This window comes from Paraburkholderia panacisoli, assembly GCF_008369935.1.
Classification (GTDB): Bacteria; Pseudomonadota; Gammaproteobacteria; order Burkholderiales; family Burkholderiaceae; genus Paraburkholderia; species Paraburkholderia panacisoli.
The window spans coordinates 1-57,671 of sequence record NZ_VTUZ01000047.1 but is presented as its reverse complement, the minus strand read 5'-3'; the positions used below and the strand labels follow the sequence as shown (position 1 = coordinate 57,671).

Here is a 57,671-nt window from a genome sequence, read left to right as displayed (position 1 = left end):
GACTGCCGTCCGTAGATTGGCGCGAAGCGTACGCCCTGGTCGCGCAACCACAGCATCGTCGCGAGGCTTTGATCAACGAGGTGCTCCAGCACGTCTGCATCCGCGCGATAGCCGCTCATCGCGACCGACTCTTCGAAAAACTGCGTCGCCGGATAGCTGCCGAAGTCGGCACCGTTCAGTTCGTCGTCCTGCAGGTCCGGCATCAGCCTGACGAGATCGTCGACACCGTCGTAAGCGATCCGGAACGCGCCACCCGTGAACGCCGAGTTGCCGCCACGGTGCTCCCGTGGCGCACGCTCCAGCAGCATCACACTCGCCCCCGATTCCCGCGCCGACAACGCCGCGCAAAGTGCAGCATTGCCGCCGCCCGCCACCAACACATCGCATGCATCCATGTCCCCTCTCTATGCAGCCTGCGCCGCGATCCCTGATGTCTGTCCGGACACCATGGTCGCGCAGGACGCCGCTAGAGGTACAGGCAGGGAAATCGAAAGGCTCTTTTGATTTTTTGCACGGCTCGCGACTGTCGGCCGCGCATGGGTATCAATACATACTCGCTAGCGCGGAGCGGAGCGTGCCGTGTCACATCTTTCATTATTTTCAAATAGAGCTTTCGCCTCGCGACGCTCGTTCCGCGCGCGGCTAGCCGATAGAGTAGATCGCTCACGGCGGTAGCCATGCAAACGCAGGCGCGAACGCACAGCCGTAGCGAAGCGATTCACGACACAGACCGGACAGTGGAGGAAACGATGCGAAGGATTTCTACACAAAAGACCGCAAAAAAAGTCGCGTTCGCGACGATGATTGGAACCGCGACGGAGTGGTACGACTACTTCCTGTATGGAACAGCCTCCGCATTGGTCTTCGAGAAGCTGTTTTTCCCGAACTTCTCACAAGTGGCCGGTTCGATGGCGGTATTTGCCGTATTTGGTATCACGTTGGTGGTTCGCCCTGTGGGCGCCGCGGTCTTCGGCCACTTCGGTGACCGGCTCGGCCGCAAGAGCATGCTGGTGGTGTCGATTCTCGTGATGGGCATCGGCACGTTCGTGATCGGTCTACTGCCCACCTATGCGTCGGTCGGCCTATGGGCACCACTCGCGCTCGTGGTCCTGCGCCTGCTTCAAGGTTTCGCGGTGGGCGGCGAGTACGGCGGCGCAACCACGATGGCCATCGAATATGCGCCTCTGAACAAGCGCGGCCTGTATGCGGCGATTCCTCAGGTCGGCAACCCGCTCGGCATGCTGCTCGGCACATCGACGCTTTATCTGTTCGCGCAGTTGCCGGAAGCGCAGTTTCTGGCGTGGGGTTGGCGGGTGCCGTTTCTCCTCAGCGCCGTCATGGTTGCCATCGGACTTTATATCCGGCTCAACATAGCGGAGACTCCCGCATTCGAACGGGCTCGCGCGGGCCGCCGGCAGCGCGCCGCACCGCTTGCGCTGCTATGGCGCCACTATCGCCGTACGCTTGTACTCGTCATTCTCGCGCCCGCCGCGCTGAACGTCGGCTTCTACATCTATTCGACATGGTCGCTTTCATATCTGACGCATCAAGTCGGAGTGCCGATTCACGTGCCGCTCATGGCCGTCATGGCCGCCGCCGCACTTAACGTGTTCGCCCAGCCGCTGTTCGGGATGTTGTCGGACCGCTTCGGCAGACGGCCAGTTTATATCGGAGGCGCGCTGTGGATCGGCGCCGTTGCGTTTCCATTCTTCTGGCTCATTCAGACCGGATCACCGTTGCTGGTGACGCTCGCGATGATTCTCGCAATCACCATCGGACACGGCGCGACCTACAGCGTACAGGCGAGCTTCTTTTCCGAGGCGTTCGACACGGGCGTCCGGTATAGCGGTTTGTCGATCGCCTATCACCTGTCTGCCGCTCTGTTCTCCGGTCCCGCGACTTTCCTGGCCGCAGCACTGGTCGCGTGGACTCATGACACGTGGGCGATTTCCGCTTCGATCGCGATCGCGTCACTGCTGTCCGTTGCCGCTACCTTGGGGCTGAAAGAAACTTCACGCCGGCCAATGACCGACGCCCCCGATATCGCAGGCGTGACGGATAACGAGCGACATTCCGCAGCGCCCCTCGTGCGCTGACGCTTATCTGCCCAGGGTATAGCAACGCGCGGATGCCGACATTGGAGACGGAGGTTGAGCCGCCGAGATTGCCGTTCGCCAATCCGCCGAACGAGCCGCTCGTCGATGTATTGGCAGTCGCAACTGTCCGAACTGGTTCTTCGCATGGTGCATTGTGGCCTAGCGCACTGAGAATGACGATAACCGCGAACACTATCTGTTTGGGCGTTCTCATGATGACCCATGGCGCAAAGCGAAACCTGCATGCCAGGAGTTCTTCGAGGACGTTGGTAAGTGGGACCGCACGGCGTGGAACAGGTGACTTCATGCTCCGTGAGAATGCGCGAAGGTCCGCACGATTGCCGACAGCATGGTGTTCAACGGCTTCGGCCGTCGCAGTTGCGGTACGAGCGTTACTCGAACGCCAACAGATACGCGCCGACTAAACGAACGTTGGTCAGCTATAGGCCATTGTTCGCCCAGCGGCCCAAACGCATTGTCTCCGCGGGGAATATCCATGAAATTTTTCTCAATGCTGTCCGGACGCGAAGCAACGGACCGACACAAACCGGTCTCGCAAGAAAGCGCCGTCCCGAACGCGACCGACAACGCTCGGATCGTGTGGTTCATGGGACCGCGGACGAGCAGCTTGACCGGGGTAGGTCAGCATAGCCTCGCGTTGGCCGGAGCTTTGAGCAAATATACAAACTTCAATGTCGAAACAGTCGACATCGATGCACAACCTCGCTCGTTCAAGCGTTACTGGTATCAATTCGTGATGTATCCGTTGCACGCGATTCGCGTGGCCCGGTCATGCGGCATGATCATCCTTTACCAGGAAGACCTGAGCTACTTGATTCCGATAATCCACCTCGCTGGTGGCCGGGTCTGTCTGATGTTCCATCACGTTCAACGTCCAGGGCACGCTCGCGGCACAGTGGAGAAGCTCAAGGCACTTTATGTCCAGATGTTCCTTCCGCTGGCCCCGAAGGCAGATCTCGTGCTCGTGGAATGCGCCGCGGCAGCCAGGGACCTGCTCGAAGTCTCGCCGGTGAAGCCAGAGCGTGTCCAGATCGTGCCCTGCCCGTTCGAAGACAAATATGCGCCGCTCGATGCGGCGACGCCGCGAGAGACTCGCGCTCAGGCGAGGGCAATCCTGGAGCAGCGCCTTGGCTTGCAGATCGGCGACGCACTGATGTTACTCAATGTCGGCTCCGACGAGACCCGCAAGAACAACCTGACTGTGTTCCGGGCGCTGGCCAAGTTGGCGCGCAAGGATCTGATGATCGTTCGGGTAGGCAAGGCCTTCAACGCCGCGAATCGTATGGAATGCAAGACGCTCGCCAGTACATCCGGAATCCGCTTTCACTTTGCCGACTCCGTAAGCGAGGAAGACCTTGGATACTTCTATCAAGCCGCGGACATCTACGTTTCGGCGACGCTGAATGAAGGCTTCGGCCGCACCGTGATCGAGGCACAGATGGCGGGGACTCCCGTTGTCGCGTCGGACATCCCGGTCTTTCGAGGATCGATGGGTGACTCGTTCCTCGCTGTTGCAGATCCAACGAATCCGGACGAGTGGGCGACGGCAATCAGCAGTCTCGCCGACAACCCTTCATTGATGGACGAATTGAGGGAACGCGGCAAGACCAATGCATTGCAGTATTCGTCGCACGTGGTGTGCGCCGGGTTGCATCGCACTCTGCTTCGGGCTCTCCGGGGCTGAGAAGCCGGACGGCGGCTGCACACCTCGAGATCAAGGCACAGGGAATCCAATGCGAATACTCCAGCCAACGGTCCCGCATCCGCATCCGCAACCCATCTGATTGCGCCGACGTTCGGCGCGGTCGCTTTGCTGCTCAACACCGCGCTGCCCTATCTCGGCTACGGCGAGTCCGGTGCGCGATGAACCTTCTTGCTGATCTGTGTGTTCGTCATGTATCGGGTTGTGACGCGGCCTCTTTTTTCGTTTCGCGGCTTCATCTGATGGTGCTCGCGCTGACGGAATTCGTTGCCGGCGCCCGCATCGACGTTGGGCGACCTGATGATTGAGACGGGTTCAGGGTGAACCAAACGACGCCTTCCGCCGACTGCCCTCACGGTGCTCTAGTGGATCTTTGCCGACTCGCCGGCGACGGCGCAGAAGATGAAGCAAATCACTGCCGGTGAAGGGCCCGGCTGACCTGCCTTAAACCACTCAACCTGGCTTGCGACAACGGCGCCCTCTTGCACAATCGCCGATTGACAACGATGGCAACTCTCAACTTTGCGGAGACACCTCGAGGTTCGGTTGGTCGCATGCCGTTCGCTCTGACGCATCCGGGATGACGCCGCGCTCGTCGTCCAGTGCAATCGCCGGTTCGCGCGCGAACGCCACCGTCGCCAGCGCGTCCAGCACCCCATTCAGCACCCGGCCGCCGAAGTCATGATGAAACGCCCACACGCCATAAATGCGTCCGCGGAACGCCGGCTCAAACCCTGTCTCACGGCGGATCTGTTCGTCGGGGCAAAACCCCGAGCCCAGTCCAAACGAGAACAGCCCCTGCACTAATTCGCCGTCGGCATCGAAGGGGCACCCGAACCTGTCTGATACTAGTCCGCCCTGGCCGAGCTGCAGCGGGATCGGCGTGCCGCAATGATCGACGAGTACCGACATATTGGGCCCATACCCCGCGCCGTGGATGACGGCGACCGACTGGCTCAGGCATTCGCGCGCCCGCGCTCGGGCGGCCTCACTCGAATCGGCCTCAATCAGTTCCACGCGCGGTTTTGCACCGGGCACATGGCCGTTTGCCATGATCGAACGCGCAATGTCAAACGCCCGGTAGCGCAGACCACCTGCGCGGTTGACTCGCTTGGTGACGGGGCAAACGTCGTTCGCTTCGTCGACCTCATAGCCGTTGGCGCGCGCCTCCTCGATCGTTTCGAAAAATAAACGAATCGGCGATCGATGAATCACGGCAATTTCGTCCAGGCCGACGCCGTCCAGTTCCATCGCGAGGCGGTCAACCACAGTGAATGCGCTATGCGAACCACCGACGACCGTAATCCGGTTCGTGCCGCGCGTTCCATTCTTCGAGAAGTCGCGCGCGAACTCATCGACTAGTCGCGGAGTCGTCAGACTGAGCACATCATCAGACACGTAAGTCTTGACACTGGCAGCAGGCGGCGACAGGCGTAGTCCGCGACACAGTTCGTCGATTTCGCCCACGTGTTGCAGGCCGCCAAGATTCATCACAACGGTGTCGCTGGACACCCTGCTGAACGCGGTGGGATCACTCACTTCGTGATAGTCGATCTCGAAACCGCCGCCTTGAAGGCGCCGAATCCTGTCGATCTCGCGGCCGCGCAGCACAGTCACGTCGAAACGTGCAGTCACGTAAGCGAGGAGCTGCTCGGTCGCCAGCGCGAGCAGCGCGCCCGCGTCGGCGAGGCTCGGCGGCCCATCGGCCACCTCGACCATCCGCTTGTGCAGCGGCGAGTATGCTCTCAGCTCGCCGAACACCTCTTCGAAATTCTCGTGTTCGAGGCAAGCGAGAAAGGTATTTCCCACCGTATTGCCGGTGACGTTCGCATACTCGCCTAGCCTGCCCGAGCCGAACTCCGGGCGTTTGTCGATAATCAGAAGACCGTTTCTCGAGATATCAGGCAATTTACCCGTTTTGAAAGCATGAAAGAGAAAGCCCATACCCGACGGGCCAGCACCGCAAATGGCGCAAGAGAATTCGGTCCGTGCGATCCGGAAGACGGATGGCACCTCTGATTTTCGATTCACGTTTTTATTTCCTAAGCGGAAGATGCCGAGACTCCAATGTCATGCATAAAGAGATTTCCGCTCTGTTCGCTGCCGTACCGAACTTCCATGTAAGCATTCCACATTAACCGGTTGGGTAATTTGAGCAGAGCTATGCGGAACTACTCGCTATGCAGGCATGGCCGCCGCCCCAGCATTAAATCTCGTCTTGCGCGCGACTATCGCCCATGCGATCCGTGCCAATTTGTTGGCCAATGCGCTTTCAATAACATTCCAGTGTCGTCGCGCGAGTATTTCTCATGTCCAATTACCCAAAGATTGGGATTTTTTGTCGAATTACTGTATGAATACCCTTGCGCACTGGACTTGCAGCATATGGCGATTCTTCCTTCGCCTTTTGCTGATGCTCAGTAGGTCTGCCCGGTCCCCGTGCTGTATTAACCAATGCGCTGTCCACAGTATTGGAGTGTCGTCGCGCGATTATTTGTCGTGTCCAATTGCCCAAAGGTTGGGATTTTTTGTCGAGTTACTGCATGAATACCCTTGCGCACTGGACTTGCAGCATATGGCAATTCTTCTCTCGCCTTATGCTGATGCTCAGTAGGTGTGCCCGGTCCCCGTGCTGTATGAGTGCGGCACCAGCCCGATCGATTCCGCGAAGTCATGGCTGCGAGCATACTGCTTGCCAACATCTATCGATGCGGTCAGTACATTGGCGTGCAGTCGATCAGCATGGCGTCGAACTTGAGATTCCTGCTGCAGAAGCGGCGCGACAAGGCCGCGGTGAAACGGTTTTTCAAATGTGTATTGGCGGCTTATCCTGAGGTGCCGCGCAAGATCGTCACGGACCAGTTGCGCAACTCCTTACCCATTCCGGCGGCGAAGGCCGAGAACCCTGAGCGGGAAAACGTGAAGCACGCAAGCGTTCTTATCGAATTGCGGACCGATCCGGCAGCACTTCGCTCTGAAGCGACATCAGCTCAAGCACGACGACATGATCGGGGCAACGCGAGCCGAGTAGAATGCCGATTTTCGATAGAGAATCGGGGATCGGGATGACAACGAATAAGAAAGCGCGCGTTGAGGCACTGCGCCAGCGCCTGACGAAAGTGCAGGCAAAGATCGACAAGGAAGAAGCCAAGGAACGAGCGGCTGCCCTAGCAACGATCCATGCCCTCATGGACGAACACTCGCTGACCATCGCAGACGTCCGCCAGCCAGCGCGCAAACGCATTGCGGCCAATCCTAAGGTAGCGGCAAAGCGGAAGGTAGAAGCAAAATATCGTGATCCGGCGACGGGCAAGACCTGGAGCGGCCGCGGTCTTGCACCGCTGTGGATCAGGGATAAGAAGCGCGAGCGCTTTCTCATCGCCGAGTAAGCAGAAAACACATTTTGGCCGGCGGGTTAAGCGGGCGGCAGTATCCGCTCGCCCTGTCGTCAGCGATCAGGGTCGATCCCGCCAGTTTGTAAATCGAAAAAATCGCCCTGTGGAAGCCGTTCGTGATCTCGTGGCGGCTCGCGTCGTCAGGATGAGCGCGAGCGGCGTGCCGCCGGTGCCCTTGACGACTCGCCGGACGCATCCGGGTCGTGTGCGACCGGCGGCTTTTGGCTCAGTTTTCCCCTTGTCGCAACCGCTCCAGCAGAAACGGAATTGATGACGACGCGAGAAAAATCGATCCGGTCGGCTGCACGCAACTTCGCGAGCAGGATCTGGTGGAGCGGGTCCCAAACTCCGGCCCGTTGCCATTCGCGCAAGCGCCGCCAGCAGCTGATACCCGATCCGCAACCCATTTCAGCGGGCAGATCGTTCCAGCGAATGCCGCTCTTGAGCACGAACAGGATCCCGGTCAACGCGGCGCGATCGGCCACCGGTTTGCGCCCCGGGTATCGGAAGCGCCTCGGTTTGGCCCGCGGTAACAGTGGTTCGATCAACGCCCACAATTCGTCATCGATGATTGCCTTGGCCATCTCCTCGGTCCGCCTTCGCAACGGTCGAGGTTCACAGCCTAGCGGTCGAGCCAATAGTCCTCGAAGCTCTTTCTGAAACGTCCTCGAAGCGCGCTTGCCGACTGGCTGCGGACCTCAGTTCAGCTGAACCGATCCGCCTGTGATGCGATTCACTCCAGACGAACGACTCGATACATAAGTGCCCTTGATCAGCACTTTGCCCGCCCTGGTGAGCGTGATAGAAGCGTTACCGCAACGAAGCACCAGTTGTTCGCGCGCGCTCACGATCAATTGCTCGCCGTCTACATCGATTTCAACGTTTCCTGCGTTGCTACTGGACGGCGCGACACGCCCCTCGTGCATCACGCCGATAATCACCGGCCTGCGAGGGTCCGCGTCCTCGAACATCAGCGCCACCCGGCATCCGATATGCGGTTCACGCAGATCGACAAGCGTCTGCGCGGCGATCGCGGCCGGTCCCTCCTGAACGGAATAGCGAACCAGCGGCGTACGCCCCTCTTCGGCGATAGCCAGCAGTTCTCCGATGACCATGCCGGCAAATACGCCAGACGAGCGGGATGTGCGGGATGGCTGTGTCCGTGTGTCGCCCAGCGAGCCCTCGCGAGGCTCCTCTGCTGTCGCGAACTCGTCATATTCCATCCGGTCTCTACCACTCATCGCAAACCTCCATTCGTGTACTTCCCTTCAATTCTGCAAGATCTTCGATCCTTTCATCACGATATCGCTACTCGCATTGACATTGATTTTTCCACTGCCATCAACGGTAATGTCCTTTCCCTTGATCTGGATCGTCCCGTCCTTCTTCATGCTGATGCTGGCGCTGCCGGTGGTAATCGTGATCGATTCGCCCGCCTCAATGACGAGATTCTTCCCGACCGACAGCGCATCATCCTCGCCCACCGAACTGGAGCGCCCCTTGCCGACCGTACTCGCCTGCGCTCCGCTGATGGATTCGCTCGCATCCGCCGCCACGGTCACCGTTTGGCCTCCGCCGACATCGAGCGACTGATCAGACCCAACGCGAGTCGACTGAGTCCCGGCGATCCCCACCGTCTGATTTCCGCTCACATTCACCATCTGATCGGCCCCGACCGTCACGGCCTGATACGCCCCAACGGTCACCGCCTGAAACGCGCCCACCGTCACCGCCTGAAACGCGCCGACTGTCACCTCCTGCGCGCCGCCCACCGTGATCGTCTCGTTGATCCCCACGGTATGCGTCCGCTGCAACGCGACCGTCGCAGTCTCACTCGCGTCGACTGTCTTCGTCCGATTCGCCCCGATCGTGATTTTTTCATTGGCCCCGACCGTTTCGGTGCGGTTGACCCCAATCGAAATCGTTTCGTTGTTCCCCACGGTCTCGGTGCGATCATGCTTCACATGCGTGGCCTCGTCGTTATCCACGTTTTTCTTGCGATCGTGCCCGACCCAATGCGTCTCGTCGTGCTCCACCTCGATATCCTGGTTCTTCTCCGCATGGAGCAGTACCTGCTCTGCGCCCTTCTTGTCCTCGAAACGCAACTCGTTGCAGTTCGCACCGCTGCCGCCCTTGCTCGAGCGGCTCTTGATTCCCGATTGCGTCATATTCGCAGGCAGCTCATAAGGCGGCATCTGCTCGGCGTTATAAACACGCCCGGTGATGATCGGCCGGTCGGGATCGCCCTCCAGAAAATCGACGATCACCTCCTGTCCGATACGTGGAATTGCGACCGCTCCCCAGCCCTTGCCCGCCCAAGGCTGCGACACGCGCATCCAGCACGAACTGTTTTCGTCGCGTTTGCCGACGCGATCCCAGAAGAACTGCACTTTCACGCGCCCATAGCTGTCGGTGTAAATCTCATCGCCGCCAGGTCCGACCACGGCGGCCGTCTGCGGTCCTTGCACAAATGGCTTGCGCGTCGTTCGTGCCGGCGCGAATGGCTGTTTCGCGTCGATCGCCGAGAACCAGCATTCGCATCGGCTTGGCTGGCTGCCTTCGAACGCTTCGTAATCGGCCAGATCGATTTCGTAGCGCGTGCGCGTCACCAGATACTGAGTGTTCTGATCAGTGCGCGGATGGCGCTCCAGCTTCAACAGGCTGCCGATGCGTACGCTCATGCTGTTCGTTCTGGCATCCACCTGGTGCCAGTTGATCGCCGCATCTTCGCCGAGCAATGGCTCGGCCCACAATTCGTCGGCGCGCGCCTTCGCCCTGCTCTCCCCATGGTCGGGATCGACGTAACCCCCGGGATAATCGAAGTGTTCGAGATCCCCAAACGCATCGAAGCCTGGCATGCTCTTTACCGCCTTCTTCTGCAACGGCCGCGAAGGATGCTTGAAGTCGTAGTCGGTCACGAGCCAGTTGTGCGTCTCGATCTCGCGGCGGGCCTGCCACTCGCTCACATATTCGGCGCCTGGCGACCCGCTCAACACCGCACCGTACGGCAGCGATTCGCACCCCGGCACACTCTCGTGTGTCGCGAGCGTGTCGGTCAGTATCAGCGACTCCTTGCCGTCGCGATCCTGATACCAGTAATAGATCCCTTCATCTTCCAGCAGCCGGCTCACGAAATTGAAGTCCGACTCGCGATACTGCACGCAATACTCGCGCGCGGGATGCTTGCGCGTATTCGCCTTCCATTTGATCTCGCCGAATTCCACGCTCTTGTAGACCGGGTCGGCAAAAATGGCCTTGACGATATCCTCCACGCTCTTGTTCTGAAAGATCCGGCAATTGGCGCGCCGCGTGAGTAGCCAGAGCCACGGCCTGACCGCGGCCTCATACACATGCAGCCGGCCGCGCATACCGGTTTGCCTGAATCCGACTACGTAGCCCGAGAAAATCCGCGGCTTGCCCTTCGGCACGTGGAGCGACACTGTCACGCGCTTTCCGAGGATGCGCCGGAAATCGATGTCCGGGCGTTTGGACACCAGCGTCAGGTCGTAGGTGAACATGCGTCCCAGTTCGGCTGCGGCACGCATGCTCAGAAACTGGATGTCGTCGCCGAGCGGTGTATCGATCGTGACGAGCCGCGGCTGGGCCATGAACGGTATCTCCGGCGGCGGACCCGCGCCGCGCTCAGCGGATTTCTGTACTCTTCACGTTCCAGCCGAACTTGCTCGATGCACCCATGGCGCCCGCATCGTCCTGCGGCTTGTGTTCGAATTCGATGTCGTGAAAAGCCAGGGTCACGGTCTCGGACACGCCTCCGCCCGTCACCGCGCTGTGCCTCACGGACGTGACCATCACCCCCTTCAAGGCAATGGTGAGATATTCCTTTTGTCCCTCGCCCGCCTTGAAGACCGTCAGCTTGCCGCTAGCAATGTGTGTGCCCTTCGCGCAGCACATCGCCAGCGCCGTGGACGACGAGTCGTATTCGTGAACGAAGATGAGCTCGTCCGGTGTCGCCTTGCCGACCGCAAGGCCACTTGCCATCGTCGAACTGCTGGCGTTCTGGACGCCCCACTGCCACGACTGCACTTCGATTTGACCTTCTGCGCCCTTGTGTTTCGAATCGCCCTTGACCTTATCTAGTTGTAGATAACAATCGATCGTGCCCATGACTCGCTCCTCGTGATATGTCGATGACCTGGGGTCCCGTGGCGACGCTGCTAGGTAAACGAAACGCCGGGCGCATTTTTGAAAGGGCCGGCTCTTCAAAATCGTGTGCGGCCGACCGTCTTTGCATCGATACCGTTGAAATCGGCGACGCAAGTGATCACCCCCAGGCGAGGAACGTGACGATGCCTAACTCCGATGCTTCGCCGCAGCAAGCCGGGAGCCGTCTGACGCTGGAATATCTGTACCAGCTCGACGCGCTCTCGCTCGTCTCGTCTGACGACATGTTTCTCCACATCATCCCGAAGCGCAGTAACACGCCGCTCAAGGGTGAGGCCCCGGCGCGCGGCGACTGGGAGACGCCGATGCAGATTCACGGCTGGCGCTGGGCCCAGGGCTACGACACGTACCATCCCGGCCAGGCGCTCAATGCGAACGACATGCGCGTGACCGACCTCTCCGTGATCAAGGTGGTCGACGCGACTTCGCCCGCTATCGCAAAGCTGTGCGCGCAGGCCGAACTGCTCGCGCTGGCGCATATCAAGTGCTTCAAGTCCGGCGGACCGGCCAGCGGCGCGCAGATCGAGTTCCTGTCGATGAAGCTTGAGGACGCATATATCCGCAACTACCATATCTACACGAGTGCCCGGCTCATGAGGGCGTGTGAAATCTTCGAGATATCGGCGCGGACGCTGACGATGACCTGCGCGCCGCAAACGATAACCGGCAGCCGCGGCGCGGAAGTGACTTTCGCGCTCGACGTAGCGGCACGGCGGGTGACATGAGCGGGCCCGGCGCAGCGCATTCGAGGAGCGCTCATGGCCGAACCGAAAGCCACTGACCGCCTGCAACCGTCGCTGCTCGACCGGCTGATCGACGACAACCCGCAGAGCCGTGTCGAGGAGGACGATGCGCGCTTCCTGACAAAGCGGACTTTGCGCGCCGCCGTACTGCGGGACCTGTCCTGGCTCTTCAACACGACCAATCTCGCGGACGAGATCTCGATCGACCGCTATCCCGCCGCGTATGCATCCGTGCTGAATTTCGGCTTGCCGAGCCTGTCGGGCGGCTTTGCGTCGACGCTCGATGCTGTCGCGCTCGAACAGGCGATCCGCGAAGCAATCGTGCTTTTCGAGCCGCGCATCGCGCCTGAGTCGATCGAAATCGAGCCCGTGCTGGACCGTCCGGTGCTCGACATGCACAACCAGATTGCACTCGTGATACGGGGACTGTTGTGGGCACAGCCGGCGCCGCTGGAATTCGCGCTGCGAACCCAGATCGACCTCGAGGAAGGCGGCATCACGTTGACCGAACTGCCACGCTGATTTCTCCGAACCCGCGATATGGATCCTCGCCTGCTCAAACACTACAACACCGAACTGGCGCACCTGCGCGAGATGGGCGTGGAATTCGCACAGCAGTTTCCGAAGATTGCGGCGCGCCTGGGCATCAACGACTTCAACGTCGCGGATCCGTATGTCGAGCGGCTGCTCGAAGGAACCGCATTTCTCGCAGCCCGTGTGCAATTGAAGCTCGAAGAAGAATTTCCGCGCTTCACCCAGCATCTGACGCAGGTCGTGTTGCCGCAGTCGGCCTGTCCGACTCCGTCGATGTTGATCGCACGACTCGCTCCCGATCTCGGCAATCCCAATCTCGCCACGGGTTTCACGGTGCCGCGCCACACCGCGCTGATCGCCAGCCAGGCGTCAGGCGATGCGGTCCACTGCCAGTTCAGAACCGGCGCGGACTTGACCCTATGGCCGCTCGAACTGACGGACGCGCGTTATCTGGCGCAGGTCACCGATCTGCCGCTCACGACACTGCCAGGAACGCGCGCGCTCGCAAGACGCGTGAAGGGCGCGTTGCGCCTGCGTCTGTTGGCGGCGGAGGGACTGAGCTTCGACATGCTCAGTCTCGACAGCTTGCGTCTCTACTTCGCCGGCGGCGACGATACCGCCTGGAAACTCTTCGAATTCGTCACCGGTAGCGCACTCGCTGTTGTGATCTCGACACCGCAGCGGCCCGTATCGCGCGTCGACACGCTAGCCGGTGACGTTGTCTCAAGCACTGGCTTCGACGACGACGAAGCCCTGTTGCCCGTCACGCCGAACGCGTTTCAGGGCTACCGGCTGCTGCATGAATATTTCGCTTTTGCCGAGCGCTTTCGCTTCGCCAGAATCGATGGCCTGTCAGCCGTGCTACCCGCGTTTGCGTCGCGTGAAATCGAACTGACAATCCTGCTCGCGAATGGCGACGCGGCGCTCGAACGCGTGATCTCGCGCGAGCACCTGTTGCTCGACTGCGTGCCCGCGATCAACCTGTTTTCAAAACATGCGGACCGCGCGTTCGTGTCGGATAACGTCGCAGAGTTTCATGTGGTGCCGGACCGCACCCGCCCGCTCGACTTCGAGGTGCATACGGTCACGGCCGTGTCAGGCTATGGCGCAGGTGACGACAGCGAGCAGGTGTTTCATCCGTTCTACGGAGACTTTCTCGCTGACCGTCCCGAGGACGCGGCCTATTTCACGGTGCGCCGCGAGCCGCGCGTCGTGCCCGCCGAGCGCAAGCGAAGCGGCTATCGCACTGAATACGTGGGGAGCGAAGTATTCGTGTCGATCGTCGATCCGCGGGAGGCACCCTACAGCGGCGACCTGCGGCAACTGTCCTTCGAAACGCTTTGCACCAATCGGGACTTGCCGCTCCTCATGCCGCACGGCGGCACGCAAAACGACTTCGCACTCGACATTGCGGCGCCCGTGGCTTCGGTTCGCTGCGTCACGCGGCCCTCGCCGCCCGCCGCGCCATGTCTGGATTTTGGCCACAACTGGCGGCTCGTGGATCAGCTAGCGCTGCACTACCTGTCGCTGTACGACGGCGACGCGCGCGAAGGCGCAGCCGCGCTGCGCTCGCTCCTGAGCTTGCACGTGTCGGGCAACGACGAAGTCAGCCGGCGGCAGATCGCGGGTATCCTCTCGGTGCATGCGACGCCTGTGGTGCGGCGCTTGCCGATGCCCGGACCCATCGCGTTCGGGCGCGGTCTGCAGATCGAACTGAGCGCCGAGGATATGGCATTTCAGGGCGGCAGCGCTTACCTGCTCGGTTGCGTGCTCGACCGGTTTTTCGCGCGCTATGTATCGATCAACGCGTTCGTGCAGACGGTTCTGCGCACGACGACTCGCGGCGAGATCCTTCGCCTGCCCCCGCGATGCGGAATCCGTCAGATCTTCTGAGCGCGGCGGACGACGAGCCGCCGGCCCCCGACGCCCCTGCGGACGACGCAGCCGCGCGGGCGCAAGCGCTCGATGCACTTTTCGAGCGTGTGGCCGCCGCGCCGCACGAATATGACTTTTTTCAGTTGATGCGCCGTATCGAGGCGCTCACTCCGCATCTGCCGCGTCTTGGCACGGCGTCGCGTCCAACCGAAGAAGCGATCCGGCTCGCGCAGGACGTATCTCTCGCCTTCGCGCCCGCACCGCTCGCCGCGTTGACACGAACCAACGGACGGGTGCAAACGAATGCGCCGCGCCTTTCACAGCGCTTTTTCGGCCTGCTCGGACCGAACGGCCCATTGCCGCTGCATCTGACCGACTTCGCCCGCGAGCGCATCATGCATCACGGCGACGCGGCTTTTGCGCATCTGCTCGACCTGCTGTTACACCGCTTTCTGCTGCTGTTCTACCGCGCCTCGTCTCTGGGACGTCCCGCGAACAGCCTCGATCGCCCCGGCGACCGCTTCGCGTTCTATGTCGGCTCCCTGATCGGCTTCGCCGATGATGCCAGCCGTGGGCGCGATGCGGCGTCCGATTTCGCGAGGCTGCACTTCGCTGGACTAATCAACATGCAGACGCGGCCGCTCGAAGTGCTCGAAGCGATCACCGGCGCCGTGCTACGCGTGCCGGTGCGTGTCGAACCGTTCTGCGGACACTGGATGACACTGGAACGCGCCGAACGTACGCGTCTGCAAACGCGCGGCCCGCATGCGCAACAGAGCCGGGCACGCTCGAGCATGGCCCGCCTCGGCAGCGGCGCCGTGCTCGGCGGACATGTCTGGGACCGGCAGCACAAGTTTCGTCTCGTGATCGGCCCGCTGTCGCTTGCGCAATACGAAGCGCTGCTGCCCGGCGGCGCTGCGCTCGCACCACTCGTCGCGCTGGTGCGGCAGCATCTGAACCGCGAACTGGCATGGGACGCGAAGCTGATCCTGCACGCGGGCGAGGTGCCGGCGTTCAGGCTCGGCGGTTACGGACGTCTCGGCTACTCCGCCTGGCTCGCGCAGCGCGAACGGCGCCACGACGCAGCCGACCTCGCGCTGGATGCGGACGGACGCGTGCCGCTGTGACGTTCCGATTACCTCGCGCTTTCAAAAAAACCGCTCGCAAAGCCGTCTTATAAGACGACGGCATGCCGCGGCGGCGCTCGTTCTCTCGTCAAAGGAGCTTTCACGATGGCGGAAATCAGTCGTGTGGCCTTGTTTGGCAAGCTCGACCCGCTCGGCTACAAGTCCGTCGAAAGCGCCACGGTGCTGTGCAAGCTGCGCGGCAACCCATACGTCGAACTGGAACACTGGCTCATGCAGATCGTGGAGACGCCCGGCTCCGATCTGCAACGGCTGATGGCCCATTACAACATCGATGCTGCCGTGCTGGCGCGCGACATGACGGCGTCGCTCGATCGTCTGCCGCGCGGCGCGACCTCGATCTCCGATATCTCCGAGCACATCACCGACGCCATCGAGCGCGGCTGGGTCTACGGCACACTGATGTTCGGCGCGACGAAAGTGCGCACCGGCCACCTGGTGGTTGGCATCCTCAAGACGCCCCGGCTTCGCAACAACCTGCTCGCCATCTCGCGCCAGTTCGAACGCATCAAGCTCGAAGACCTTTCGGACAACTTCTCGACCATCCTGGCAGGCACGGCGGAAGACGCCGTGGACCAGAGCGGCGGCGTCGGCCCGGCGGAGCGCGGCGCGGCGTACGAACCGGCGCCTGCGGCCATGGGCAAGCAGGAGGCACTCAGGAAGTATGCAACGGACCTCACCGACAAGGCCCGCAACGGCAAGATCGACCCGGTCAGCGGACGCGATGAGGAGATCCGCCAGATCGTCGATATCCTGATGCGGCGGCGGCAAAACAATCCGCTGCTTACCGGCGAGGCGGGCGTCGGCAAGACGGCGGTGGTCGAGGGATTCGCACAGCGTCTCGTGCGCGGCGACGTCCCGCCGCTGCTGCGCGGCGTCACGCTGTGGTCGCTCGATCTTGGCCTGCTACAGGCCGGCGCGAGCATGAAGGGCGAATTCGAACAACGGCTGCGGCAGGTCGTCGAAGAGGTTCAGTCGAGTCCGTCGCCGATCATCCTGTTCATCGACGAGATTCACACGCTGATCGGCGCGGGCGGCGCGGCAGGCACGGGCGACGCGGCCAATCTTCTCAAGCCCGCGCTCGCCCGCGGCGACCTGCGCACGATCGGCGCAACGACCTGGGCCGAGTACAAGAAATACATCGAGAAGGACCCCGCGCTAACGCGGCGCTTTCAGGTGGTGCAGGTGCATGAGCCCGACGAGGCGAAGGCCGTGCGCATGCTGCGCGGCGTAGCAGCGGTGCTGGAATCACATCACCGGGTGCAGTTGCTCGACGAAGCCATTGAAGCGGCCGTGCGGCTCTCGCATCGCTACATTCCCGCGCGGCAATTGCCGGACAAGGCAGTCAGTCTGCTCGACACGGCCTGCGCACGCGTCGCGGTGAGCCAGCACGCAACGCCACCGCAACTCGACGACTGCCGCCGCAGGATCGAAGCGCTCGATGTCGAGGCGGCCATCGTCGCGCGGGAAGCGAGCATGGGCGTCGAGATCGGCTCGCGGGCGACGGCTGTCGCCGACGCGCTCGCGCGTGAACGCCAAGTGCTCGAAGGGCTGGAAGCACGCTGGAACGAGGAAAAGGGGGTGGTCGACGAGCTGCTGTCGGTGCGCGCCGCGCTGCGGGCAAGCGGCGAGCAGGTCGATTCCGCAGAGGCTGCCGCTGGCGAGACCGGAGAGGCCAGCGATAGCAGTGATGGCACTGAGAGCAGCGCAACGGGCGCCAGCCAAACCACCGACCGTGCGTCGCTGCTCACCCGCCTCGGCGACCTGAAAATCCGCCTTGCCGACCTCCAGGGCGAAGCCCCGCTGATCATCCCGACCGTCGATGCCGCCGTCGTCGCTTCGGTGGTCGCCGACTGGACCGGCATTCCTGTCGGCCGCATGGTCCGCAACGAAATGGCTGCGGTCCTGAATCTTGCCGACACACTCGATCGGCGCGTGATCGGCCAGCGCCACGCGCTCGACATGATCGCAAAGCGCATTCAGACCTCGCGTGCACGCCTGGACAACCCCGACAAGCCGATTGGCGTGTTCATGTTGTGCGGCACGTCGGGAGTCGGCAAGACGGAAACCGCGCTCGCGCTCGCCGAGGCGCTCTATGGCGGCGAGCAGAACGTCATCACCATCAACATGAGCGAGTTTCAGGAAGCCCATACCGTCTCGACCCTCAAGGGCGCGCCGCCGGGCTATGTCGGTTATGGAGAAGGCGGCGTGCTGACCGAGGCGGTGCGCCGCCGCCCGTACAGCGTCGTGCTTCTCGACGAGGTCGAAAAGGCGCATCCCGACGTGCACGAAATCTTTTTTCAGGTCTTCGACAAGGGCTGGATGGAAGACGGCGAAGGCCGCTATATCGACTTCAAAAACACGATCATCCTGCTCACGTCGAATGTCGGCTCCGAGGTCATCATGCGGATGTGCCGCGACCCGGCGAGTCCCCCCGCGCCTGCCGCACTGGCCGCCGCCTTGCGCGAGCCGCTTCTCGATGTGTTCCCGGCCGCGCTCCTCGGCCGCGTCGTCACGGTGCCCTACTACCCGCTTTCCGACGCGATGATGGCGAACATCGTGCGCCTGCAACTGGAGCGCATTCGCCGCCGCATCGCCGACAATCACGGCATCCCGTTCGAGTTCGACGACGCTGCGGTCAAGCTCATCGTGTCGCGCTGCACCGAGGCCGAATCGGGCGGCCGCGTGATCGATGCGCTGCTCACCAACACGGTCCTGCCGCGCATCTCCACGGAATATCTGTCGAGGCTGACCGAGGGCGGCACACTCACGCGCATCCGCCTGTCGACCACGGCGGACGACTTTCTCTACCAGTTTGACTGAAACGGGGCCGTACGGGAGTTCATCTGATGCTGACGCTCACGGTGACACGCTTCAATGGCCAGCCCCGAGCGCATCCGCCTTCGGCCACCTTCGACACGGCGGGCGGGACGATCGGCCGCGCGGATTCGAACCGCCTCGTGCTCGAGGACCCGGAACGCACGGTGTCGCGCGTACACGCGCAGATCGTGTGGCGCGATGGGCAATATCGGCTGATCGATCGCGGCAGCAATCCGGCGCTCGTGAACGGCACAGCGCTGGAGCCCGGGCAGGAAATCATCGTGAAAGACGGCGACGAGGTGCAGATTGGCGGCTATCAGTTGCTCTGCGCGGTGAATAGCGACGATGAGCCGACCGTGCCCACCGTGCCGACGGACCTCAGCAACGATCCTTTCGCGGATATTTTCGGTGCGCCGTCGCAGGCCCCGCGCGCCGGGCACGACGCAGGCAGACTGGACGATCTGCTCCGCCCGGCGAGCAGGCGCACCGAGCCGGACGTCCAGTCCGGCGAGCCACGCTCCGGCCTGCCTGAAGACTTCGATCTGGGCCTCGACGATCCCGCTGCGAACCGGTCGATTGATGAACTGTTCGACCTCGGTCCCGCCACTGATCTCCCGGCCGACGACCGAGGCAACGCACGACGGACGCCGCCGTTCGGCGCCTCGCCGATCGACGATCCGCTCTGCGCGCCTAACACGGCCCAAGCGAGCGATCCATTGGCGAGCCTGACCTCATCGGCGCGGCCCGACGCGCCGCCGCCCACGCTGCCCGATCGCGGCTCCGAACTGAGCAGCGCGTTTCCTCTGCCGCGGATGCGTCCGGAGTCTCGGGAAGAGCCGCGGCAACCGCCCAGCGCACCGCCCGCAGCAGTCGCGGAATCCCCGCCACGGCCGGCCGACGAGCGCGCGTTGCTCGACGCTTTGTTGCGCGGCCTCGACGCGCCCGGCGTCCATCTCGATTCACTCACGCCCGCCGTCATGCAACTGATCGGCGCGTTGCTGCGCGAGGCCACTCAAGGAACGCTCGATCTGCTCACCGCGCGTGCGACCACCAAGCGCGAAATGCGCACCGACGCGACCCTGATCGTCGCCACCGGCAACAACCCGCTCAAGTTCTCCCCGGACGTCGAAACAGCGCTCGCCCATCTGCTGAATCGTCCGTCACGAGGCTTCATGCCGGGCACCGAGGCCTTGTCGGACGCCTACGACGATCTGCGCGCGCACCAGGTCGGTTTTGTCGCGGGTATGCGCGCCGCGCTGGACGGCGTATTCGAGCGCTTCGAGCCGGCGAAAATCGAAGCGCGCCTCGTGCAACACTCGCTGCTCGACACGTTACTGCCGCAGCTAAGCCGTCGCGCACGCTGCTGGGATCTGTTTAACGACCTGTACAGCCAACTTTCGCACGAAGCCGCCGACGACTTCCACGCGCTCTTCGGCAAGGCGTTCGTCGCGGCCTACGAGGCGCAGATCGACCGCCTGAAGCAACACAAGTCCTGAACCTGAATCACGTCCCGTCACGCCGCGCTCGCTGGAGGACATCGTGCAACTGCAAACCGCAAGCGTGAGCGAGGTGGGCGGTCGAAGCCGCAACGAGGACGCCTACGGCGAATGGCGGCGCGACCACCTGCTCGCCTGCGTGGTCGCCGATGGCGCAGGCGGACACGGCGGCGGCGATGCGGCGTCGCGCATCGTGGTCGACACGGTCTGCGCCGAACTCGAGCGGGTCACCGCCGCGGGTCTCGCGCTGAGCGCGCCGAACCTGATGCGGATCCTGCTACGCGCGAACGACGCGATCGTCGACGCGCAGGAAACCGGCGGCGGACTCGAACACATGCGTTCGACCGCGGTGCTGCTCGCCATCGACGAGCAGGCGCAGTCCGCCGCCTGGGCGCATTGCGGCGACACCCGTCTCTACTGCTTCCGCAACGGCGCCACCCGCGTCCAGACCCAGGACCACAGCCTGGTGCAAAGCATGCTCGACGCGAAACTGCTGGAGAGCCAGGACGTGCGCCATCACCCCCGCCGCAACGTGCTGTTTGCGGCGCTCGGCACGGCCGATGAACTGCCGATCGCGGTTTCCGGCGAGCCTTTCCCGCTCGCCGATGGCGATGCGTTCCTGCTGTGCACGGATGGCTTCTGGGAGTATGTGGACGAAGCTGCGATGATCGACGCGATCGGTCGCGCAGCCTCGCCGTCGGCGTGGCTCGAACGGCTGGCTGCACGGGTCGCGGACAGCGCCCGCCCAGGACACGACAACTTCACCGCGACGGCGGTGTGGATCGGCGAGCCGCCACAGACCACGATCCTGCGCACGCGTTGACGCACCGTCGCAGCGGCGCCGCTGACGCGAACTGCGTCAGGCAGCCGCCTTCGCGGACGGCAATCGCGACACGAGCCGCAGCGAGACCGTCAACCCTTCGAGCTGATAGTGCGGGCGCAGATAGAAAGTCGAGGTGTAGTAACCCGGCGCGCCCTCCACTTCCTGTACCTTCACCTCCGCTGCCGCGAGCGGCTTTTGCGACTTGGTGATCTCGGACGAGTTGGCGGGATCGCCGTCGACGTACTGCGTGATCCAGCGGTTCAGCCAGCTCTCCATATCGGAGCGCTCCTTGAACGTGCCGATCTTGTCGCGCACGATGCACTTCAGGTAATGCGCAAAGCGGTTGCACGCGAACAGATACGGCAACCGTGCCGCGAGCGCCGCATTCGCGGTGGCGTCGGGATCCTCGTATTCGAAGGGCTTTTGCAGCGATTGCGCACCGATGAAGGCCGCGAAATCCGAATTCTTGCGGTGAATGAGCGGCATGAAACCGTTCTTCGCCAGTTCGGCCTCGCGACGATCGGAAATCGCGATCTCGGTCGGGCATTTCATGTCGACGCCGCCGTCGTCGGTCGGAAAGGTGTGCACCGGCAGCCCCTCGACCGCGCCGCCCGACTCCACCCCGCGAATTCGCGAGCACCAGCCGTAGAACTTGAACGAACGGTTGATATTGACCGCCATCGCATACGCCGCATTGGCCCACGCATACTTGCTGTGATCGGCCGAGCCCGTGTTTTCCTCGAAATCGAATTCATCGACTGGCGCCGTGCGCGCGCCATAAGGCACCCGCGCGAGAAAGCGCGGCATTGCAAGGCCCAGGTAGCGCGCGTCTTCCGATTCGCGCAGCGAACGCCAGCTCGCATATTCCGGCGTGCCGAAGATCTTGGTCAGATCGCGCGGATTAGCCAGTTCCTGCCACGAGTCCATCTGCAGAAGGCTCGGGTCGGCTGCGGCAATGAACGGTGCGTGCGCCGCCGCCGCAATCTTGGATATTTCGCCGAGTAATTCGACATCGGGTGGCGTCTGATTGAAGTAATAGTCGCCGACCATCGCGCCAATCGGTTCGCCGCCGAACTGGCCGTATTCCTCTTCGTACACGCGCTTGAAGAGCGGGCTCTGGTCCCACGCGACGCCCTTGAAACGCTTGAGCGTCTTGCCCAGATCCTTCTTCGAGATGTTCATCACGCGGATCTTGAGCATCTCGTCCGTTTCGGTGTTGTTGATCAGGTAGTGCAAGCCGCGCCAGGAGCCTTCGAGTTTCTGGAAGTCAGCATGATGCAGGATCTCGTTGACCTGTCCGGTGAGCTTCGCGTCGATTTCGGCAATCATGCTCTGGATCGTACGGATCGCATCGCCGGAAATCAGCTGGCTTTTCGACAGGGCCTGCTGTGCGAGCGTCTGTACCGCGGTTTGCACGGCGTTCATCGCCTCGTCGCTCTTGGGGCGAAATTCCTTGTTCAGGAGTGCGGCGAGATCGCTGCCTTCGAGCGTCGTGCCCTGCTGCTCAGCCGGCGTTTCGGTGGACTTCGGAATGTCAGACATGTTCGTTTCCCTTTAGTGGGACACCACCGGCGAAACTGCGGCTCATTCGGCCGCGGCTGCCGGTTTTTGCGCAGTGCTAGCGAGCGTCTGCAGCAGTGCCGGGTCTTCGAGCACGCGCGCGATCAGCTCCTCTGCGCCCGTCTTGCCGTCCATGTAGGTGACCAGGTTGGCCAGTTGCGTGCGCGCTTCGAGCAGCCGGTTCAGCGCATCGACCTTGCGAGCGACGGCCGCGGGCGAAAAATCGTCCATGTTCTCGAAGGTGATGTCGACGCTGAGATTCCCCTCGCCGGTCAACGTGTTCGGCACCTGGAACGCGACGCGCGGGTTCATCGCCTTCATCCGGCTGTCGAAATTGTCGATGTCGATTTCCTGGAATTTGCGCTCGCCGACCGGCGGCAACGGTTCGGCGGGTTTGCCGGACAAATCGGCCAGCACGGCCATGACGAAAGGCAGCTGGATCTTGCGCTCGCTGCCGTAAGTCTCGACGTCGTATTCGATCTGTACGCGCGGCGCCCGGTTGCGGCCGATGAACTTCTGACTGCTCGTTGCCATAACCCCTCCCTGCGTGTTCGAGACTCACCTTTCTAAGACGATCGGGCGGCCGTCGATTGAAAACAACGGCGCGCGGACCTTGCTTCAGGGTGCGTCATCCGGACTCCTTGCCCAGGATCTGGTGGATCTGCGGGAGGCTATCCGGCGCGAGGTCCTGCATGATCGCGATGAAGTCCTTGCCCATCAGCGCCCGCGCCCGCCGGATGAGCAGCGGCGCCGGATTGGTCGGCTCGGTACGTTCGAGGAACGCGCACACGGCGTCCAGCATCGCAATGGCATCCTCGCGCGTCGCCAGTCGGCCCGGCCCCTGGGTGCGCGGCAATTCCGCCGCGCCGGCTGACAGCGTGCCGGCGGCGTCGACGGCAACGGGCTGCGGACTCTCCCGGGATTGCGCGGCAGCGACGCTGTTCACCGCCACCGACCGGCACGCACCCGCGATGCTCTGCGCGACACCCATCATCGCGGTGATGCTTGGTGCGTCCTGTGCGCCGAAGCATGCGGTCATCCTGTTCGACAGTTTCTCGACGGTCTCGGGTAACGTCAGCGCATCCGCGAGCGCCGCCGGATCGTCCTTGATCGCCTTGGCCAGCACGCCCTGCACGACCTGAAGCGTGAGCGGTGGCTCGCCTTCGGGCGCGCCGAGCTTGCCGAGCGCGATCAGTATGTCGCGCACGGTGAGCCGGTCTCCCGGCACGCGGCAGACTTCGGCTACGCGCAGATCGTGAAGGAGCGTCGAGTGATCGTCGAACGGCGTATACGGGTCCGCGAGTGCCGCGAGCGCGTTCACCCGCTGGGCGGGGCTGTTGTCGTCTTCGGCGTCGAGCGGTGGATACAGGTTCTCCCAATAGCGTTCGAGCATGCCGAGGAGCACGCGCAGCCCCGCGTGAAAACCGCCGAGCCCGGCTACGCGCGACGCTGCCCGCATGTAAGCGAGCGCGACGCGCAGATCCTTGGACCGGTCGAACAGCGCCGCGGCGCGCTCCATGATGTCGCGCCACGGCGGCTCGTCGCCCGCCTGCTCGAACTGCCGCTCTGGCTTGTCGCTCGCGAGCGCTTCGAGTTCGAGGAATTCGGCGTCGTATTCCAGATCGACTCCACATGGCGGCATCGATCGGGTTTCGGCGAGCAGAGGTTCCACATCGAGCATCGGCGGTCTCCGCGGCTAGAATTCGTCGCAGCCGTGCTGGCCATTGACGACGAGGCAACTGTTCAGATTCGGTCGCGAGCGCACCCGCTTCCATTCGACCGCCAGCTTGTCGGCCGCGCCTTCGGGCTGCTGGAGCGCCAGAATCGGTTCGTTCGAACCGACGCAGACATGGATGCCGCCCAGATTGCTTTCATAGACGAAGCTCTGCTCCTGCGCAGTAAAGAGCGGCTGGAGGCCCGAGCGGTCGAAGACCTGCCCGTTGAGTGGAAGTGGCGTGACGGTCAGCGTGCCGGGCACGATCGCCAGGTTATAGCCGACCAGCGTAGCGAATGTGCCGGTGACCGGATACTGCCCGACCGGCGATGTGGAGTTTGCCGGCGTGCCGAACGCCCCGGCCTGGACAACACCGCCTGCCGTATCGCCGTTGATCAGACCTGTCACCGTGAACGTGAACGCAGGATTGCCGGTTCCGAAGACACGGCTGCTGTTGCCGATGGTGATCGTGAGCGTCGGCTGCGCGACATAGACAAAATGGTTGCTGTCGAGCGGCACGGTGCCGCCCCAGCTGCAGATTCCCGGGTAGATGCAGCCATAGTAGTTCGGCCGCGCGCCGCCCGGATCCAGGCCGCCGCGCGTCTCGCCCTGCCAGCTCGCTTCCCAGACATGCCAGGCGTTGCCTGCGATAGGGCCGCCGCCGCCCGCGTTGTCGAACTCGCCGTGTTCCATCACGAGGTCGATCGTGCGGCCCGCATTCACGTTCGTTGGCGTACCCGGAACGCCTAGCGCTATCCCGCCGTTCAACGATGTCGCGAGGAGACTGCCGCTTAGCGAGGAGTTCGTGCCATCGATGGTCGTCACCGTCCCTGTTGCCGAATCATAGGTTTGCGCAGTCAATGGTCCAATGTCGAAACTACCCGGATTCGAGAAGGTCACGTTTTGTGCACCGACTATCGCTAGCCTGCCGACGTCGTTGCCGGGATCGGTCAGCGTGAAACTGGTGTTTCCGGCGAGCAGCAGACCGGCTGCCTGGATGCCGTTCGGGTCTGTCACCGGGCCGGCCGAAGACAGCGTCAAAGTATGGCCAGGCATCGAGACGCCAAATGACAGTGCGATGCCCAGGCTTCCTGCCCCCGGATTGGCGAGCGTCAGATTGCTGACGACAGTCGGGCGTTGCGGCTGCGCGCACGACGCGGCATTGCCCGCGCAGGTGCCGTCGACCGTGATCGGGCCGGTCTGCGTCGTCGAGCCGAGCACGAGCGTTCCCAGCGTGGGGGCGATTGTTTGATACGTCGCCGGGTCGATGTTGAGGCCCGCGGTTGTGCTGGGTCCGAATAGCGTGATCGGCACGCTGTTTTGTGGGGTCACGGCGAAGCTCGGGTCGACCGAAGCCGGTGCGAACACCACCACGCCGGCCGGTGCCCGGATCGACGAGGCGGGATCGATGGAAATCGACGACGAGTTCGTGCTGCCGCTTGCGGCCCGCAGGATGATCGTACCGCCTGGGTCGGTCGACACAGTCGTGCCGATGAGCTCGAAACCCGCGGCCGTCGATGGAGTCGAGCCCGTGATGGAAACGCCGCTCGGTGCGCCGCTCGCGGAAATCTGAGCGCCGTCGACCAATACGCCGGGCGAAAACTCGATCTGATCGAGGCTCGATCCCGATAGGGCCACACCATTCGTGACACCGCGTAGGTCGACGATGCCGTTGTGCGCGGTCACGCTGACCGGAATTGCCGGTCCCCCAATGATCGACACGCCCTCATCGCCATTACCGCTGCCGAAGATCCGGGCGTCGCCCTGTCTTGCGCCAACCGCCACGGGGCCGAAGATCGACACGCCGAAGCCAAAGGCATTGGCTGGCGACGCGGAACCTTCGATGGTCAGCTGGTTGGCAGCGAGCGTCACCGGGCCGGCGTTGCCAAGGTGGACGCCGTCGCCGCTCCGTGTCCCGCTCCCCGATGTTGTCGTGGCGGGTACCGTGCCGACGATGGAAAGACTGGTGCCCGCGGAGATTGTCGCCGGTCCGTCGATCACGACGCCGCTGCCCTGGAACTGGCCGACTGTCGTCGTGGAACTGGCCGCCGTGCCGTTGATGCCGATCGAACTGGACGATGACGTGATCGTCGTCGTGGCGGAAAGGTCGATACCGTTGCCGCCGAGCTGATTGACCGTCCCTGTCGCGATAGCCCCGGAGCCCTGCATGCTAATCGGGCCCGACGTCGAGGAGATCGTCGTGGTTCCGTCGATCACGGTCCCGTTGGTCACGAGCAGGTTGACGGCAGTCGTGGAAGTGGCGCCCGCGCCCTGGAGGGTAATCGCGCCCGAGTCGGTACGGATCGTCGCCGGGCCGGTGATCTCAACAGCGTTGCCGGCGACAGTTCCCATGGGGTTCGTGAACGTGCCCGTGGAGGAACTGGCCGTGCCCGAGATAGTGATCGCGCCCGCGCCCGAGGAGATCGTCGACACCCCCGAGATGTCGACGCCGTCGCCCACCACCGAGGTAGTAGCGGAATTAATCGTGGGAGCACCCGTCGAGGTGGCCGCTGTACCCTGGACCGTGATCGCACCCGCTGTCGAGGCGATCGTCGAGCCGAGTCCCGTGCCGCCATCACCGATCGTCGTGGCGCCGATCAGCACGCCATTCCCCTGCGTTCGTGTGGCGCCGCTCACCACTGGGCCCGACCCGACAATGCTGATGGTGCCGGTCGTCGTCACGATGGTCGTGCCGAGAATGTCGACGCCATCACCGGTCGCAATGAAATCGGAATTCGGACTCGTCACACCTGCGCCCTGGATCGTCACGCTGCCGCTCGCGGCCGTGGCGTTGGCTCCCGACTGTGGTGGCGGCCCCGCAAAGATTCCACCGGGCGGCGGTGTCCGTACACGCGTATCGATATTGACATCCGTGAGGAAGACGGGCGGACTGCTCTGTCCCGCGGCGAGCGGTGTTCCAATCTGGATGTCGCCGCCATTGGTCCACAACTCGACGGGCGCGGTGTCGCTCAGACCCCTCACGGTAATACTGGCGGATTGCTGGGTTTGTACGCCCTTCGCTGCCAGAATGATGTTCAGCGGACCGGGCGTCAGCGTGGCGGACGGCTGATCGGTGATCGAAGGAATCGCCTGATCTCTCGTACCGTCCATGACGATCGAGCCGCTTGCCTCCAGCGTGAGCGTTACCGGGGCGGCCCCCCTCGTTTTCTCGATCGGCCCCTCCAGAGTGATGGTGCCGAGATCGGATCCGCTCGGCGTAGTCTGCAAGGTTGAAATGGTGACATTGACACCACGGTTGAGCGCGTCACTGATGGCTCCGGTCGTGATCTGCGTCTGTCCCGCGCTTGAAGTGAACATGCCGTTGAATGGCGTGGCGGGTACGGTCGCGTCGTCGATAATCAGGACATCAAACGGATCAAGTTTCCACGTCCCCGCCAAACCCATCAGCGCCGAAGCATCGATCTGCGCTCCTGCTGTATCGAGGTAATGGCCCGACGTTTCGATCACGCCGCCGTTGCCGCCCTGCGGGCCGCCCATCGCGGACAGCGTACCGTAAATCCGTGCGGTGTCCGCACCATACGCGACGAGCTGCCCGCCCGGCCCGCTCACGAGCGCATCCGCACGCATCTGCGCGGCCGGATCGATCCAGATCGCCTGGGCGTCGCGAATGTCGGTGTCCGCGCCAGCCGGACCGCCGCCGAAGCGCACCCTGCCACCCCCCGTCGCGCCGCTCGCGTCGACGAGCGCGCCTTTCAGCAGCGCGACGTCCCGCCCGGTCACGTCGATCCGGCCGCCTGTCAGCCCCGCGCTACCCGTCGCGTCCAGCACGCCCGACACCTGCGTCACGCCAAGCGGCCCGCCGTCCAGCACGATACGTCCGTTGCGCTCCGCGACACTCTGCGCGCGCACCAGCCCTTGCTGATTGAGCACGGTGCCAGCGAGCGCATCCGCGCTTTGAACCGACATCAGGACCTGGCCGCCGTCGGCGGCGAGCGTGCCCGAGTTGTCCATCAGCCCTTGCGCCGCCGAGCCATTGATCTTCAGCAGCGTGAGGCCGTCGCCCGCGAAATCGAGCGTGATATCGCCACCTGCTCCCAGCGCGACCGTGCCGAGTTTCGCGCTGACCGTGCCGCTGTTACTGACTTGCGCGCCGAGCATCGCAACCGTTCCACCGGCTGCCGCCTGGATCGAGCCTTGATTGACGACACTGCCGCCCGGTCGCCCCGGCACCGCGACAAAATGATAGTTGCCCGCGAGAAAATCCTTATCGGAAATACCGAGCGTAGACGCCACCAGCGATCCGACATTGACGGACGCCCCCGGCGAGAACAGCACGCCCGCCGGATTGACGAGAAACACTTTGCCGTTTGCGTTCAGCTTGCCCGCGATCACACTCGCGTTGCTGCCCAACACCCGATTGAGCATCACCGCATTCACATTCGGCTGCTGGATATTGACCGTCTCGTTGCCACCAATCGAAAACGCCTGCCAGTTGACAATCGCATTGCCCGAGGTCTGCTTGATCGGCAGCGTATTGTTTGCCGCCGCACCGATTGCGACATTACCGTTCACGACCTGCCCACCCACCGGCAGCGCTATTGCCTCGGGCGTGATCAGAAAGATCATCAGAGGCAGAAGCGGTATGACGAACTGCTCGCGACCCGTCATGCTCTCGCGCCGGGCCAGCTTTGCCTGTTTGCGGCGCGCACGCTCCGCAGCCCGGCGACGTTGCCGGGCCGGGACGCAGGAAGTGTCGTTCATGTCACGCTCCTTCAGAACGCCTTCGACAACTGCACATAGAGGCGCGGCAGCTTGTCGTCGCCGGTCGTATCGGGTCGTGTCGTGCGCCAGGCGAGGCTTGCCTCGACGGTAATACCCGCCGGTCCGCTCCAGTAGAGTCCGAGCCCCGGCCCGCTGCGCGTCACGGTATTGGCGCCCTGGCCCGGAATCGGGCGGGCGTTGTAGCGCCCTACGCCAATATCGAAGAACACAGAGAGCGTGAGCGCTGGAATGACGGCGTAGCGATACGACACCGTCCCGATCAGTGCCTGGTCGACGAGTGCTTCCGAGGGCGAGTAAGCGCGCACCGCATGTGGACCACCGAGCGCGATCTGCGAAGAACTGTCGAGGTTCTGATTGGCCCACTGCCCCGAGATGCCAATGAACACGCTCGACTTCTCCGTCACGGCATTCAGACGGTTCGCGAGCATCGTCATGCGTACGCTATTGCCTTGGGTGTTGCGCCCGCCTGGCCCCTCGTCCAGTGCGCGGCCTAGAGCCGAGTCGATATTCAGATGTGCAAACGAGAGTTCCACCTCTGCGCTGTTGAATCCTCCGCCGAGGAACGCATCGCGGCTTTCGTAGGACAGCCCGACACTCGCGAGCGAGAGTTTCTGCGGATTCTCGAAGCTTGCAACGCCAATCTTGTCGTTGAGCGAACGATATTCGAGTGCGCCACGCAGCAGCAGGTTTTCGCTGCGCGATCGGATCAGCGGGTGCGAGATCGAGGCGGTGACGACATCAGCGGTGCCTTGCGCATTGAGCGCCGCAAACTCCTGACCGAGGTAGTAGTACAGATGTGAATACGCGATGCCCACCCGAGTGCCGTTGCTGTCGATCGGCGTGTCATAGCCGATGCGTCCGTAAAGCGTATCGCTGCGTTGGGCGGCAAGCAGGTTCACGTCGAGGTTATCCCCGTTCATCAGCGGCGACGCGAGCCGCCCGACCAGACCGATCCGCCCGCTGCCGGCTGGCGGCGCGCCATAGTTGTCCACCGCCATGCCAAGCTCCCAGCGTCTTGCGGGCGAGAGATCGATTGACAGATCCACCGTGCCGGGCACGCTGCCCGCTTCGAGCGCGGAGGTCACACGCACGCCGGGCAGGTCCGACAACAGGAGCATCGTGCGTTCGAGGTCGCGCTGCAGCAGCGGCTTGCCTGGCTGGATCGCTGCGATTCGCGCCTGCACGAGGCTCTCGCGAATCGGTGTGCCGGGTGCCAGATTGAGGTGTACGCGGCCAATCTTGCCTTCAAGCACGGTGAACGTCACGTCGCCGTTGGTCACGTCCTGTGGCGGGATCACGACCTGCGCGAGCGCATAACCGCGATCGTGATAGGCCTGAGCGATACGCGCGGCCAATGCGTTCAGATCGTTGAGCGTGACTTGCTGGCCAATCTTGCCGCTCACGAGCGGCAGCAAAGCCTCGGCGGACAGCGTATCGTTGCCCGCCAGATGGATGCTGCGCAGCTCGAAGGTCTTGCCGTCCGGGATCGGCGACGGCGCGGCGGGTGGTGCTGGCAGCGCGCCTGCGGCTCCGGTCGGCGGCGCGGACGGCTCCGGGCGTGCCTGTTGATTCAGCAGCGTTCCGGCGTTCGGAAACTGCTGCGTGCCGGCTCCGGGGGGCTGTTGCGCCCAGGCTCCGGTGCCTATCGCGCATGCCAGTGTCGCCAGTGTCATCGGCAAGCAGCGTGCCGCGCGCGTCAGCGTTCGACCTGGCGCAGCGCGCCGGCACCGCATCGAACAAGGCATGAGGGGCATGGGCTTTTTCACGGCAAAGTTCTCATTGCGCCACGGAGAGGCGCCAGCCACCCATCAGGTCGAATGGGGCCCAGTAGAACGGATGCGAAAACCTGCTGTTGGCAAGCACCGCAAGCTGCGCGTTGCGCATCGCGTCGATCGCTTCGTCACCGCGGGTTAGCGAGGTATAGAACGTGCGCATCGTGAGCGCGGTCGATTCATCCGATACCGGCCACATCGAGACAATCAGTGCCGATGCGCCAGCATAGAAAAACGCCCGGGTAAAGCCCATGATCTCGTCGCCGCGTTCGACCCGCCCGAGGGCCGTCTCGCAAGCCGACAGCGTGACAAGCGCGACCGCGTCGAACTTGAGGTTATAGATATCCTCGGCGAGCAGAGAGTCGGGGCCGTCGGCCGGTTGTGACGCGGGCGCGAGCAGAATGCGCGAATGCAGCGGATCGATGATGTCGGCTTCGGCATGTGTCGCGACATGCACGACGCGGCCTGCCGGCGCGTTGTTACTGAAAGCGGTGCGGGTCACTGCGCTTTGGAGAAAAGTCTCTTCTCTGGTGAAAAGGGGCGCAATTCCGCGCACTTCGGCCTCAGCGCCGGGCAGATCGAACTCCGGCGTGATACGCGGATTGCCGAACGCGACGAGATCGCTCGTCACGCGTTGCTGCCGGTGCACGAGTTGCACTGCGACGCTCGCCGAAGGCGCCAGCGCAATCGGATGCCGTTGAATCAGAAAGCCTTGCGCGTTGCGCAACGCCTGAAACGGCATGTAGTGCAGTGCGCCGTTGGGCACGATGATGAGCCGCTCGTTGGGCCGCAAGCCGAGCGGCTCGATCAGCAGCGTATCGAGCCGGGTTCCGTAAGTGAGTGCCTGGGGACGGCCGCGAATGATCGCGTTGCGGAAATCGCTGACGGCTAGTGCCATGTCCTTGCGGGCGATCGGCAGTGTGATGCCCGTCAGACCGTCGGCGCGCACCACCCAAACGATCATCTCGCGCGGCAGGCTGTGAAACTCGACGATCGCCTCGTCCTGGCGCAGCGTCGCGCGCACCTCGCCGAGCAACAGCACACGGCCATTCAACTGCTGCGCGTCGACGCCGACAGCGAGACGATTGCGCACCACGTCAAGCAGCGCGCGCCCGCGGCTGCGCTCCGACAAGGCCCACGCCGTGGCGTAGTCGCCGTCCTCGACGACGAGCGCGATGGTTTCTTCGAACACCGTCTGCGTATCGGCGAAGAGGCCCGTCTTGAACTCGTCGCTGCGAAAGCGGGCGCGGATCGTCTCGGAGTCGTCGAGTGCCTGCATCCATGCCGCTCGTGCCTGCGCGCGCTCGCCGAGTGCGAGATACGCCCGGCCCATGCCCTCGTGTGCCCACAGGTTCTCATAGCTCGCGTCGCCCCCTTCGCTCTTCGTCACGCCGGCTGCGAACGCGGCGAGTGCCTCCCGAGGCTTGCCTTCGGCGAGCAGAAGATTGCCCTGGATGCGTCGATAGAACGGCGCGAGCACGGAATCTTGCGCCGCACTCGCCTGATCGAAGGAGGCTCGCGCGGCGGCGGCGTCGCCGGCTTCAATCTGCGCGTTGGTCATCGAGAGCAGCACGAGGGGACGATAGCGCGGCGAGGCCGTGGCCAGCGCGGCCCGATATTCGCTGATCGCAGTGCCAGGATCCGACTTGCGCGCGGCGATGTCACCCAGCACCTTGTGCGCCGGCGCGAGGACCTGCTCGGGATTTTTTGCGCCGGCCGCGAGCGCTTCGTTGGCATAGCGTTGAGCATCGTCGAGGTCGCCCGCGTAGCTATAGGCGATCGCAAGGTCGCGCTTCGAGAGCGCGAGCAGGTCAACATTGTCGGTCTGTTGCGCGACAAGCAATGCGCGTGAGGCAGCCTCGATGCTTGCCCTGAACTCGCCGCGTTCCGCGGCCGCGACCGCCATGCTGCAGTAGGCGTAGCCGTCGAGCTTGACCTGATCGCGCTCGAGCAGCAGACGGCCTTCTTTCGATAGTGACTGGATCGTTTCGGCGTCGCGGGCCCTGGCTTCTGCCTGTCTTGCAGCGGGTGTGAGCGGCGCATCCTGGGCCGATGCGCCTGGGGTAACGGCGAGCAAAGCGAGCAGGCCGGCGATCACGCCCAAACTCGAGACGCTAACGCGCCACACCGTCGCCGCCCGTTGGTAAGGGGCGGCAGCAGTGGGCCAGCGTCGAGCCACCCGGACATGCTGGAAAGGATTCACGAGCAATTCCGTCGGAAATAGTGGAACGACAGCCGTCGGACAAGTGCATGTCGCCCGGCCACGAGACACCGTATTTCCCAGCCGCCCGGCTTCGACCGTGCTGCTGTTTGGATAGACGAATCAGTCAGTCAAATTTAAAAATTGCGTCGGGCGATTCGTCTCTTAGCCAACCCTGCCAGGGCGGATAGGGACGCTTTGAGCGCCGCGGTCTTATGGGCTTGAAGTGCTGGGGTGTCTCCTGTCAAGCCTTGAGCGCATTGCGGCGAGTCTGATCGGGACGGGGAAACGCCATGCCAGGTATCGATTCGACTGCCGGTCGCCATGCCGATGCGTGGCGCTTCTTCGCACCAGGGTTTGCGCGTTCGCCGTTATCTGCGCTGGGCTTCTCGGCCATGCTGATGCTGACCGCGGCCTGCAAGGCGCCGCCGCCGCCCCCGCCAACCGTAGTAAAAATCAGCGTGACCGTGCTCGCCTCGGCGAACCCGGATAGCAGCGGACGTCCGTCACCCGTCCTTGTTCGCGTCTATGAGCTGAAATCGACCGCCGCATTCGATAGTGCCGACTTCTTCACGCTATACGGCAAGGACCAGGCGACGCTCGGCGCTGATCTGAACGCAAAGAGCGAGTTCATGCTGCGCCCTGGAGAAAACCGGAGCCTCGAACAGACTGTCCAGCCCGGCACGAAATTCATAGGGGTCGTCGCGGCGTATCGCGACATTGAACGCTCGCGCTGGCGCGCCACTGCCCCGGTGCCCCCGAACAGGACGACGCCCTTTGCCGTGAAGGTCGGCGCCGCTGACGTCGTGATCGGGCCACCTTGAGTGCTATGGGGTGACGGGCCTGGTGCGCCGACAAACAGCGGCGTTTGCAAATTTCCTGCCGATCAATCGTTTTTAAGGGTGGGCGCGCCGCAGGGCGACGTACGTCCGCGAAACCTTCCACGCCGTGCGAGGCGTTGCCTGTCACTGCGAGCCACCATGACCTGGCACCAACGAATGATCTGGTCCGAGGGGTTGTTCCTGGAACCCCAGCATTTTCAGCAGCACGACCGCTTCGTCGAACATCTGGTCCGCTCGCACGGCCGGGCGACCGAAGCGTGGTCGTGGGGCTGGGTCGCGTACGCGCTCGACGAGGTCGCGCTGGGTCTCGGCAAGATTGCGCTTGCCTCGGCATTCGGCGTGCTGCCGGACGGCACGTCGTTCTCGTTTCCCGACGAGGCGCCCGCGCCTCCTCCGCTCGACGTGCCAGCCGGCACGCGCGACGAAGTGGTGATGCTGGCGTTGCCGCTGTCGCGCAACGGCGCGAAGGAATTCGACGTTGAAGGCGGTCCCGCAGACGGCCTGCGCTACCTGGCAGTCGATACCACTGCCGTCGATATCACCACCAGCACCGACCGTGTGGCCGAGATGCGGGTCGGCATGCCGAATCTGCGTCTGATGCTGGCGCACGAGGCCACCGATGCCTATGCGACGATCGGCATCGCCCGCGTCGTCGAACGGCGCGCGGATAATCGCGTGCTGCTCGATCCCCGCTACATCCCTCCGATGCTCCACGCGCTCGCGCAGCCACAACTGCTCGGCTACGTGCAGGAACTTGCAGGCCTTCTGCATCAGCATGCCGACCGGCTCGCCGCGCGCCTCTCGAAGCCCGGACGCGGCGGAGTCGCCGAGGTCGCCGACTTCCTGCTGCTGCAAACGCTGAACCGCTTCGAACCGCAATTCGTCCACCTGCTACACGTGCCCCTGCTGCATCCCGAGCGCGCCTATCAGCTAAGCATCGCGCTCGCCGGCGACCTCGCCACCTTCGACGAACGCCGCCGTACGCTCGCGTATCCACCGTATCGCCATGACGACCTCGAAGGGTCGTTCGAGCCGGTGATGCGGGAATTACGTCAGCTCCTCTCGCAGGTGCGCGAACCCGACGCCGTCGCCATCGAATTGCAGCAGCACAAGTCCGGCGTGCGCGTGGCGACGATCAACGATCTCGAACTCTTGAAGAAAGCCGGCTTCGTGCTCGCGGTCAACGCGCAGATGCCGGGAGAAACGCTGCGTGTGCGCTTTCCGACTCAGGCCAAGCTCGCTCCCGCCGACCGTCTTCGCGATCTCGTCAATCTGGCCATGCCCGGAATCGGCTTGCGCGCGATGCCGATGGCTCCGCGGCAAATTCCGTTTCATGCGGGCTTCAACTATTTCGAACTCGATCGCGGCTGCGATCTCTGGAAAGAGCTCGAACAGACCGGCAACCTGGCGATGTATATCGCCGGTGAATTTCCCGGCATCGAACTGGAATTCTGGGCGATTCGCCAGTGACCGCCATGACGAGCGACGATCCGTTTGCAGGCTTCGAGTCCGATCAGACCATGATCAAGCCGAACCCGGGCGCGCGCCGGCGTCCGGACGGAGCCGCCACGGCGTTGCCGACCGACGCGCCCGGAAGCGGTGGCGCGGAGCCCACGCTCGATGCCGTTTTCGCCGCATCGGTGCAAGGCAGCTCGCTGAATCCGCTCGTCGCCGCGTGCGCGCCACTGCTGCGTGTCGCCGCGCAGATTCGCGCGATGACCTCCTGCGCCGACTCTAGCGCGCTGCGCGACGCGCTCGCGCGCGGCATCCGCCGCTTCGAGGCCCAGGCGCGCGCCAGCGGTGTCGTCACGGAGCATGTCACGGCGGCGCGCTACATCATCTGCACCATGCTCGACGAGGCGGCATCGGGTACGCCGTGGGGCGCCGGCGTCTGGGCGCGCCAGAGTCTTCTCGTCACGTTTCACAACGAGACGTGGGGCGGCGAGAAGGTGTTCCAGCTGCTCGCGCGGCTCGCGCAAAAACCGGCGCAACACCTGCAGTTGCTCGAACTGATGAACGTCGTGCTGGCGCTCGGTTTCGAGGGCCGCTATCGCATCTCGGGCGAAGGCCGCCAGAAACTCGACGCGGTGCGCGAACGCCTCCATGAGTTGATCCGCAAGGAGCGCGGTGAACCGGAGCGCGCCCTGTCGCCTCATTGGCGCGGCGTCGCGGCGGCGCGCAACCGGGTTACCGAAATGCTGCCCGTCTGGGTGGTGGGCGCTTTCGCGCTGCTGGTGCTCGCCGTGGCTTATCTCTCGATGAGCTTCAACCTGGGGCGCCTGTCGGACCCCGCATTCGATACGATCGCATCGATCCGCGCGGGCGCGACCCGCCCAATCGTCATTACGCCTGCCGCAAAACCCAGGCTTGCCGAGTTCCTCGCGCCGGAAATCCGCGATGGTCTTGTCACGGTGAGCGATCAGGTCGATCGCTCGGTCATCACGATTCGCGGCGACGGCATCTTCAAGGCCGGCAGCGCGGCCGTCTCCGAGCGGGTGAAGCCGCTGATCCAGCGCATCGCCGCGGCGCTCAACGCAGTGCCTGGCAACGTGCTCGTCACCGGCCACACTGACGATCAGCCGATCCGTTCGGCGCGTTATCCGTCGAACTGGGAACTGTCGCAGGACCGCGCCGCGAACGTGCGCGACCTGCTCGCGGCGACCGTCGCGCCCGCCCGACTGAAGGCCGAAGGCAAGGGAGACGCCGACCCGGTCGCGCCCAACGACACGCCTGCCGGCCGGGCGCTCAACCGACGCGTGGAAGTCACGCTATTCGCGAAGCCCGGCGCGTGACCCGGCTATAGCCAACGACAGCGGATCTCGACATGAAGAAAATCCTGTCGATCGTGTTCCATCCGATCCTGCTGCTGATCGTGGGCGTGCTGCTGATCGCGGGCGTCATCTGGCTCGTTGGTCCGCTCATCTCGATCGCACGCACCTACCCGCTCGAATCGGAGACCGCGCGTTTCATCGCGATCGGCTGCGTCGTACTGCTGGTGATCTTGCGGAGGCTATTCGCGGCGTGGCGCGCGAAACATACTCAGGCAGCGCTCACCGACGGGCTCGCCGCGCACACCGCACCGGCGCCAGAGGCACCGGCCGCGCCAGGCGCCGCCGAGGTTGCGACACTGAACGAACGCTTCGAAGAAGCGCTTGCGATCCTGCGCCAGGCACGCGTCACCGCATCGGGCAGGAAACCAGGCTGGCGCGACTGGCTCGCGCTTTCGTCCCGGCAGTATCTGTATCAGTTGCCGTGGTACATGTTCATAGGCGCGCCCGGCTCCGGCAAGACCACCGCGCTGATCCATTCCGGCTTGCGCTTTCCACTCGCGGACCGCTTCGGGACGGATCGGATCAAGGGTATCGGCGGCACGCGGAATTGCGACTGGTGGTTCACCGAGGAAGCCGTGCTGATCGATACGGCGGGCCGTTACACGACGCACGAAAGCGATCGCGAGGCGGACCGTGCGGCGTGGCAGGGTTTTCTCGGCTTGCTCAAGAAAACGCGACCGCGCCAGCCGATCAACGGCGTGCTGCTCACGGTGAGCGTGTCCGACCTACTGTGCTCGACACCCGCGAGCCTCGAGGAGATGGGCGCCGCGCTGCGCGCCCGCGTTCGCGAGTTGACCGAGCAGTTCGGCGCACGCTTTCCGATCTACGTGCTGGTGACCAAGGTCGATCTGCTCGCCGGCTTCGCCGAATTTTTCGCCGACATGACCAAGGAGGAGCGCGAGCAAGTCTTCGGCTTCACGCTGCCTTATCAACCCGGCGCACCCGATGCCGCGAAGACGTTCGATGCGCGCATCGTCGAGGAACTCGACGCGCTGGAAGCGCGGCTTGTCGCGCGCATGCCCGAGCGGCTCCACGCGGAAACGGGCTTGCCGCAGCGCGCGGCCATCTTCGGTTTTCCGCAGCAGTTCTCAGCGCTCAAGCCCGTCCTCGCGGAATTCCTGCGTGCGACCTTTGTCCAGTCGCGTCACGACGATGCCCCGTTCGTGCGCGGCGTCTATTTCACTAGCGGCACGCAGGAGGGAACGCCCATCGACCGCGTGATGGGATCGCTTGCGCGCGCGTTCGGCGTCGAGCGCAGCGTGCCGCCGCCACGCCAGGCAAGCGGGCGCAGCTTCTTCATCGAGAAGCTGCTCAGCGAGGTCGTGTTCGCCGAGCAGGGGCTGGCCGGTTCGAATCTCAAGTGGGCACGGCGACGGCATCTGCGGCGGCTGGCCGCCTACGCAGCCATCACGGTCGCCGCGGCTGGCGCGCTGACGCTCTGGGGCACGAGCTACTTGCGCAATCGCGCCTATGTGGCAAGCGTCGATCAGGCCGCACGCGCGGCGCAGGCCACCGCGGCAGGCACGACCTCCGCGAATGCGAGTCTGGTGGCGCTGCTGCCGTTGCTATCCTCGGTGCGCAATCTTGCAACGACCGCGCAGGTCGATGCACGGCGCCCGCCGCTCTCGATGCAATGGGGACTGTGGCAAGGACGCAAGCTCGACGCCGCATCTGACCTTGCCTATCAGCGTCTGCTGAACGACCTGTTTTTGCCGAAGCTCGCGGCACGGATCGAGGAACAGGCGCGCAGCGCGAACGCGGCCAACACGGGTTACGCCTACGAAGCGCTAAAGGCCTATCTGATGCTCAACGAACCCGAGCATCAGGATGCCGACGCCCTCAAGGCCTGGATAGTGACCGACTGGGACCGCACCTTGCCGCGCGAGGTCGGCAACGACGAGCGCGCGGCGTTGAGCGCTCATCTCGACGCGCTGCTCGCGCGCGGAGCGGTGCATTCGAACCTGCCATTCGATGAAAGCGTCGTCAGGCAGTTGCGCACCATGCTCGCGTCGAATCCGCTGGCACAGCGGGTCTACGGACGACTCAAGCAGCAGGGGGTGGGCGCGGACTTTCCCGAGTTCACCGTGGCGCGCGCGGGCGGCCCGAACGCGCCGATCGTGTTCGTGCGCGCGAGCGGCGCGCCGCTCACGCAGGGAGTGCCGGGCCTCTACTCCTTCGACGGCTATCACCAGGCGTTCCTCAAGGCGATCGACCAGGTCGCTTTGCAACTGGCGTTGGAGGAGCCGTGGGTGCTCGGCATTCGCGACCAGAGCGGCCTGCCACGCGGTGATCCGGCCGCCATGCAGCGGCTGACTGAAGACGTGCGCCTGCTCTACCTGCAAGATTACGCGCGCATCTGGAGCGCGTTTCTCGACGACATCCGCATTATCCGGGCGACGACGCTCCCGCAGGCCGTGCAGATCGCGCGCATTCTTTCCGCGCCGGACTCTCCGCTCGCGGCGCTCGCACGCGCCGCATCACGCGAGACCACGCTCGGCGCGAAGCCCGCGGGAGAAGCAAGCGTGGTCGACAAGGCCAATGACAAACTCACCGCTGCGCGCGACAAGCTGATGAAGATCATCGGCGAGCCCGACCCGACGAAGATCGCGCCCGTGGCATCGGGCAACCGCCTGGAGAGCATCGTCGACGACCGCTTCACGGGCCTGCGTGCGCTGGTGGCCAGTCCCGGTGACGGACAGCCTCCTCCGATCACGCAGACCATCGGGCTGATCAACGATATGTACGTGTACTTGAACGCCACCGATCAGGCGCTGCAGCAGAAAACCGCGCCACCCGCCTCCGACGTGCCGTCGAAGCTGCGAGCGCAGGCGGAACGAATGCCCGAGCCGATCCGCGCGGCGCTCGTCGATCTCGGTAGCGCTGGCGCGGTCGAGACGCAGGACGCGCGTCGCGCGAATCTCTCCGCCGACCTGAAGGAGTCGATCTCCGCGTTCTGCAATCGCGCCGTGACCGGACGCTACCCGTTCAAACAATCGTCGACTAGCGACGTGCTGCCTGAAGACTTCGGCGCACTCTTCGCCCCCGGCGGCAAGTTCGACAATTTCTTCCAGAAGAACCTCGCGGCCGAGGTCGACATGTCCACCAAGCCGTGGGCCTTCAAGAAGGTCGACGATTCACAGGTGCAGATCAATCCGGCCGGCCTCGCGCAATTCCAGCGAGCCGCAACGATACGCGACGTTTTTTTTCACGCTGGAGGCAAGGCGCCGTCGCTGACGTTGCAGTTCAAGCCGGTGGAGATGGATGCATCGATCCTGCAGCTCTCGCTCGATGTGGACGGACAGGTACTGACCTATGCGCATGGCCCGCAGGTCGCGACGACCATTCAGTGGCCCGGCACGCGCGGCAGCGGACGTGTGAGCCTGCAACTGACGCCACCGCCGACGAGCGCAGCGGGCAACCTCATGTTCGAGGGGCCATGGGCTCTGTTTCGCATGTTCGACCAGTTGGATATCGAGCCCACGTCCCAGCCGGAGCGCTTCTTCGTGACCTTCAATGTGGAGGGGCGCAAAGCGCGCTTCGAGGTCACGGCGAACAGCGTGGAGAATCCGTTCCGCCTCGCCGACCTGCACGCCTTCTCCTGTCCGGCGCAGCTATGAACGACGCGCTTGAGCCTGAGCCCTCACCGGCTAGCGTTACCGAAGCCGCCGTCGCCGGCTGGTACGGCAAGCTGCCGTCGCTTGGCGACTTCGCCACGCGCCGCCTCTCCAGCGCGTTCGTCGACGAGTGGGACTCGTGGCTTTGCGAACGTCTTGCCGAAACGAAATTGCGACTGGGCGAGCGCTGGCTCTCCGTTTATCTCACCTGCCCGGTGTGGCACTTCTTCGCCATGCCGGGCGCGATCGCCCTTGAACTGCGTGAGTGCTGGACCGGCGTATTGATGGCATCGGTCGACCGCGTCGGGCGGCATTTTCCGCTCACGATTGCCGCAGCCCTACCCCGTGCACCGGCGACCGGCAGCGAGATCGACGCGATCTGGCAATGGCTCGGCGAGATCGAGAAGGTGGCGCTCGCCGCACTCGATTTCGATTACACGATCGAGCGGTTCGACGCGCAACTCGCCGCCTTGCCGATACCCACCATGGTGGGCTGCGAACAGTCGGCGCCTCTCTTGAGTACACCGTGGACTGCGTCGTCTTGCGCCGAGTTCTCCGGGCAACTGGCAAAACAGCTCGCACCGGTCTGGCAAACCGGAATTCATGGCTTGAGCCTCTGGAGCACCGAGCAACGCGCGCACGAAGAGCTGGAGGGTGAACCGGCGGAGCACAAATTCACGATCTGGCCAAGCTGCGGAATGCCAGACAACGAGCTCTTCACCAACATGCTGCTGAATCGAGAACCATGACCGAGCCTGGCAACGTCCCGGACATTCCCGGCCAACCGCCGCCTGAGAGCGACAGAACGGTCATCGTCAACGTCGCGCGGGCAAGCGCAAATCCGTCTTCGGCAGCGACGGCGGCAGCCGGCGGACACAACACCTTGCCGCCCGGCACGCGACTCGGCGAATTCGAAATCGTCGGCCTGATAGGCGAAGGCGGCTTCGGCATCGTCTATCTCGCCTACGACACATCACTCGGGCGGCACGTCGCGCTGAAGGAGTACATGCCTTCGGCACTCGCCTCGCGGGTGAGCGCCACTGAGGTGCAGGTGAAGTCCGAGCGGCACGAGGGCACGTTCCGCGCGGGTTTGAAGAGCTTCATTAACGAAGCGCGCATTCTCGCGCAGTTCGATCATCACTCGCTCGTCAAGGTGTATCGCTTCTGGGAGGCGAATGGCACCGCGTACATGGTCATGCCGTACTACAAGGGCGCGACGCTCAAGGAGGCGCTCAAGGCCATCGGTAAGCCGCCCGACGAGCGCTGGCTGGCCACCCTTCTCGCGCCGTTGCTCGACGCGCTCACGGTACTGCATACGTCGAATTGCTATCACCGGGACATCGCGCCCGACAACATCATCCTGCTCGAAGACAGCGGGCGTCCCGTGCTGCTGGATTTCGGCGCGGCACGCCGCGTCATCGGCGACATGACGCAGGCCCTCACCGTGATCCTCAAACCGGGCTATGCGCCGATCGAACAGTACGCCGAGGTGCCGTCTCTGAAGCAGGGCGCGTGGAGCGATCAATATGCGCTCGCGGCGGTCGTGTACTTCGCGATCGTCGGCAGGACGCCGCCGCCTGCGGTCGGACGCATGGTGAGCGACAACTACCAACCGCTCGAAAAGCTCGCTGCCGGACGATACTCGGGGCGCTTTTTGCGCGCCGTCGATCACGCGCTCGCCGTGATGCCCGCCGACCGGCCGCAGACCGCGCGGCAGTTCGCCGACGAACTCGGCATCACGCCAGAGGGATCGCCGCCGCACACCGGACGACGCCCCGAACAGACCGGAATGTCCTCCCGCTCCGGGGACGATTTGCGGCCGGCTTCGTCAAGTCGGCGCGTCGTGTGGTTCGGCGTGGCCGCCGTGATGCTCGCGGCTGCGGGCGTCGGAACGTGGTTGTTGTACGAGCGCGCACCGAACCCTGCCCGTGGCCCCGCGCAATCGGCAGTCGCGCCCGGCGCATCGAAAGCGGCTCCGTTGGCTATGCCGGAAGCAGCGTCGGCGACTCGCGTCGAGCCGCCCGTGGCGAGCGGCGCGGCGGAGAACCCATCGACATCGTCCAACGCGTCGCCACAATCTGCACCGTTACCCTCTTTGCCGCCCTTCACCGCACCCGCCGAACTCGTCCGCCTCGCGGGTCTCGCCGACCCTGCAATCCAGGTCAAGGTCGATCTCCCGGTGCCGCGCGCGGTGGTCAACCGCGACAAACTCCGCTTCTCGCTGACGAGTAGCCACGCTGGTTATGTTTATGTGTTCGTGGTGGATCCCGCCGATCAGTACTTGCAGCTTTTTCCCAACGAGCTTGACCGCGACAACCGGATCGCAGCCGGCAAGCGGCTCGTTTTGCCGCGTCCCACCTGGCCGATGCTCGCGGGAGAACCGCTTGGGGAGAATCATTTCGTCGCGATCGTCTCGCTTGCACCGCGTGACTTTTCCGAGCTCGGCCTGACGCACGAGTCCGTGTTTGCGAGCTTGCCGCGCTCCGCACAGCAAGCCGCCGCCGCGAAGCGCACCCCGACTTCGTCGCCGTTCGCCGGTACGGCCCAATGCAGCGAAGCGAACTCGCCGTGTCCGCAACAGTATGGGGCAGCCACCTTCAAAATCGATGTCGTGAAATCGTCTAAGTAGCGGGACTGTCTCAGGCGCGGGCGCGGCTGGCCCGGACGCGAAACGGATCGCCGCAGGACGAGGACAATCATGGTTACCACACGGACCTGCCATGCCGCGCTCGCCGGCATGCTGTGCGCGGCACTGATCGGCTGCAGCAGCTCCCAGCCGCCGCAGACGGCCGGGCAGGACTCCCGGGAGGGCGCGGGGACCCGGGCCGATGTGAATGCGTCATCGCAACTGACGCCCGCCGTCGGTGCTGACGCCGGCGTCGCGTACCCGCTCGGGGGCACGCCGTCGTCGGAACTCGCGGGCACCGCTTCGGCCTTCGCGACGCGTAACGCGATCTATCAACCCGTGCGTTTCACCGACTTGCCTGGCTGGGGCAGCGACGACGTCGAGCAGTCGTGGGAGGCGTTCAAGCGCAGTTGCGCGGTGCTAGCCGGCAAGCCGGGCTGGTCCGCGCCCTGCACCGCTGCGCGCAGCGTCGATGCACGGAACGCCGCGTCGGTGCGGCGCTTCTTCGAGAAGAATTTCACCGTCTATCAAATCCGCAACGTCGACAAGAGCGCCAGCGGCTTGCTCACCGGCTACTACGAACCGACACTCAACGGCAGCCGCAAGCGTGGCGGGCCCTATGTGTACCCGGTTTATGGCGTGCCCCGCGATATGTTGTTTCTCGATCAGCGACGCCTGCCATCGGGCGCGCGGGATTCGGCGATCGCCGCGCGCATCGAAGAGCGCAACGTCATTCCGCTCTCCTCAGTGTCGAGCGGAAATCTGAAAGGAGTCTATGCGCTGCAATTAGGCAACAGCGTGCCCGACATTCGCGACAAGAAGCTTCGCCTGCGGCAGGCCGGCAACCGCATCGTGCCGTACTATTCGCGCGCCGAGATCGAGCGCGGTTACTTGAATGCGCCGGTCCTCGCGTATGTCGAGGACCCCGCCATGCTCTATTCGATGCAACTGCAGGGGGCCGGACGGATCCGCCTGCCTGACGGATCGATTCTGCGGCTGGCCTATGCCGAGCAGAATGGCTTCGCATTCAATCCTCCCATCGCGAACGCGAGCACGAAGGGACGTAAGATTCTCGTGCGCGGCGTCGAGATCGACCTGGAAGAAGGCGCGGTGAATGCGGATGCGTCGGCCGGTGGCGGCGTCCAGGCAGACGATGTGCCGCAATCGCCGCTGCTGCGCAATGCGGGCGCGAGCGGGAACCCGAACGCTGCCGCAACGGACGACACGGGCGTGAGTGCCGCCGATGATGGAGCGACTTCACCGCTTCTGCGCGGCTTCAATCTCGTCCAGGGGGCCAAACCCGCGGTCCACCCGGCGCGCGCAAGTATGTCCGGCAGTGCGGGCCAACCGAACGCCCCGCAGGTCCAGCAATCCGCACAGGTACCAGCGGACCCTGGCAGTGGTCAAGCGCTGTCGGGCAAGCCCATCAACTACCTGTTCGCGACATCAGACCCGAGCTACGTGTTTTTTAGAACGATTCCCGATTCGGCAAACGGTCCCATCGGCGCGCTTGGCGTACCACTTTCGGCAGGACGCTCGGCCGCAATCGATCCGCGCACGACGCCGCTCGGCGCACCCGTGTTCGTCAGCACTGCCGACACGCCACCGGGCGCTCCACCGATCACGCGCCTTCTGATGGCGCAGGATGCGGGCGGCGCGATACGCGGCGCGGTGCGCGTCGACTTCTTTTTTGGCTCCGGACCTCAGGCGCAGGTACAGGCCAGCAAAACCCGGCAACCCGCGCAAATGTGGGTATTGCTGCCCAACGGACTCAAGATCGCCGCCAAGGAGTCACGTGTACGCGTGCGCGGCGCAGCGGTCGCGCCAACGCTCGATTGCGTCGTGAACGACCCCGACCTGTGCGTCGAGAGCGGGCAGTAATGCTGACTGTCGGCGACGGGTCGCGCAGGCTTGTCCCCTCTCGCGTGAACTTCGGAGCACACCTCAAATGGGTCAACACAACGTCCTGATTGCCTTGCCGACCTACCGCGACGAAGTGCACATCAACTTCGCGTTTTCACTCGTCAACACGACGCGAGCCCTGACCGAAGCCGGCGCGCAATATCAGATGATGCATGTCGGCTCGTCTCACATCACCCGTGCCCGCAATCTCTTTGCGAACTATTTTATGGAGCACGAAAAATTTACTCACCTCCTGTTTCTCGACGCCGACATGCACTTTCCTGCGGAAGCAGTGGTGAAACTGCTCATGGCTAACAGGAGCGTCGCCGGCGTCGCGTACCCATACCGACGCGTCGACCTGAACCGGCGGATCGACCCGACGGACAACGGCCTCTCGATGCGTGACTGGCTGGAAAAACACGCCGACTATACCGTGCAGATCAAAAGGAATCAGGATGGCCAGGCCCAGGTCGTCAACGGCTTTGTCGAAGCCGAACATATCGGCACCGGCATTCTGCTCGTCCAGCGCGACGCATTCGCTTCGGCGATGCCTTTCGCGACGCGTTTTGGACCGCCGGAACAATATAGATCGATCGTCCCCGGCGGTAACTTTTATGGCTTCTTCGACGCGATCGAGGAATACGGCGCGTACCTGTCGGAGGATCTTTCCTTCTGCCGTCGCGCGCGACTCGGCGGCTGCACAATCTGGGCGCTCGTCGATCAGACGGTGGTGCACTACGGTGCATCGGAAGTCGCTGGGCAATACTTGCGAGCGCTGACGTTGCGCGGCAGCGTCAATTAGGTGTGGGCGGTTTGCACCGGCGCGTTCGCGGCCGACCCTTTGCATCCACACGGACTACCCAAAGCGTATTGCGTGGAGGACGTTGCAAAAAGAGCTTCGGGCACTGCTTGCTAAAACAAGGGGCGGATATTCGCTAGCGTCGCAATAGAGGGACAGGCGACTACCGGACCGATCAACAGCGACTCATCGTGCGCTTTGACCAGGCCGCCTCTGCCACGCGCCACGACCAGGCATTACCGCTCGCCACACGAAAACCAGCAGCCGATCTTGTGGCGATGGACGGAAAAGCGAATCGACCTGTGACTTCATCGGTGCCGCTCTGTTCGCAGACAGTTCGATCACCCCGTCAACATTCGTCAATGTGTTTCTCAAGCTCGTCCTCTGGCTAAGCTGTGGCTAATCGCATTTGCGTCGCCGCAACTCTTTTTGAAACTATCCGCTGATTCATCTGGAAAAAGCCGTCTCTTACGACAATACTTCTCTCATAACTTCCATGAGACCTGCGAGGAGACTTGTCATGGAAATAACAGCAAGAAGTGCAATGGGACGAGGGCAGGAGACATCCATTCTTTCGGATTTGTGGCGCAGACGTACGCATCTTTCGGGCGAGGAAATGGCCATGATGTATAGCCTCGTGATCGGCGCGTTGCGCCCTTACCACCCGCTCGAATTGCAATCACTCAGGGAAGACAAGGAAGAACTGGTTGCACAATTCATCTATGCGAAGGTGTTTCGCCTTGAACCCGGACATACCTATTCGAATGCCTGTGCCGAGAGCGCGCCGTCAAGCAACTATGCAGTCTGCGCTTACTTCAGGCGCTATCTGATTGATTGCTTGCGAAGTGCCCGCCATCAGCACGACGTGTCCATAGAGATCGATGGGATCGGACAGGAAGTGGACGAACACGCGCGGGCCCTCGACGATCCGGTTGAATCCGTATTGATGCAATATGGACTCAACGAACCCCGTGTGCGTCATCTTGCGCGAGAGTTCATCCATAGCCTCGACAATCACGAGAGAGTCGTGCTGGCAGGTTCGCTGGGATGGTGTTCAGGTTGCAAAGGTGGGCTGTCGGGAATAGCGGCGCGCCATCGAGTGCCTTCATATCACTATCGAGCGGTGAAGCTCGGTGTCACGCTAAAAAAGTCAGCGCGTCCAGCAGATTTTGCCGAGACCAAAATTGGCAGGTGGTTGAGTGAAGTAGTCGGGATCAAGATAGCAATGGAGAACCGGACCGTTATCTTGCTGATTCTCAGTCTGCTTGGGGCCGAGTCGAGCGAGCAGAATTGCTTTGGGTGAATTGCGGGGGGCGTTTGATGTCGGAGGGGGTGGTGGTTTGCCTGTGCAATCGTGGTTTATTGGTGAGTCGACGATCAAACACTTTGTCGGGTGAACAGCTGAGCGCGAGAGACATTCAAGCGATCTGTGGGCACCATATGCGGGTCCACGCGGACGACTGAGCGGGATTTTGCAAGCCTGATATCGACATCTGCGGCATGCTGTTCTTCGGAGATACGAACTTATCAGGCTTGCTTAACACTGCCCGACGGGATATGGCGCAATTTAGCTTGCTACGGTTGCCCTGTCTGGACGTTCAGAAAATCGACGAGAGCACGTTGGTGTTTGGCGTGGTTGAATATTGACGGCCTCCGTGCCGAAGCATGGATCAACGTGACGGAATTATCAAACAGAATCATTGAGGCTGACCGCGATGTTCGTCATTGAATTGCACCAAACGCGGTGACGATGTGCATGTAGCACGCGATGCACGCGCGAGCAATACTCGACATAACCATGCGCCCGGTGACGTTGGTGTTCAGATGCAGTAGTCCCGGGCGCACTCGTGCTTCTATCCCAATGCAAGGAGAAGACCGGTCAAGCCAGCGAGCGGATATGACTCAGCACCGTGAGCCGTTCTTCGCTGCGGGCACGCGTCGGCGTGCCGAAATCGATCACGTTGATCGACGCGATGCCATCCCGCTCCAGTTGCTCGACGAGCTGCAACTCCCAGGCGAGGTACGCCTTCATCTGCTGTGCAGCCTGCTCCGGTGCATAGTGATACGGGCTGTACCATGCGTCGTCGTCGCCGGTCAGGTTGCCGTCGTCGCCCGTGGCTTGCGGCAGGCCGAGTGCGAGCCAGCGCTGCGTGCCACCGAGCAACGCCGCTACGCCAGGCCGCCGCTCGCTCAACTGGTTGGCGAGCAGACCTGCGAGTACGCCATCGCTGGAAGTGAGCGCGAGTTGCCGCGACGGCTCGACAATCCGGTCCAGCAGATCTTCTAGCGCGCTCGCCGCAACGAAGCGCGCCCCGGCGATATGTGCGCGGCGGAAAGCAAGACTGCTGTCCACATCGACCACCTGTGCCCTGCCGGCTTCCAGCGCCTGCGCAAGCTGGTCCGCTTCTATCCACTGCGGACGGCCTGGCGTGCGGAATATCACCGACGGTGCAGGTCCTGTTTCGAACGCCACGGCAGGCTCGTCATCGGCAAGCACGAACACCTGGAGATAGCCGAGCTGTACGAGCCACGAGGCGGTCATGCGGGCACGCACGCCGTCATCGTCGGCAAGCACCACGCGGGCATGCAGCGTACCCACGTATTCATCGGTCGCCTGCACCAGTTGCCCGCCAGGCGCCGAGCGCCAGCCGGGGCGATGGCCCGCTTCGTATTCAAGAGGACCACGCACATCGAAACGGTACAGCGTCTGCGCGTTCGCTTCGCTTTCGAATCGGGCGAGCGTGGCACGGTCGATCTCAACCACGCCCGCTTTGGCCGCAGCTCGTTGCGCAAGGACGCGCGCGTTGCCGAGAACGGCCTCATCGGGCCGTGGGGCCGTGCGGATCTGGCCGCGCTCCAGTTCGAGGCCTTCGAGCAGCCATGACATCGACCCACCCGTCAGCGCGACAACAGGGTTTGGAATACCGGCATTGACGAGGGACTGCGCGCCGAGGATGCTGCGCGTTCGACCTGCGCAATTCACAACGATCAACGTATCGGGCGACGGTGCGGCCGCAAGAGCCCGATAGACCAGTTCGGCACCCGCGCATTCGACACCGCCGGGGATGTTCATGGTCCGGTATTCCGGGAACGGACGACTGTCGAGTACGACCAGATCTTCACCGGCGTCCTTCAGTCGCTTGAGCGTTAATGCATCGACGTTGGGTGTATCCAGCCGATGTTCGATCACCTCGCCAAATGCCTTGCCGGGCACGTTGGTCCCGCTGAACACTTCGAAACCGGCGGCCTCCCAGCCGCTAACGCCCCCTTCGAGAACCGAGACGTCCGTATAGCCGAAGCGAGCGAGCAGTGCCGCGGCACGCGGCGCATACTCGCCCGCTTCGTCGACCAGGACGATCGGCGTGTCGAATCGCGGGACGAGCTGACCGACAAGAAGGCCGAGACGACCGACAGGCGCAATGGATGAATAGAAGAGTCGGCGGCGCGCCGATACCCCTTCCTCGCGGACATCGAGGATCGCGAGCTCACGTCGGTCGGCGAGCGCTGCGCGCAACGCGGACGGTGCAATCAGAGAACGGGTGGGATGGGTCATTGGTGGTCCGATGGAACGTAACGAAATGGAACAGGTAGTCACAGTGAGAAGAAGGCCGCACTCTGCAATTCGCCCACGGTTTCCTGAAGCAGCGGATCGTCAGCGCGACGCGCTGTCACCGCGCGGGAGGTCGTTGCGCTCGCGCCGCCGGACGAGTTGCACCGCATCCTTCGCGATACGGCGCAGGACGCCGGCAATCATCGTCGTGAGGTAGATCTGGGGCGAACGTGGCTTGATGCGCAATCTTCACGTCGGCGGCGGGAAGCAAAGCATCCCCGGCCGCGACCTCGGCTTGCGTGCTGAACGAAGACCGAGAGCGTTAGCTTCTTACGCGTCGCCTCAGGCGCTGGAAGCCTCGCGCTGCCAGACACTCGACGCATAGGCGGACTCGTTGAAGTCAGCAGCAACATACGCCGCGAGGCGCTCTGTATGTGAAGCCAGATCGGCGAGAAACAGATCGCGGCTGATGCGCCGGACCACCGCGGGAATGTCGCGCTTCATGCTGGGCACGTCACCGACCGGAACTCCGGCACTGACGAAACCGGCCGGATTGTAGACGTGAATGTCCTTCAGATAAGGCGCCCGCCCCGCCACCTTCTCCAGATACTCCAGCGCCGAGCCAAGATAGGGATGCGCGCCGAGCCCCTCATCGCTGTCGTGCGCCGGGGGCGTGTACTGATCGCGCCACAGCCGGATCTGCGAGGCGAAATCGGCAAGTTCCGGCCGCGCCGACGGATCGATGAAATAGCCGGTGCCTGCAATCGCGAAGTCGAATTCGAATGTTTCGCCCGACACCTCGGCCGCAATGTGCCCGGCGGCCTCACGCGCGGCCCCCCATTGCGCGTTGAGATGCAAATGGAAATTCGGAAACCGCGTGACACGCTCGATGGAATCCAGCGGCGCCGCCGACCCCGAGCGTTTGAAGCGCAGCGCTTGTGCCCACCGCAATGCGTCGGGCAGATCGAAGTAGTTGTCGTACGCGCCAGGATAAGCACGCGCGCGGGAAACCGGCACAGCCGCCAACGTCGCACGGCGCACGAACAGATGCACATTGGCCGCGCCCGCTTCGAGCGCGGTCGCCGCGGCGTCGAATGCGGACGCCGCGCCGCCGAGCACCGCGACCGATTTGCCGCGCAACGCGGCGAAGTCGATGGCCTGCGACGTATGAGCAACCAGCGACGCCGGCAATCGCGCCAACTCACGCGGCACGAACGCGCCGCCGTTACCCGCGACGCCATTGCACAACAACACTTTCCGGGCCGTCTCGACACGCGCGCTACCGTTCACTTCGAGATGCAGCCGGAAATGCCCGTCGACCGGTTCGATCCTCACGAGGCGCGTCGCGTAGCGAATCGGAATCGCGAGGAATTCGCGGTACCACGCCAGATAGTCGGCCCACCGTTCACGCGGGATGCGATCGATCTCGCGATACGACGCTGCGCCAAATCGCGCTTCATACCACGCCTGGAAGCCTAGCCCCGGTAGGCCGCCTTCCGGTCCGACCAGCGATTTCGGCGTGCGCAGCTTGTTCATTCGCGCGCGGTTGAGCCACACGCCGGCCTTCGACGCGTCGGCCGCGGCATCGATCACGCTGACGCGGCCGATGCCGGCCCGTCGCAGTGCAAACGCGAACGCGCAACCTGTCTGGCCGCCGCCAACAATGAACACGTTGTGATCGATGCCGGGCCGCTCCGGCACCCAGTTCTCGGGGGCGGGGCCCAGCAGTTCAAGTGTGCGGCGCGCTTCGTTGTCGGAATGGGCAGTCTGTGTCATCAATCAGTTTTCCTTGTTGGCGGCGTATTGGCGGTGCAGATCAAGCAGTCTTTGCGAAGGCGGCATGTGCCACTTGTTGCCTTCATCGATCAGAAAGCTGGTGCGATGCCAGTCCTTGACGATCCGGTCCAGCGCCGCGACCGTGTCCGTCTGGCCTTTGCGCACCCAGATCACCGAGGGCGACGGAATCAGTTGCGTCGTCATCGGCGACTCGTAGTCTTTCCACTCGCCGGTGCTGCTTGCAAGCCGCGCCTGGATTCCCGGCGTCACGTGCACCGACGCCACGCAGGTGCCGCCGCGCAACGCGAGCAGCGCCTCGGGCATGCCCTTGAACGCCTTGACCTGCGCGCCGTATTGTTCGATCAACGGCTTCGTGTAGTTGCTGCCCTGCGATACGCACACCGGCTTGTCACGCAGATCCTTCCAGTCGTGGATGCCGGAGCCCTTGTGAACCATCGCGCTGCCGCCTATCTCTTCGAACGGCGTCGGCACATAGCTGAGAATTTCGTCGCGCTCCTTCGTGTACTGCATGCTGGCGATCAACACGTCCACCTTGCCCTGTTGCAGGAATTGCACACGGTTGGGCGGCGTCACTTCGACGGCTTCGAACTTCACGCCGAGATGACTGGCGAGGCTCTCGCCCAGTTCGACGTTGTAGCCGACCGGCTTGCGCGTCACGGGATCGAGCGAGCCATACGTGCCGTCGAGCACGACGCCGACCACCAGCGTGTCGCGGGCCTTGACGCGGTCGAGCGTTGCGTCGGCGTGCGCCGCATCGAGCCACGATCCGCTGGCGAGCGCGATCGACAGGAGCACGCCGAGGCGCCGCAGGCGTTTCGGAAAGCGGAGTTTCATGAACGAATGATGGATGTCAGTGAGAGAAGGCCGCGTCGGGCGTCTTCGCTTCGATGCGAAAGTGGTCGAGTTCATCCGGGGCGCACTGGGCGATGAGCCCCGTTTCCCACGCGAGATACGCGCGTGCTGCATCGAGATTGCCTTCGTGCCTGTCGTGCACGAAAAACAGATGATCGATACGCTCGCTGTCCGCAGGCACATGGGGTGACGCTTCAAGCGGAAGGCCCGCTTCGCTCCATGTGGCGATGCCGTTCGCGGCGATCCACACCGACGTGAAGCCCGCCTCGCGCAAATCGAGCGCCGCCAACGCAGCCAACTCGGGGCTGTCGGCGAACAGCACGAACGGATCGGACGCGCGAGCGGTGGCAAGCGTTTCGAGCAGCCGTGGCCGGATCGACCAGCGCGCGCCCGCAGGATGCCCCTTCCGATAAGCCGCACTCGAACGCAAATCGACCAGGTGCAGGACGTCCACGTCATTCAGTTCGCGCAGTCCGCGTGCGTCGATGAGATCGAGTTTCGACGCGGCATGTTGATCGGCACGCGCTGCGGAGCGCTCTAACGCCGCGGCGTCCTCCGCGGCGACGAGTGCGGCTTCGATACCCATCTGCACGAGCCACGTGGCGATGACCGGCGCCCGCACTCCGTCGTGATCGGCCAGCAGCACGCGCGCGGGGCGCACGCCGATGGTCTGATCCGTCGCTTGCAGCAGTTGGCCGCCCGGTGCATGGACGGCGGCGGGCACGCCGTCACGCGCGAACTCCTCGGCGGATCGCACGTCGAGAAGATACGTCGTGCGATCCGCTGCATCGAGCCACGACTGCGCGATGCGCTGATCCAGCGTCGCAATCGAGAAGCGCGCGGCCAGTGCGGCCGCACGGCGGCGGGCTTCCGCAACAGTGCGCTCGTCGACGGCATCCGGATAATGGCGCGTGCTGCCGTGCTCCAGCGTCAGGCCGGCGAGCGCCCAGCCCTGCGTGCCGTTCTCCAGCGCGATCACCGGATTCGGCACGCCCAGATTGCGCAACAGCTGTGCGCCGATGATGCTGCGCGTGCGCCCGGCGCAGTGCACCACGATCGGCGTATGCGGATCAGCCGCGAGCGCGCCGACGCGATACGGCAATTCTCCGTTCGGGCAGCTCACGGCACCGGGAATGGTCATCTTCGTGTGCTCTTCGGCCGTGCGGCCGTCGAGCAGAACGAGCGGCACGCGCTCGTTCTGCCGCTTCGCGAGTTCAGCCGCCGATATGCGCGGCGTCTCGCAAGCATGCTCGACCAGTTCGCCGAAGGTTTTCGACGGCACGTTCACGCCTTTGAACAGCGTGTAGCCCGCAGCCTGCCAGCCGTGCACGCCACCTTCGAGGATGGACACACGCGTATAGCCAAGCGCATCCAGCCGGCGTGCGGCGCGGCGTGCCGTCGCTTCGTCCTGGGCGCCGCCGTCGATCAGGACGATGCGCACGTCGCGGCGCGGCGCCAGCCGTTCGATATCGAGTTCGAGCCGGCTATACGGCAACGGAATCGCGAAGAACGGATGGCCTTCGCCGAACTCGCCGGCTTCGCGCACGTCGAGAAGCGCGATCTCGCTCCTGTCATTCAACCATTCGCGCACGGTCGGCGCGGAAATCAGCGGAAAAATATCGGCCATCGGGAATCAGTCGGCAAGAAAAATGGGAAGTGGATGCGTTTATTTGAGTACGCGGCGAAATGCCTGGCTGAGATCGTCGATCAGATCAGCGGGATCTTCCAGGCCGACATGCAGCCGCACGACGGGCTCAGCGCCGCGCCAATAGCCGTGCTCACGCAAACGGGAGGCCGGCGCGATCAACGCGAGGCTTTCATAACCACCCCACGAAGCGCCAATACCGAACAGCCGCAGTGCATCGATAAATGCGCTCGCGTCAGCCGCTTGCGCGTGACGGAGCGCAAACGAAACGAGTCCGTTGGCGCCGGTGAAATCGCGCTGCCACAACGCGTGACCGGGATCGTCGGGTAGCGCCGGATAGAACACCCGTGCGACGACACGACTCTCGGTTTGCAGAAAGCGCGCGACTTCGAGCGCATGGCGGCCGTGCTGCGCAAGCCGCACGGCGAGCGTGCGTATGCCGCGCAGCGCCAGATAGGCATCGTCGGCGCCTATGCTCAAGCCGAGCGCGTCGTGCGTATCGCGCAGACGACGGGCAAGCTCCGGGTTCGCCGTCGACACCGCGCCTTGCATCAGATCCGAGTGGCCGCCGAGATATTTGGTCGTCGCCTGCACGGAAATGTCCGCGCCGAGCGCGAGCGGCCGATACAGCAGCCCCGCGCCCCACGTGTTATCCGTGACGAGCAGCACGCCGTGTTCGCGCGCGAAGGCCGCGAGCGCCGGCAAGTCGATCACTTCATACAGGAACGATGACGGCGACTCCGCATAGATGAGCCGCGTGGTGGGTCGCAGCAGCGCCGCCGGCACGCCATCGCTCGCGCTGAAATAGCTGAACGACACGCCGAGCCGCGTGAGCAGCGGCTCGACGCGTTCGCGCACCGGACCATAGACGCTGTCCTGCACGAGCACGTGATCGCCCGGCGACAGCAGTGCGATGAACAGCAGCGAAATCGCCGCCAGTCCGGACGGCGCGAGCAGCACATCGCTCGCGCCTTCGAGTTCGCCGATCGCCGCCTCGAGCGCGCGATGCGTCGCCATGCCATGCCGCCCGTAGGTGCTGACGGCTTCGCCCGCCTCGCGCCGGTGATGCAACGCAGAGCGATCCGCATCGCGCTCGAAGCGAACCGTGCTGGTGCGTACGACCGGCACATTGACCGGTGCGGCGCCGTGTTCGAACGGCGGCGAGCCGGCGTGCAGAATCCGCGTCTGCAATCTATCGTCGCGCGCCGACATCAGCCGACCGCCTGGGTGGCGCGTTGCATGTGTGTTGCGTTGTATCGCACGACAAGCCCCGTATCCGTTTCGAAGCCGAGTCGTCCCGTCAATGTTTCGAGCGGCCGGCCGTACAGGTGAAAGTGCAGCGTCGGCTCGGCGCCGCCGACATGAATGCTGTGGATGTCGTCCGGCAGAAACGCGATCGGCACGCCGGGGCGCACCACCACCTCATGCGTCACTTCGACTTGCGCACGATCCGGGTCGCGGCCGTCGTCCGTGCGCCGGTAAATACGGTTGAGTTCCGCGCCGTCGATCGCCGCAATCACCGCCCACGTATCGTGGTTATGCGGAATCGTCGTCTTGCCCGGCAGCAATGAGTTCAGATACAACGCGAAGCCGTCCTCGCCGGAATTGAGCCGATAGCGGGTCGAAGTGTCGCCGCTGCCTGGCTGCGGCGGCGGAAAATCGGCGGCATCGAACAGCTCGCGATGCGTCGCGAGTTCGAGCAGCCGCTCGCTGAGCGCATCTAGCGCAGGACGCGTCACGCCCCGTTCAGCGATGATCCGGCGCGCGTCGTCGAGCAGCGCGTCGACGGCGTGTTTTCGTTGCGCGGCAAGGGTGCCGGCGATTTCGTTGGTGCTAGTCGTCATGGTAATGAGGAAATTAGACGGATGGTTGGATGAAACGCCTGCCATCAGGAGCCGCGCGGCAGACGGCCTGCCCGGTCTTCGCCGCGCGCACGCTGCAGGAAGAGTCGAGTCCTGTCGTTGGACGGGTTGCCGAAAAGTTGCCCGGCGCGGCCGTGTTCGAGGATCACGCCGCCTTCGGTGAAGAACACTTCGTCGCTGATGTCTTCGGCAAAGCGCATTTCGTGCGTGACCAGCACGCACGTCTGGCCTTCGTCGGCCAGTTCGCCGATCACGTTCAGCACTTCGCCCACCGTTTCCGGATCGAGCGCGGACGTGACTTCGTCGAACAGGATCAGGTCGGGCCGCATCGCCAGCGTGCGGGCAATCGCCACGCGCTGCTGCTGGCCGCCGGACAACGCGCCCGGATATGCGCGGGCCTTATCGGCAAGACGCACTTTCGCGAGCAGCGCATGCGCGTCGCTTTCGGCCTCGGCGCGGCTGCGCCCGAGCACACGCATCGGCGCGATGGTCAGATTCTCGAGCACGCTCAGATGCGGAAACAGGTTGTACTGCTGGAATACGAAGCCGATCCGCTTGCGCAGCGCGATGCGTTGCGCGTCGGTTTTCTGAGCGCGCACGTCAATCCCGTCGACATGGATTTCGCCGCGCTGCGGCGCGATCAGACCGTTGATGCAGCGCAGGATCGTGGACTTGCCCGAGCCCGACGGTCCGATGATCGACACTGCGTGGCCACGCCGGACCGACAGATCGATGCCTTTGAGCACCGGAGTACTGCCATACGACAGATGCACGTCGCGCAGCGAAAGCAGGACGCCGTTTTCACGTGCGCCGGTGGCGTCCGGCGCATCGCCGCGCGCTGGCGACACCGCTGCAAGCGCCGCATGCTCGTTCAGTGCGATACGGTTCATGCCGCCTCCGTGACGGGTGTGTCGAGCGTGTTCTCGGCGGCGCCGTTGCGCACGAGCGCGGCGACTGCCGCCGCAAGACGCCGCGCGCCTTCCACGATTTCGTCACGACCGGCGACGATCGACAGGCGAATGTGATGCGGGACTCCGAACGACGTACCGTCGACGACTGCAAGGCCGTGCTCGTACAGCAGATACTCGACAAAATCGACATCGCTGAGAATCCGGCTGCCGCTCACGGTAGTCGACCCGATCAGCGCGCTGCAATCGACGAAGGCGAAAAAGGCCCCTTGCGGCGCGATGTAGTGCAGGCCGTCGATGTCGCGCAATGCGTCGAGCAGCAGATCGCGCCGCTCGCGATAAGCCGCCACCGACTCCCGCACAAAGCGCTGATCACCGCGCAATGCGGCGGCGAGCGCGGCCTGTCCGATCGACGAAGGCGCGGAGGTCGATTGCGACTGGACGATCGTCATCGCGCCGATCAACTCGGCGGGACCGGCGCCGTAACCGATGCGCCAGCCTGTCATCGCGAACGGCTTCGAGCCGCCATTGACGATCAGCGTGCGATCCGCCAGATCGGGCGCAAGGGTCAGCAGATGCTCGCGCGAGCCGTCATCGAAACGGATGTGTTCGTAGATTTCGTCGAGCAGGACCCATACGTGCGGGTACCTGCGCAATACGCTCGCCAGTTCGGCGAGTTCATTGGCGTCATACACCGCGCCGGACGGATTCGACGGCGTGTTCAGAATGAGCCAGCGAGTGCGCGGCGTGATGGCCGCTTCGAGACGCGCGGGCGTCAGCTTGTAGCCATCCTCGCGCAAACCGGCCAGCAACACCGGTGTGCCGTCGTTGCTCGAGACCATGGCTGGGAACGACTGCCAGAAAGGCGCCGGAACGATCACTTCGTCGCCTGTGCGAAGCGTTGCGGCAAACGCGTTGTAGATCACATGCTTGCCGCCGTTGCTCGCGATGATCTGCTGCGGCGGATAGGCAAGCCCGTTTTCTCGCGCCAGTTTCTCGCTGATGGCGTTGCGCAGATCCAGCGTGCCCGCAGGGGCCGTGTATTTCGTGTCGCCCGCCGCCAGCGCGGCGATCGCGGCCTGCTTGATCGACGCGGGCGTATCGAAGTCCGGTTCGCCAGACGTCAGATCGACGACAGTGCGACCGCTTTGCGCCAGCGCCTGTGCGCGCGCCTTCGCCGCCGCGTTGGGCGCGATGCCGATGCGGGCAGCACGCTCCGAGAGAATCAGTTTCGTCATCCGTTGTCCTTTCGAAAATGCATGGCGGTGGGTGCAGCGCCATCCGCACCACCAGCGACAGGCAATTCTAGGAAGACATACGACGTTCGCTAACCAATGAATGCGCGAAACCTTATCTACCGATCTGCTATGTGACCAGAAATCGCGCACTAGTCCATTGAACCGGATGAATTGCACCGGATGCGTCGAGCTGGATCGGAATACTTCCATTTCAACGGGGCAGCCTGCTTGTTGTATTGACGGATATAGCGCATGAGCTTTTTGTCGAGGTCTCTGGTGCTGGTGAATACCCCGCGCGTGATGACGTCGCGCTGGATGCGGGCAAACCAGTTCTCGACCTGGTTCAACCATGACGAATACGTGGGGGTGTAATGTATCGAGACG

40 protein-coding genes and 2 pseudogenes (1 of these 42 running past the window's edge) are annotated in these 57,671 nt (G+C 63.7%); 20 read left to right on the top strand and 22 right to left on the bottom strand.

What is annotated here, in order from left to right; genetic code table 11:
- Positions 1-395 carry the start of an FAD-dependent tricarballylate dehydrogenase TcuA gene (gene tcuA, locus FVF58_RS41290; protein WP_149675399.1) on the bottom strand. It extends 1,096 nt beyond the left edge of the window, so only the first 395 of its 1,491 coding nucleotides appear in the window; its start codon is at positions 393-395; its stop codon lies off the left edge, out of view.
- A 354-nt stretch (positions 396-749) separates the two neighbouring features.
- Here tcuA and FVF58_RS41285 point away from each other — a divergent pair, with 354 nt between their 5' ends.
- Together FVF58_RS41285 and FVF58_RS41280 are read left to right on the top strand one after the other, a co-directional pair.
- Positions 750-2,096: an MFS transporter gene (locus tag FVF58_RS41285; RefSeq protein WP_188131106.1), complete on the top strand. Its 1,347-nt coding sequence runs from the start codon at positions 750-752 to the stop codon at positions 2,094-2,096.
- A gap of 511 nt (positions 2,097-2,607) precedes the next feature.
- Positions 2,608-3,801 carry a glycosyltransferase gene (locus FVF58_RS41280; protein ID WP_188131105.1) on the top strand — a complete coding sequence of 398 codons (1,194 nt, stop codon included), beginning with the start codon at positions 2,608-2,610 and terminating at the stop codon, positions 3,799-3,801.
- A 534-nt stretch (positions 3,802-4,335) separates the two neighbouring features.
- Here FVF58_RS41280 and FVF58_RS41275 read toward each other — a convergent pair.
- Positions 4,336-5,436: a hypothetical protein gene (locus FVF58_RS41275; protein WP_149675396.1), complete on the bottom strand. Its 1,101-nt coding sequence runs from the start codon at positions 5,434-5,436 to the stop codon at positions 4,336-4,338.
- A gap of 1,106 nt (positions 5,437-6,542) precedes the next feature.
- Between FVF58_RS41275 and FVF58_RS41270 the strand changes: the two are divergent.
- Together FVF58_RS41270 and FVF58_RS41265 are read left to right on the top strand one after the other, a co-directional pair.
- Positions 6,543-6,814, top strand: a pseudogene (locus tag FVF58_RS41270) (DDE-type integrase/transposase/recombinase); the annotation flags it as partial.
- 70 nt (positions 6,815-6,884) lie between these two features.
- Positions 6,885-7,208 carry an H-NS histone family protein gene (locus FVF58_RS41265; RefSeq protein WP_246217442.1) on the top strand — a complete coding sequence of 108 codons (324 nt, stop codon included), beginning with the start codon at positions 6,885-6,887 and terminating at the stop codon, positions 7,206-7,208.
- Between the two features lie 144 nt (positions 7,209-7,352).
- Here FVF58_RS41265 and FVF58_RS41260 read toward each other — a convergent pair.
- From FVF58_RS41260 to FVF58_RS41245, 4 genes and pseudogenes are all read right to left on the bottom strand, one after another.
- Positions 7,353-7,798: pseudogene (locus FVF58_RS41260) on the bottom strand (transposase); the annotation flags it as partial.
- Positions 7,799-7,912: 114 nt separating this feature from the next.
- The gene (locus FVF58_RS41255; RefSeq protein ID WP_246217441.1) at positions 7,913-8,455 is read right to left on the bottom strand and encodes a DUF6484 domain-containing protein; all 543 of its coding nucleotides are present in this window, start codon (positions 8,453-8,455) and stop codon (positions 7,913-7,915) included.
- Between the two features lie 27 nt (positions 8,456-8,482).
- Positions 8,483-10,822: a type VI secretion system Vgr family protein gene (locus FVF58_RS41250; RefSeq protein WP_149675394.1), complete on the bottom strand. Its 2,340-nt coding sequence runs from the start codon at positions 10,820-10,822 to the stop codon at positions 8,483-8,485.
- Between the two features lie 34 nt (positions 10,823-10,856).
- The gene (locus FVF58_RS41245; RefSeq protein WP_149675393.1) at positions 10,857-11,339 is read right to left on the bottom strand and encodes an Hcp family type VI secretion system effector; all 483 of its coding nucleotides are present in this window, start codon (positions 11,337-11,339) and stop codon (positions 10,857-10,859) included.
- A 182-nt stretch (positions 11,340-11,521) separates the two neighbouring features.
- Here FVF58_RS41245 and FVF58_RS41240 point away from each other — a divergent pair, with 182 nt between their 5' ends.
- The 7 genes from FVF58_RS41240 (at position 11,522) to FVF58_RS41210 (ending at position 20,832) form a co-directional block, all read left to right on the top strand.
- Positions 11,522-12,121, top strand: coding sequence for a type VI secretion system tube protein Hcp (locus tag FVF58_RS41240; RefSeq protein ID WP_149675392.1), 600 nt, complete (start codon positions 11,522-11,524; stop codon positions 12,119-12,121).
- A 33-nt stretch (positions 12,122-12,154) separates the two neighbouring features.
- Complete coding sequence (gene tssE, locus FVF58_RS41235) at positions 12,155-12,661, top strand: type VI secretion system baseplate subunit TssE (protein WP_149675391.1); 507 nt, start codon at positions 12,155-12,157, stop codon at positions 12,659-12,661.
- An 18-nt stretch (positions 12,662-12,679) separates the two neighbouring features.
- Positions 12,680-14,566: a type VI secretion system baseplate subunit TssF gene (tssF, locus tag FVF58_RS41230; protein ID WP_149675390.1), complete on the top strand. Its 1,887-nt coding sequence runs from the start codon at positions 12,680-12,682 to the stop codon at positions 14,564-14,566.
- A complete protein-coding gene (tssG, locus tag FVF58_RS41225) occupies positions 14,542-15,675 on the top strand; it encodes a type VI secretion system baseplate subunit TssG (protein WP_149675389.1) in 1,134 nt (377 codons plus the stop codon). Before tssF ends, tssG begins: the two co-directional genes overlap by 25 nt.
- Positions 15,676-15,780: 105 nt before the next feature.
- Positions 15,781-18,516: a type VI secretion system ATPase TssH gene (tssH, locus tag FVF58_RS41220; RefSeq protein ID WP_149675388.1), complete on the top strand. Its 2,736-nt coding sequence runs from the start codon at positions 15,781-15,783 to the stop codon at positions 18,514-18,516.
- Positions 18,517-18,542: 26 nt separating this feature from the next.
- A complete protein-coding gene (gene tagH / locus FVF58_RS41215) occupies positions 18,543-20,009 on the top strand; it encodes a type VI secretion system-associated FHA domain protein TagH (protein ID WP_149675387.1) in 1,467 nt (488 codons plus the stop codon).
- Between the two features lie 43 nt (positions 20,010-20,052).
- On the top strand, positions 20,053-20,832 hold the full coding sequence (locus FVF58_RS41210; protein WP_149675386.1) for a PP2C family protein-serine/threonine phosphatase: 780 nt from the start codon (positions 20,053-20,055) through the stop codon (positions 20,830-20,832).
- Positions 20,833-20,868: 36 nt separating this feature from the next.
- On the opposite strand, the gene tssC is transcribed toward FVF58_RS41210, so the two are convergent.
- The 6 genes from tssC to FVF58_RS41180 form a co-directional block, all read right to left on the bottom strand.
- Positions 20,869-22,374 carry a type VI secretion system contractile sheath large subunit gene (gene tssC, locus FVF58_RS41205; protein ID WP_149675385.1) on the bottom strand — a complete coding sequence of 502 codons (1,506 nt, stop codon included), beginning with the start codon at positions 22,372-22,374 and terminating at the stop codon, positions 20,869-20,871.
- Positions 22,375-22,416: 42 nt separating this feature from the next.
- Positions 22,417-22,926 carry a type VI secretion system contractile sheath small subunit gene (gene tssB, locus FVF58_RS41200; protein ID WP_149675384.1) on the bottom strand — a complete coding sequence of 170 codons (510 nt, stop codon included), beginning with the start codon at positions 22,924-22,926 and terminating at the stop codon, positions 22,417-22,419.
- Between the two features lie 94 nt (positions 22,927-23,020).
- A complete protein-coding gene (tssA, locus tag FVF58_RS41195; protein ID WP_149675383.1) occupies positions 23,021-24,073 on the bottom strand; it encodes a type VI secretion system protein TssA in 1,053 nt (350 codons plus the stop codon).
- A gap of 15 nt (positions 24,074-24,088) precedes the next feature.
- A complete protein-coding gene (locus tag FVF58_RS41190) occupies positions 24,089-28,828 on the bottom strand; it encodes a two-partner secretion domain-containing protein (protein WP_149675382.1) in 4,740 nt (1,579 codons plus the stop codon).
- Between the two features lie 11 nt (positions 28,829-28,839).
- The gene (locus tag FVF58_RS41185; RefSeq protein WP_149675381.1) at positions 28,840-30,522 is read right to left on the bottom strand and encodes a ShlB/FhaC/HecB family hemolysin secretion/activation protein; all 1,683 of its coding nucleotides are present in this window, start codon (positions 30,520-30,522) and stop codon (positions 28,840-28,842) included.
- Between the two features lie 103 nt (positions 30,523-30,625).
- Complete coding sequence (locus tag FVF58_RS41180; protein WP_246217440.1) at positions 30,626-32,824, bottom strand: CHAT domain-containing protein; 2,199 nt, start codon at positions 32,822-32,824, stop codon at positions 30,626-30,628.
- 392 nt (positions 32,825-33,216) lie between these two features.
- On the opposite strand from FVF58_RS41180, the gene tssJ reads away from it, so the two are divergent.
- The 9 genes from tssJ to FVF58_RS41135 all read left to right on the top strand — a co-directional run bounded on the left by tssJ (position 33,217) and on the right by FVF58_RS41135 (position 46,738).
- Positions 33,217-33,645 carry a type VI secretion system lipoprotein TssJ gene (tssJ, locus tag FVF58_RS41175; RefSeq protein ID WP_149675414.1) on the top strand — a complete coding sequence of 143 codons (429 nt, stop codon included), beginning with the start codon at positions 33,217-33,219 and terminating at the stop codon, positions 33,643-33,645.
- Between the two features lie 156 nt (positions 33,646-33,801).
- Positions 33,802-35,133 (top strand): type VI secretion system baseplate subunit TssK, encoded by a 1,332-nt coding sequence (gene tssK / locus FVF58_RS41170; RefSeq protein WP_149675380.1) that lies wholly within the window; start codon positions 33,802-33,804, stop codon positions 35,131-35,133.
- 5 nt (positions 35,134-35,138) lie between these two features.
- Positions 35,139-36,455, top strand: coding sequence for a DotU family type VI secretion system protein (locus FVF58_RS41165; RefSeq protein ID WP_149675379.1), 1,317 nt, complete (start codon positions 35,139-35,141; stop codon positions 36,453-36,455).
- A gap of 32 nt (positions 36,456-36,487) precedes the next feature.
- The gene (tssM, locus tag FVF58_RS41160; protein ID WP_149675378.1) at positions 36,488-40,111 is read left to right on the top strand and encodes a type VI secretion system membrane subunit TssM; all 3,624 of its coding nucleotides are present in this window, start codon (positions 36,488-36,490) and stop codon (positions 40,109-40,111) included.
- A complete protein-coding gene (gene tagF / locus FVF58_RS41155) occupies positions 40,108-40,857 on the top strand; it encodes a type VI secretion system-associated protein TagF (RefSeq protein WP_149675377.1) in 750 nt (249 codons plus the stop codon). The genes tssM and tagF overlap by 4 nt, the downstream gene beginning before the upstream one ends.
- On the top strand, positions 40,854-42,737 hold the full coding sequence (locus FVF58_RS41150; protein ID WP_149675376.1) for a serine/threonine protein kinase: 1,884 nt from the start codon (positions 40,854-40,856) through the stop codon (positions 42,735-42,737). Before tagF ends, FVF58_RS41150 begins: the two co-directional genes overlap by 4 nt.
- 69 nt (positions 42,738-42,806) lie before the next feature.
- A complete protein-coding gene (gene mltA / locus FVF58_RS41145) occupies positions 42,807-44,615 on the top strand; it encodes a murein transglycosylase A (protein WP_188131104.1) in 1,809 nt (602 codons plus the stop codon).
- A gap of 67 nt (positions 44,616-44,682) precedes the next feature.
- On the top strand, positions 44,683-45,438 hold the full coding sequence (locus FVF58_RS41140) for a glycosyltransferase family 2 protein (RefSeq protein WP_149675375.1): 756 nt from the start codon (positions 44,683-44,685) through the stop codon (positions 45,436-45,438).
- A gap of 517 nt (positions 45,439-45,955) precedes the next feature.
- Positions 45,956-46,738, top strand: a complete 783-nt coding sequence (locus FVF58_RS41135) for a hypothetical protein (protein WP_149675374.1) — start codon at positions 45,956-45,958, stop codon at positions 46,736-46,738.
- A 576-nt stretch (positions 46,739-47,314) separates the two neighbouring features.
- Here FVF58_RS41135 and FVF58_RS41130 read toward each other — a convergent pair.
- The 10 genes from FVF58_RS41130 to FVF58_RS41090 all read right to left on the bottom strand — a co-directional run.
- A complete protein-coding gene (locus FVF58_RS41130) occupies positions 47,315-48,988 on the bottom strand; it encodes a rhodanese-like domain-containing protein (protein ID WP_149675373.1) in 1,674 nt (557 codons plus the stop codon).
- Between the two features lie 99 nt (positions 48,989-49,087).
- A complete protein-coding gene (locus FVF58_RS51925) occupies positions 49,088-49,231 on the bottom strand; it encodes a hypothetical protein (RefSeq protein WP_188131103.1) in 144 nt (47 codons plus the stop codon).
- Positions 49,232-49,327: 96 nt separating this feature from the next.
- Positions 49,328-50,761, bottom strand: coding sequence for an NAD(P)-binding domain-containing protein (locus tag FVF58_RS41125; protein WP_149675372.1), 1,434 nt, complete (start codon positions 50,759-50,761; stop codon positions 49,328-49,330).
- 3 nt (positions 50,762-50,764) lie between these two features.
- Entirely contained in the window at positions 50,765-51,616 is an 852-nt protein-coding gene (locus FVF58_RS41120) for a transporter substrate-binding domain-containing protein (protein ID WP_149675371.1), read from the bottom strand.
- Positions 51,617-51,632: 16 nt separating this feature from the next.
- Positions 51,633-53,261, bottom strand: coding sequence for a rhodanese-like domain-containing protein (locus tag FVF58_RS41115; protein WP_149675370.1), 1,629 nt, complete (start codon positions 53,259-53,261; stop codon positions 51,633-51,635).
- Between the two features lie 39 nt (positions 53,262-53,300).
- A complete protein-coding gene (gene metC, locus FVF58_RS41110) occupies positions 53,301-54,491 on the bottom strand; it encodes a cystathionine beta-lyase (RefSeq protein WP_149675369.1) in 1,191 nt (396 codons plus the stop codon).
- Positions 54,491-55,123, bottom strand: coding sequence for a cysteine dioxygenase family protein (locus FVF58_RS41105; RefSeq protein WP_149675368.1), 633 nt, complete (start codon positions 55,121-55,123; stop codon positions 54,491-54,493). The genes metC and FVF58_RS41105 overlap by 1 nt, the downstream gene beginning before the upstream one ends.
- 44 nt (positions 55,124-55,167) lie before the next feature.
- Complete coding sequence (locus FVF58_RS41100) at positions 55,168-56,031, bottom strand: amino acid ABC transporter ATP-binding protein (RefSeq protein WP_281291348.1); 864 nt, start codon at positions 56,029-56,031, stop codon at positions 55,168-55,170.
- Positions 56,028-57,287, bottom strand: coding sequence for an aminotransferase class I/II-fold pyridoxal phosphate-dependent enzyme (locus tag FVF58_RS41095; protein ID WP_149675367.1), 1,260 nt, complete (start codon positions 57,285-57,287; stop codon positions 56,028-56,030). Before FVF58_RS41095 ends, FVF58_RS41100 begins: the two co-directional genes overlap by 4 nt.
- Positions 57,288-57,436: 149 nt before the next feature.
- Positions 57,437-57,671, bottom strand: a 235-nt coding sequence (locus FVF58_RS41090; RefSeq protein ID WP_188131102.1) for a transposase, incomplete at its 5' end; no start/stop codon positions are given.

Excerpts from the sequence above, each read along its gene's own strand:
- FVF58_RS41285 (WP_188131106.1), top strand. The coding sequence starts at position 750 with ATGCGAAGGATTTCTACACAAAAGACCGCAAAAAAAGTCGCGTTCGCG.
- FVF58_RS41280 (WP_188131105.1), top strand. The coding sequence starts at position 2,608 with ATGCTGTCCGGACGCGAAGCAACGGACCGACACAAACCGGTCTCGCAA.
- FVF58_RS41265 (WP_246217442.1), top strand. The coding sequence starts at position 6,885 with ATGACAACGAATAAGAAAGCGCGCGTTGAGGCACTGCGCCAGCGCCTG.
- FVF58_RS41255 (WP_246217441.1), bottom strand. The coding sequence starts at position 8,455 with ATGAGTGGTAGAGACCGGATGGAATATGACGAGTTCGCGACAGCAGAG.
- FVF58_RS41250 (WP_149675394.1), bottom strand. The coding sequence starts at position 10,822 with ATGGCCCAGCCGCGGCTCGTCACGATCGATACACCGCTCGGCGACGAC.
- FVF58_RS41245 (WP_149675393.1), bottom strand. The coding sequence starts at position 11,339 with ATGGGCACGATCGATTGTTATCTACAACTAGATAAGGTCAAGGGCGAT.
- FVF58_RS41240 (WP_149675392.1), top strand. The coding sequence starts at position 11,522 with ATGCCTAACTCCGATGCTTCGCCGCAGCAAGCCGGGAGCCGTCTGACG.
- tssE (WP_149675391.1), top strand. The coding sequence starts at position 12,155 with ATGGCCGAACCGAAAGCCACTGACCGCCTGCAACCGTCGCTGCTCGAC.
- tssF (WP_149675390.1), top strand. The coding sequence starts at position 12,680 with ATGGATCCTCGCCTGCTCAAACACTACAACACCGAACTGGCGCACCTG.
- tssG (WP_149675389.1), top strand. The coding sequence starts at position 14,542 with ATGCGGAATCCGTCAGATCTTCTGAGCGCGGCGGACGACGAGCCGCCG.
- tssH (WP_149675388.1), top strand. The coding sequence starts at position 15,781 with ATGGCGGAAATCAGTCGTGTGGCCTTGTTTGGCAAGCTCGACCCGCTC.
- tagH (WP_149675387.1), top strand. The coding sequence starts at position 18,543 with ATGCTGACGCTCACGGTGACACGCTTCAATGGCCAGCCCCGAGCGCAT.
- tssC (WP_149675385.1), bottom strand. The coding sequence starts at position 22,374 with ATGTCTGACATTCCGAAGTCCACCGAAACGCCGGCTGAGCAGCAGGGC.
- tssB (WP_149675384.1), bottom strand. The coding sequence starts at position 22,926 with ATGGCAACGAGCAGTCAGAAGTTCATCGGCCGCAACCGGGCGCCGCGC.
- tssA (WP_149675383.1), bottom strand. The coding sequence starts at position 24,073 with ATGCTCGATGTGGAACCTCTGCTCGCCGAAACCCGATCGATGCCGCCA.
- FVF58_RS41190 (WP_149675382.1), bottom strand. The coding sequence starts at position 28,828 with ATGAACGACACTTCCTGCGTCCCGGCCCGGCAACGTCGCCGGGCTGCG.
- FVF58_RS41185 (WP_149675381.1), bottom strand. The coding sequence starts at position 30,522 with ATGACACTGGCGACACTGGCATGCGCGATAGGCACCGGAGCCTGGGCG.
- tssJ (WP_149675414.1), top strand. The coding sequence starts at position 33,217 with ATGCTGATGCTGACCGCGGCCTGCAAGGCGCCGCCGCCGCCCCCGCCA.
- tssK (WP_149675380.1), top strand. The coding sequence starts at position 33,802 with ATGACCTGGCACCAACGAATGATCTGGTCCGAGGGGTTGTTCCTGGAA.
- FVF58_RS41165 (WP_149675379.1), top strand. The coding sequence starts at position 35,139 with ATGACGAGCGACGATCCGTTTGCAGGCTTCGAGTCCGATCAGACCATG.
- tssM (WP_149675378.1), top strand. The coding sequence starts at position 36,488 with ATGAAGAAAATCCTGTCGATCGTGTTCCATCCGATCCTGCTGCTGATC.
- tagF (WP_149675377.1), top strand. The coding sequence starts at position 40,108 with ATGAACGACGCGCTTGAGCCTGAGCCCTCACCGGCTAGCGTTACCGAA.
- FVF58_RS41150 (WP_149675376.1), top strand. The coding sequence starts at position 40,854 with ATGACCGAGCCTGGCAACGTCCCGGACATTCCCGGCCAACCGCCGCCT.
- mltA (WP_188131104.1), top strand. The coding sequence starts at position 42,807 with ATGGTTACCACACGGACCTGCCATGCCGCGCTCGCCGGCATGCTGTGC.
- FVF58_RS41140 (WP_149675375.1), top strand. The coding sequence starts at position 44,683 with ATGGGTCAACACAACGTCCTGATTGCCTTGCCGACCTACCGCGACGAA.
- FVF58_RS41135 (WP_149675374.1), top strand. The coding sequence starts at position 45,956 with ATGGAAATAACAGCAAGAAGTGCAATGGGACGAGGGCAGGAGACATCC.
- FVF58_RS41130 (WP_149675373.1), bottom strand. The coding sequence starts at position 48,988 with ATGACCCATCCCACCCGTTCTCTGATTGCACCGTCCGCGTTGCGCGCA.
- FVF58_RS41125 (WP_149675372.1), bottom strand. The coding sequence starts at position 50,761 with ATGACACAGACTGCCCATTCCGACAACGAAGCGCGCCGCACACTTGAA.
- FVF58_RS41120 (WP_149675371.1), bottom strand. The coding sequence starts at position 51,616 with ATGAAACTCCGCTTTCCGAAACGCCTGCGGCGCCTCGGCGTGCTCCTG.
- FVF58_RS41115 (WP_149675370.1), bottom strand. The coding sequence starts at position 53,261 with ATGGCCGATATTTTTCCGCTGATTTCCGCGCCGACCGTGCGCGAATGG.
- metC (WP_149675369.1), bottom strand. The coding sequence starts at position 54,491 with ATGTCGGCGCGCGACGATAGATTGCAGACGCGGATTCTGCACGCCGGC.
- FVF58_RS41105 (WP_149675368.1), bottom strand. The coding sequence starts at position 55,123 with ATGACGACTAGCACCAACGAAATCGCCGGCACCCTTGCCGCGCAACGA.
- FVF58_RS41100 (WP_281291348.1), bottom strand. The coding sequence starts at position 56,031 with ATGAACCGTATCGCACTGAACGAGCATGCGGCGCTTGCAGCGGTGTCG.
- FVF58_RS41095 (WP_149675367.1), bottom strand. The coding sequence starts at position 57,287 with ATGACGAAACTGATTCTCTCGGAGCGTGCTGCCCGCATCGGCATCGCG.